The organism is Alteromonas infernus (assembly GCF_902705815.1).
The window spans coordinates 1-57,671 of record NZ_CACSIG010000003.1 but is presented as its reverse complement, the minus strand read 5'-3'; the positions used below and the strand labels follow the sequence as shown (position 1 = coordinate 57,671).

General features: G+C 42.9%; 46 protein-coding genes, 1 tRNA gene and 1 pseudogene (1 of these 48 running past the window's edge). 27 read left to right on the top strand and 21 right to left on the bottom strand.

Annotation, left to right across the window (positions count from 1 at the left end; genetic code table 11):
- The 9 genes from ACX5J7_RS00375 to tldD all read left to right on the top strand — a co-directional run.
- On the top strand, nucleotides 1-1,006 hold the end of the coding sequence (locus ACX5J7_RS00375; protein ID WP_474115271.1) for a DUF6701 domain-containing protein. Its footprint begins 2,720 nt before the window's first position; the window shows 1,006 of its 3,726 coding nt (coding positions 2,721-3,726); its start codon lies off the left edge, out of view; the stop codon is at nucleotides 1,004-1,006.
- A 284-nt stretch (nucleotides 1,007-1,290) separates the two neighbouring features.
- Entirely contained in the window at nucleotides 1,291-2,334 is a 1,044-nt protein-coding gene (locus ACX5J7_RS00370; RefSeq protein ID WP_498705696.1) for a rod shape-determining protein, read from the top strand.
- A 37-nt stretch (nucleotides 2,335-2,371) separates the two neighbouring features.
- Nucleotides 2,372-3,262 carry a rod shape-determining protein MreC gene (gene mreC, locus ACX5J7_RS00365; RefSeq protein WP_015065987.1) on the top strand — a complete coding sequence of 297 codons (891 nt, stop codon included), beginning with the start codon at nucleotides 2,372-2,374 and terminating at the stop codon, nucleotides 3,260-3,262.
- The gene (gene mreD / locus ACX5J7_RS00360; RefSeq protein ID WP_012516784.1) at nucleotides 3,255-3,731 is read left to right on the top strand and encodes a rod shape-determining protein MreD; all 477 of its coding nucleotides are present in this window, start codon (nucleotides 3,255-3,257) and stop codon (nucleotides 3,729-3,731) included. The genes mreC and mreD overlap by 8 nt, the downstream gene beginning before the upstream one ends.
- 36 nt (nucleotides 3,732-3,767) lie before the next feature.
- Entirely contained in the window at nucleotides 3,768-4,358 is a 591-nt protein-coding gene (locus ACX5J7_RS00355; protein WP_015065988.1) for a Maf family protein, read from the top strand.
- Entirely contained in the window at nucleotides 4,355-5,821 is a 1,467-nt protein-coding gene (gene rng / locus ACX5J7_RS00350) for a ribonuclease G (RefSeq protein WP_012516786.1), read from the top strand. The genes ACX5J7_RS00355 and rng overlap by 4 nt, the downstream gene beginning before the upstream one ends.
- A gap of 26 nt (nucleotides 5,822-5,847) precedes the next feature.
- Nucleotides 5,848-9,843 carry a YhdP family protein gene (locus tag ACX5J7_RS00345; RefSeq protein ID WP_498705693.1) on the top strand — a complete coding sequence of 1,332 codons (3,996 nt, stop codon included), beginning with the start codon at nucleotides 5,848-5,850 and terminating at the stop codon, nucleotides 9,841-9,843.
- On the top strand, nucleotides 9,836-10,654 hold the full coding sequence (locus tag ACX5J7_RS00340) for a carbon-nitrogen hydrolase family protein (protein ID WP_474116167.1): 819 nt from the start codon (nucleotides 9,836-9,838) through the stop codon (nucleotides 10,652-10,654). Before ACX5J7_RS00345 ends, ACX5J7_RS00340 begins: the two co-directional genes overlap by 8 nt.
- Complete coding sequence (tldD, locus tag ACX5J7_RS00335) at nucleotides 10,647-12,089, top strand: metalloprotease TldD (protein ID WP_012516789.1); 1,443 nt, start codon at nucleotides 10,647-10,649, stop codon at nucleotides 12,087-12,089. The genes ACX5J7_RS00340 and tldD overlap by 8 nt, the downstream gene beginning before the upstream one ends.
- Nucleotides 12,090-12,188: 99 nt before the next feature.
- Here tldD and yjgA read toward each other — a convergent pair whose 3' ends face one another.
- Entirely contained in the window at nucleotides 12,189-12,746 is a 558-nt protein-coding gene (gene yjgA, locus ACX5J7_RS00330) for a ribosome biogenesis factor YjgA (RefSeq protein ID WP_012516790.1), read from the bottom strand.
- Nucleotides 12,747-12,818: 72 nt separating this feature from the next.
- Here yjgA and pmbA point away from each other — a divergent pair, with 72 nt between their 5' ends.
- The gene (gene pmbA / locus ACX5J7_RS00325) at nucleotides 12,819-14,150 is read left to right on the top strand and encodes a metalloprotease PmbA (protein WP_474116571.1); all 1,332 of its coding nucleotides are present in this window, start codon (nucleotides 12,819-12,821) and stop codon (nucleotides 14,148-14,150) included.
- A 79-nt stretch (nucleotides 14,151-14,229) separates the two neighbouring features.
- Here the strand turns inward: pmbA and ACX5J7_RS00320 are convergent, their stop codons facing one another.
- A complete protein-coding gene (locus ACX5J7_RS00320) occupies nucleotides 14,230-15,084 on the bottom strand; it encodes an AraC family transcriptional regulator (RefSeq protein WP_474116570.1) in 855 nt (284 codons plus the stop codon).
- A gap of 104 nt (nucleotides 15,085-15,188) precedes the next feature.
- On the opposite strand from ACX5J7_RS00320, the gene ACX5J7_RS00315 reads away from it, so the two are divergent.
- A complete protein-coding gene (locus ACX5J7_RS00315) occupies nucleotides 15,189-18,314 on the top strand; it encodes a beta-galactosidase (protein ID WP_498705692.1) in 3,126 nt (1,041 codons plus the stop codon).
- Nucleotides 18,315-18,498: 184 nt separating this feature from the next.
- Here ACX5J7_RS00315 and arcA read toward each other — a convergent pair whose 3' ends face one another.
- The 6 genes and pseudogenes from arcA to ACX5J7_RS00285 all read right to left on the bottom strand — a co-directional run bounded on the left by arcA (nucleotide 18,499) and on the right by ACX5J7_RS00285 (nucleotide 25,310).
- Nucleotides 18,499-19,206 (bottom strand): two-component system response regulator ArcA, encoded by a 708-nt coding sequence (gene arcA, locus ACX5J7_RS00310; protein WP_012516794.1) that lies wholly within the window; start codon nucleotides 19,204-19,206, stop codon nucleotides 18,499-18,501.
- Between the two features lie 154 nt (nucleotides 19,207-19,360).
- Nucleotides 19,361-21,008, bottom strand: a pseudogene (locus ACX5J7_RS00305) (ATP-binding protein).
- 108 nt (nucleotides 21,009-21,116) lie between these two features.
- Nucleotides 21,117-22,541 (bottom strand): glycogen synthase GlgA, encoded by a 1,425-nt coding sequence (glgA, locus tag ACX5J7_RS00300; RefSeq protein ID WP_012516796.1) that lies wholly within the window; start codon nucleotides 22,539-22,541, stop codon nucleotides 21,117-21,119.
- A gap of 171 nt (nucleotides 22,542-22,712) precedes the next feature.
- Complete coding sequence (locus tag ACX5J7_RS00295; protein WP_020742685.1) at nucleotides 22,713-23,795, bottom strand: methyltransferase; 1,083 nt, start codon at nucleotides 23,793-23,795, stop codon at nucleotides 22,713-22,715.
- Nucleotides 23,795-24,514 carry a tRNA (guanosine(46)-N7)-methyltransferase TrmB gene (trmB, locus tag ACX5J7_RS00290; protein ID WP_015065998.1) on the bottom strand — a complete coding sequence of 240 codons (720 nt, stop codon included), beginning with the start codon at nucleotides 24,512-24,514 and terminating at the stop codon, nucleotides 23,795-23,797. Before trmB ends, ACX5J7_RS00295 begins: the two co-directional genes overlap by 1 nt.
- Nucleotides 24,515-24,605: 91 nt before the next feature.
- Nucleotides 24,606-25,310, bottom strand: coding sequence for an alpha/beta fold hydrolase (locus ACX5J7_RS00285; RefSeq protein ID WP_015065999.1), 705 nt, complete (start codon nucleotides 25,308-25,310; stop codon nucleotides 24,606-24,608).
- A gap of 135 nt (nucleotides 25,311-25,445) precedes the next feature.
- Here ACX5J7_RS00285 and mutY point away from each other — a divergent pair, with 135 nt between their 5' ends.
- The 7 genes from mutY (at nucleotide 25,446) to ACX5J7_RS00250 (ending at nucleotide 31,087) form a co-directional block, all read left to right on the top strand.
- A complete protein-coding gene (gene mutY / locus ACX5J7_RS00280; protein WP_498705687.1) occupies nucleotides 25,446-26,513 on the top strand; it encodes an A/G-specific adenine glycosylase in 1,068 nt (355 codons plus the stop codon).
- A 53-nt stretch (nucleotides 26,514-26,566) separates the two neighbouring features.
- Nucleotides 26,567-26,839, top strand: coding sequence for an oxidative damage protection protein (locus ACX5J7_RS00275; RefSeq protein WP_012516801.1), 273 nt, complete (start codon nucleotides 26,567-26,569; stop codon nucleotides 26,837-26,839).
- 151 nt (nucleotides 26,840-26,990) lie between these two features.
- A tRNA-Phe gene (locus ACX5J7_RS00270) sits at nucleotides 26,991-27,066 on the top strand.
- Nucleotides 27,067-27,219: 153 nt separating this feature from the next.
- The gene (locus ACX5J7_RS00265) at nucleotides 27,220-29,076 is read left to right on the top strand and encodes a DEAD/DEAH box helicase (protein ID WP_498705685.1); all 1,857 of its coding nucleotides are present in this window, start codon (nucleotides 27,220-27,222) and stop codon (nucleotides 29,074-29,076) included.
- A complete protein-coding gene (locus ACX5J7_RS00260) occupies nucleotides 29,073-29,507 on the top strand; it encodes a hypothetical protein (RefSeq protein ID WP_498705684.1) in 435 nt (144 codons plus the stop codon). The genes ACX5J7_RS00265 and ACX5J7_RS00260 overlap by 4 nt, the downstream gene beginning before the upstream one ends.
- 88 nt (nucleotides 29,508-29,595) lie before the next feature.
- A complete protein-coding gene (locus ACX5J7_RS00255) occupies nucleotides 29,596-30,183 on the top strand; it encodes a KwaA family protein (protein ID WP_126872543.1) in 588 nt (195 codons plus the stop codon).
- The gene (locus ACX5J7_RS00250) at nucleotides 30,173-31,087 is read left to right on the top strand and encodes a DUF4868 domain-containing protein (protein ID WP_126872542.1); all 915 of its coding nucleotides are present in this window, start codon (nucleotides 30,173-30,175) and stop codon (nucleotides 31,085-31,087) included. The genes ACX5J7_RS00255 and ACX5J7_RS00250 overlap by 11 nt, the downstream gene beginning before the upstream one ends.
- A gap of 232 nt (nucleotides 31,088-31,319) precedes the next feature.
- Here ACX5J7_RS00250 and ACX5J7_RS00245 read toward each other — a convergent pair whose 3' ends face one another.
- Nucleotides 31,320-32,417 carry a DUF429 domain-containing protein gene (locus ACX5J7_RS00245; protein WP_498705682.1) on the bottom strand — a complete coding sequence of 366 codons (1,098 nt, stop codon included), beginning with the start codon at nucleotides 32,415-32,417 and terminating at the stop codon, nucleotides 31,320-31,322.
- 128 nt (nucleotides 32,418-32,545) lie between these two features.
- Between ACX5J7_RS00245 and ACX5J7_RS00240 the strand changes: the two genes are divergently transcribed.
- Together ACX5J7_RS00240 and ACX5J7_RS00235 are read left to right on the top strand one after the other, a co-directional pair.
- On the top strand, nucleotides 32,546-33,304 hold the full coding sequence (locus tag ACX5J7_RS00240; protein ID WP_498705681.1) for a DUF2034 domain-containing protein: 759 nt from the start codon (nucleotides 32,546-32,548) through the stop codon (nucleotides 33,302-33,304).
- 21 nt (nucleotides 33,305-33,325) lie between these two features.
- Nucleotides 33,326-34,075 (top strand): NYN domain-containing protein, encoded by a 750-nt coding sequence (locus ACX5J7_RS00235; RefSeq protein ID WP_012516807.1) that lies wholly within the window; start codon nucleotides 33,326-33,328, stop codon nucleotides 34,073-34,075.
- A 1-nt stretch (nucleotide 34,076) separates the two neighbouring features.
- On the opposite strand, the gene ACX5J7_RS00230 is transcribed toward ACX5J7_RS00235, so the two are convergent.
- From ACX5J7_RS00230 to ACX5J7_RS00205, 6 genes are all read right to left on the bottom strand, one after another.
- Nucleotides 34,077-34,370: an RNase H1/viroplasmin domain-containing protein gene (locus ACX5J7_RS00230; protein WP_126872538.1), complete on the bottom strand. Its 294-nt coding sequence runs from the start codon at nucleotides 34,368-34,370 to the stop codon at nucleotides 34,077-34,079.
- Nucleotides 34,371-34,428: 58 nt separating this feature from the next.
- Complete coding sequence (locus tag ACX5J7_RS00225) at nucleotides 34,429-34,836, bottom strand: DUF2787 family protein (RefSeq protein ID WP_498705680.1); 408 nt, start codon at nucleotides 34,834-34,836, stop codon at nucleotides 34,429-34,431.
- Between the two features lie 275 nt (nucleotides 34,837-35,111).
- Complete coding sequence (locus ACX5J7_RS00220; protein ID WP_498705679.1) at nucleotides 35,112-35,579, bottom strand: hypothetical protein; 468 nt, start codon at nucleotides 35,577-35,579, stop codon at nucleotides 35,112-35,114.
- 18 nt (nucleotides 35,580-35,597) lie between these two features.
- Nucleotides 35,598-37,628: an AAA family ATPase gene (locus tag ACX5J7_RS00215; RefSeq protein WP_498705677.1), complete on the bottom strand. Its 2,031-nt coding sequence runs from the start codon at nucleotides 37,626-37,628 to the stop codon at nucleotides 35,598-35,600.
- A gap of 12 nt (nucleotides 37,629-37,640) precedes the next feature.
- Nucleotides 37,641-38,534 (bottom strand): tyrosine-type recombinase/integrase, encoded by an 894-nt coding sequence (locus ACX5J7_RS00210; protein ID WP_498705676.1) that lies wholly within the window; start codon nucleotides 38,532-38,534, stop codon nucleotides 37,641-37,643.
- Nucleotides 38,535-39,097: 563 nt separating this feature from the next.
- On the bottom strand, nucleotides 39,098-39,283 hold the full coding sequence (locus tag ACX5J7_RS00205; protein WP_498705675.1) for a hypothetical protein: 186 nt from the start codon (nucleotides 39,281-39,283) through the stop codon (nucleotides 39,098-39,100).
- 323 nt (nucleotides 39,284-39,606) lie between these two features.
- Here ACX5J7_RS00205 and ACX5J7_RS00200 point away from each other — a divergent pair, with 323 nt between their 5' ends.
- Together ACX5J7_RS00200 and ACX5J7_RS00195 are read left to right on the top strand one after the other, a co-directional pair.
- On the top strand, nucleotides 39,607-41,469 hold the full coding sequence (locus ACX5J7_RS00200; RefSeq protein ID WP_498705674.1) for a DUF3987 domain-containing protein: 1,863 nt from the start codon (nucleotides 39,607-39,609) through the stop codon (nucleotides 41,467-41,469).
- A 415-nt stretch (nucleotides 41,470-41,884) separates the two neighbouring features.
- Complete coding sequence (locus tag ACX5J7_RS00195) at nucleotides 41,885-43,105, top strand: hypothetical protein (protein WP_196898092.1); 1,221 nt, start codon at nucleotides 41,885-41,887, stop codon at nucleotides 43,103-43,105.
- Between the two features lie 257 nt (nucleotides 43,106-43,362).
- Here ACX5J7_RS00195 and ACX5J7_RS00190 read toward each other — a convergent pair whose 3' ends face one another.
- The 4 genes from ACX5J7_RS00190 to ACX5J7_RS00175 form a co-directional block, all read right to left on the bottom strand.
- Complete coding sequence (locus ACX5J7_RS00190) at nucleotides 43,363-45,012, bottom strand: ATP-dependent nuclease (RefSeq protein WP_156085792.1); 1,650 nt, start codon at nucleotides 45,010-45,012, stop codon at nucleotides 43,363-43,365.
- 16 nt (nucleotides 45,013-45,028) lie between these two features.
- Nucleotides 45,029-45,763: a hypothetical protein gene (locus ACX5J7_RS00185; RefSeq protein WP_156085793.1), complete on the bottom strand. Its 735-nt coding sequence runs from the start codon at nucleotides 45,761-45,763 to the stop codon at nucleotides 45,029-45,031.
- An 84-nt stretch (nucleotides 45,764-45,847) separates the two neighbouring features.
- A complete protein-coding gene (locus ACX5J7_RS00180; RefSeq protein ID WP_061094005.1) occupies nucleotides 45,848-46,663 on the bottom strand; it encodes a hypothetical protein in 816 nt (271 codons plus the stop codon).
- A gap of 61 nt (nucleotides 46,664-46,724) precedes the next feature.
- Nucleotides 46,725-47,096 (bottom strand): hypothetical protein, encoded by a 372-nt coding sequence (locus tag ACX5J7_RS00175; RefSeq protein ID WP_342284815.1) that lies wholly within the window; start codon nucleotides 47,094-47,096, stop codon nucleotides 46,725-46,727.
- A 1,599-nt stretch (nucleotides 47,097-48,695) separates the two neighbouring features.
- Between ACX5J7_RS00175 and ACX5J7_RS00170 the strand changes: the two genes are divergently transcribed.
- From ACX5J7_RS00170 to ACX5J7_RS00150, 5 genes are all read left to right on the top strand, one after another.
- On the top strand, nucleotides 48,696-49,976 hold the full coding sequence (locus tag ACX5J7_RS00170; protein ID WP_012516884.1) for a TolC family protein: 1,281 nt from the start codon (nucleotides 48,696-48,698) through the stop codon (nucleotides 49,974-49,976).
- A gap of 2 nt (nucleotides 49,977-49,978) precedes the next feature.
- Nucleotides 49,979-51,160, top strand: coding sequence for an efflux RND transporter periplasmic adaptor subunit (locus ACX5J7_RS00165; RefSeq protein WP_498705668.1), 1,182 nt, complete (start codon nucleotides 49,979-49,981; stop codon nucleotides 51,158-51,160).
- Between the two features lie 15 nt (nucleotides 51,161-51,175).
- Complete coding sequence (locus ACX5J7_RS00160; RefSeq protein ID WP_012516886.1) at nucleotides 51,176-54,283, top strand: efflux RND transporter permease subunit; 3,108 nt, start codon at nucleotides 51,176-51,178, stop codon at nucleotides 54,281-54,283.
- Nucleotides 54,284-54,326: 43 nt separating this feature from the next.
- Nucleotides 54,327-55,205 (top strand): cation diffusion facilitator family transporter, encoded by an 879-nt coding sequence (locus ACX5J7_RS00155; RefSeq protein ID WP_012516887.1) that lies wholly within the window; start codon nucleotides 54,327-54,329, stop codon nucleotides 55,203-55,205.
- Nucleotides 55,206-55,471: 266 nt separating this feature from the next.
- Nucleotides 55,472-55,714, top strand: a complete 243-nt coding sequence (locus ACX5J7_RS00150; RefSeq protein WP_014978032.1) for a DUF3955 domain-containing protein — start codon at nucleotides 55,472-55,474, stop codon at nucleotides 55,712-55,714.
- 216 nt (nucleotides 55,715-55,930) lie between these two features.
- Here ACX5J7_RS00150 and ACX5J7_RS00145 read toward each other — a convergent pair whose 3' ends face one another.
- Nucleotides 55,931-56,338 (bottom strand): diacylglycerol kinase, encoded by a 408-nt coding sequence (locus tag ACX5J7_RS00145; protein WP_015066029.1) that lies wholly within the window; start codon nucleotides 56,336-56,338, stop codon nucleotides 55,931-55,933.
- Nucleotides 56,326-57,624, bottom strand: coding sequence for a phosphoethanolamine transferase (locus ACX5J7_RS00140; RefSeq protein WP_498705666.1), 1,299 nt, complete (start codon nucleotides 57,622-57,624; stop codon nucleotides 56,326-56,328). The genes ACX5J7_RS00145 and ACX5J7_RS00140 overlap by 13 nt, the downstream gene beginning before the upstream one ends.
- Between the last annotated feature and the right edge of the window lie 47 nt (nucleotides 57,625-57,671).

Here is a 57,671-nt window from a genome sequence, read left to right as displayed (position 1 = left end):
GGGCGCGTTAAGCACATCAAGCGTGCTATTTGATGATGAAGGGAAGGTGAATGTTAGCCTTAATTACGACGAAGTTGGCACCATTTCGATTAACGCACAAAGCACCTATCTCACAGACACAACCGTATTAGGCCAAGTTAACAACGTGGGGCGTTTTGCGCCTTCTAATTTTGCGCTTTCAGGCTCAGTAGATGCGGCGTGCACGGCTAGTGGTGCTTTCACCTATTTTGACCAGCCACTCGCTGATGTGAGTTTTTCGCTTACTGCGCTTAACCATAACGGCAGTCGCACGGTGAATTATTATGATGGCTTCGACAAACTGACGAATTTAAGTTTGCAGGTGGAGCATTTAGGCAGTCTATTGAACCGGTTAGCAAACACCAGTGCTATCACATGGCCGCAAAACGCGAGCGCTGGGCAAATTAGCTATGCAGATTCAGATATTGCGTTTAGCCGGCTGAGCGGCGCAACACTAGACGGCGCTTATTTAGATGCCAACATCGTTTTAGTCGCCCAGAGCAGTCAACTCGACGGTGCCAATTTTAACGGGTTAACGTGCTCAGGTACCTGCGTGGCTGATATTGGCGGAGCGGTAAGTTTCGCCTACGGCAGAGCAACGCTTATCAACAATTATGGCGGTGCTGATGAAGCATTGTTGCTACCTATGCGTACCCAATATTGGGATGGGAATAACTGGCGTATAAACAGCTATGACAGCTGCACAGGCTTTGAACACGATAACATCAATGATAACTCAGGTGAGCTGGTATCGTCAGAAGACGGCAACCTTAGTGAGGGGGCCTATGAGGTGGGTACGGGAATGCGCGTGTCATCACCTAATGGGGCAGGGAATTACCCGGTAACTTATACGCCAGATGCATGGCTATTGTGGGACTGGGACGGTGACGGGCAGGCTGATAACCCACCAAGTGCTACGTTAACCTACGGTGTGTATAGAGGTAACGACAATATCATTTATAAACGCGAGCAAATTAACAATGAATAAGCGCGCTAAACCTCTATGTGTTTTGAACCTTCTGTTTTCTATGCGGTCACTATGTGGGTCTAACGTAGTAACCAATGGATAAACGCGTATGCGGTATCGCTTTATAGGGTAAGTACTAACTTCGCTCTTCAATAAAGTAGTTATTTTGGCTCTAAGTTGCAGCATTACTTGCCCAAAATTGCCCCCATTGTTAAAGTGTGCGAATAAATATCGACTTCACGTTAAAGCGTCGCCATCTCACCTTTGCAAATACGCGTTAACACAGAAACAGGAATACACTCTTCATGTTTAAAAAGCTTCGAGGCATGTTCTCTAATGATCTGTCCATCGACCTCGGAACAGCTAACACGCTGATTTATGTAAAAGACCAAGGTATTGTTCTAAACGAACCTTCAGTAGTGGCTATTCGGCAAGAGCGCGCAGCGGGCCCTAAAAGCGTTGCAGCTGTGGGTGCGGAAGCTAAGCGTATGCTTGGTCGTACACCGGGTAATATCCGTGCTATTCGCCCCATGAAAGACGGTGTTATTGCCGACTTTTATGTTACCGAAAAAATGCTCCAGCACTTTATCAAGCAAGTTCACGATAATAACTTCTTACGTCCAAGCCCTCGCGTTTTGGTCTGTGTTCCTTGTGGTTCAACCCAAGTCGAACGTCGCGCGATTAAAGAGTCTGCACTAGGTGCAGGCGCGCGAGAAGTCTTCCTTATCGACGAGCCTATGGCTGCGGCAATCGGTGCGGGCTTACCAGTGTCTGAAGCGCAAGGCTCTATGGTTGTTGATATCGGTGGTGGTACTACCGAAGTTGCTATCATCTCACTAAACGGCGTGGTGTACTCATCTTCGGTTCGTATTGGTGGTGATAAATTTGATGAAGCTATCATCAACTATATTCGCCGTAACTTTGGTTCACTGATTGGTGAAGCAACCGCCGAGCGTATTAAGCATGAAATTGGTGCTGCTTACCCAGGTGAACAAGTTCGCGAAATTGAAGTGCGCGGTCGTAACCTTGCAGAAGGTGTACCACGTGGCTTTACGCTAAATTCCAATGAAATTCTTGAAGCCCTGCAAGAGCCGCTTACCGGTATTGTTTCGGCCGTTATGGTGGCACTGGAACAGTCTCCACCTGAACTTGCCTCTGATATCTCAGAGCGCGGTATGGTGCTTACTGGCGGTGGCGCATTACTTAAAGACTTAGACCGACTACTCATGGAAGAAACGGGCATTCCAGTGGTTATCGCTGATGATCCGTTAACCTGTGTAGCACGCGGCGGTGGTAAGGCATTCGACATGATTGACCTTCACGGTGGCGACCTGTTTAGCTACGAATAAACAGGAAAGGCAACCGTAAGGTTGCCTTATTTGTATCATGGATACTATTTTTACTCGCGGTCCTTCCTTAAATATCAGACTTACGCTGGCCCTTGTGTTGTCAGTAACGCTGATATTTGTCGATCACAAAATGGACGGGTTCAAATCTACGCGAGTGTATCTAAACTCTTTAATGAGCCCCCTTCAGTATATCGCTAACCTCCCCGGACTTATGCTAAGTGAAAGCGCCCAGCGTCTTACTTCACAAGAGCAACTATTGGCCGAAAATCAAAAGCTCAACAATCAGCTTTTGCTAATGAGCGAAAAGCTTCAGCAATTCGACGTGATTGAAAAAGAAAACGCACAGCTTAGAGAGTTACTGCAAGCGCCAGTACGTGAGTCATCCAGAAAGATGGTTGCCGAATTAATGGCCGTTGACAAGAACCCCTACAGTCAGCAGGTGGTGATCAACAAAGGCGCGATAGACGGGGTTTATCCGTCTCAACCGGTTATTGACGACAAAGGGATTGTAGGTCAGGTAATGGAAGTGGGGTCAACAAACAGCCGTGTATTACTGCTTGCTGACGTTACTCACGCTATCCCGGTCCGTTCTCTTCGCAACGACATTCGTTTTATCGCCACGGGAAGTGGCGCCTTAAACGAATTATATCTTGAGCACGTTCCGCACAGCGTTGACATTCAAGAAGGCGATACGCTTATTTCTTCTGGGTTAGGAAAGGTTTTTCCCGAAGGTTACCCGGTGGCTACCGTTACCCAAGTGGTACGCGATGAAAGCCGCCCCTTTGCCCGTGTAATAGCCACGCCTTTGGCGAACTTAGACAGGCTTCGTCACCTGCTATTGCTATGGAAAAAAACTAACCCTGAGCGCGATGTAAAAGATGAGGCCAAGGGCGAGATGGTAAACGAGGAAGAATCGACCGATGCGTAAACGTAACCTCGTGATCTGGATTAGCCTATTAGTGGCACTGGTTCTACAAATTGTGCCCCTACCTACACAAGTTGACCTTTACCGGCCTGACTGGGTATTAGTGGTGCTGGCCTATTGGAGTATGGCGTTACCGCATCGAGTGAACGTGGGGATCGCCTTTTTAACGGGTGTCGCCATGGATGTTTTGGTAGGCACTACCTTAGGCATCCACAGTTTTGCGCTTAGCATTTGCGTTTATATACTGGCTGCTAATTACCAACGGCTGCGTAATTATTCCGTATGGCAGCAAGCTATTATCATCGGCCTTCTATCATCGTTATATCACCTGATGACATTTTGGGTTCAGCACCTTCTGACCGATATTTATTTTCAAGTGGACTATTTATGGCCGGTGTTAACTTCTATGGTGCTATGGCCTTGGGTGTTTTGGTTACTTAGACGTACACGTAGACAGTTTTCTATTTCGTAATTCGAACGCCTTTTTGTTAATTCCAAGGGTAAGACAATGACAAAATCGGTAGTGTTAGCGTCGGCATCACCAAGACGCACCGCGTTGCTCAAGCAAATGAACATAGCTCATACTATACAACCCGCCGATATTGACGAATCGCCGCGCCTGAACGAAACGCCACTGTCGCTGGTCTCACGGCTTGCTGCTGAAAAAGGCCAGGCGGTGAAAGCGAAGTTGGCGTCAAAGCAAACGTTGACTGACGATACGGTCATTTTAGCCAGCGATACCCTTATTGCTTTTAACGGTCAAAGCGTAGGTAAGCCAGAAAACAAAGCCGACGCTAAACGCATTCTCACGATGCTTTCTGGTAACACTCACGAAGTGCTAACAGCTATCAGTGTTTTGAATAACACTCGTCAGCAAACCCAAGTCATTACAACGTCTGTAACTTTTGCAGCATTGACGGATGAGCAAATTACCGCATACTGGGAAACCGGAGAACCTGCCGATAAAGCAGGAAGTTACGCTATTCAAGGTATTGGCGGTGAATTTGTGGTCTCAATTAATGGCAGTGCAAGCGCCGTAATCGGTTTGCCTCTTTACGAAACCCGTCAATTACTCAACGAATTTGGAGTTGTGTCGTGAGTGCTGAACTGCTTATTAACGTTACCCCGTCAGAGTCGCGAGTAGCGCTTATTGAAAACGGAATACTGCAAGAAATACACGTTGAACGTCATACAAAACGCGGTCTTGTGGGTAATATTTATCGCGGTAAAGTAAGCCGGGTACTGCCTGGTATGCAGGCTGCGTTCGTTGATATTGGCCTTGAAAAAGCAGCATTTTTGCATGCCTCAGATATTGTTATTCACAATGAAATTGCTGAAGAAGTCTCGGCAAGCCATATTCAAAAGCAAGACATCCGCGAGTTGGTGCGAGATGGCCAAGACATCGTCGTTCAAGTGGTAAAAGACCCTATCGGCACCAAGGGCGCGCGTTTAACCACAGATATCACCATACCCAGTCGTTACCTCGTATTTATGCCGTCGGTCACTCACGTTGGCGTATCGCAGCGCATTGAAGAAGAAGTGGAACGAGAGCGTTTAAAGTCGCTGGTACAAGAGTTTTGCGATGAAAACGGAGGCTTTATCCTACGTACTGCTGCAGAAGGTGTGGGTAAAAATGAACTCCAGTCTGACGCGGCGTTTTTACGCAGGTTGTGGGACAAAATACAGTCTCGTATGAAAAAGCGTAAGTCGAACGTGCTTTATGAAGATTTACCGCTTGCGCGACGGGTGTTGCGAGACTTTGTTGGTACTGAGCTAGACAGAATTCGCATTGATTCGAAATTATCATTTAATGAGCTTCACCAGTTCACCAAAGAGTACGTGCCAGAGATGAATGGCAAACTAGAGTACTACACCGGTGATCGACCTATCTTCGACTTGTACGATGTTGAAAACGAAGCGCAACGGGCATTAGAGCGTCGCGTTGATTTAAAATCTGGCGGCTACTTGATTATCGATCAGACCGAAGCCATGACCACGATAGATATCAATACGGGGGCCTTTGTTGGGCACCGTAATTTAGAAGAAACGATTTTTAATACCAATACTGAAGCGACGCAAGCCATTGCGCGTCAGCTAAGATTACGCAACTTAGGCGGCATGATCCTTATCGACTTTATCGATATGATTGAACCAGACCATAAACGACGTGTCTTACATTCATTAGAGGTGGCGACGAACAAGGATAGAGCCAAAATTAATATTCACGGTTTCACTGCGTTGGGGCTTATTGAAATGACCCGCAAGCGCACCCGTGAAAGCATAGAGCATATACTGTGCGGCGAATGTCCGGTGTGTAAAGGCCGGGGCACAGTTAAAACCATTGAAACCATTTGCTTTGAAATAATGCGTGAAATCGTTCGCGTGAACCGCGCATACGATGCGGATAAGTTTGTGGTTTACGCCTCACCAAAAGTGGCAGAAGCCCTAATGGGTGAGGAGTCTCATATGCTGGCAGAACTAGAAGTATTTGTATCTAAACAAATTAAGGTACAAACAGAAACATTGTACAACCAGGATAAGTACGACGTCGTCATGATGTAATGCATTAACGTATACAAAGGCAAAATGTGACAAATTTTTCGTCGGTAGCCGCTTATCTACTTAAGAAGTTTTGGCTGCTACTTGCCGTATTGCTTGTACTTTTCGCGCTAGTATTAAGCGCTGCACGCTATGCTCTGCCGCATATTGAGCACAACAAACATTTGTTGGAAGACTATATAAATGAGCAGTATGGCGTAAACCTATCAATAAAAAGCGTGCATGCGGTTTGGCAGCGCAGCGGCCCTAGCATTGTGCTAAATTCGGTATCGCTTGCCAAAGATGAAGCTTCACCTGTTGCCTTAGACATTCGACAAATTTACGTTGAATTAGATTTCTGGCAATCACTGCGCGATCAGCTTATTTCTTCTACCCGTTTTGAATTGCGGGGCCTTCGCCTAGATATCGATGCCGATCGCCTTTCCGGCGGTGGCAAAAATAACTTCCCTGTGGTTAACGCGTTAGAGCGCTTGTTCTTAGAGCAATTACAAAGCTTTTCGTTAGAAGATGGGGCGGTGTCAATTACACATCTTAACGAGACCAATTCTTTCGACATTGAAAGCTTATCCTGGAATAACCGTAAACAGCGACATCAAGGTTTAGGCCGGCTTAAAGTTGCTGATTTAGCGGCAAACTCAGCCTCTTTCATTATTGATATTAACGGCACCCGTGAAGACTTTGACGGCGTCTTTTATGCCAAAGCTGAAGAACTCGACATTTCGCCTTGGGTTAGCGACCTGATAAAGACCAAGCGTCCACTGGCTCAAAGTCGTGCTAATTTTGAGGTGTGGGCAAATTTTGCCAACAATGAAATTACCAGCGTGCAGGCCGAGCTTAATGACAGCTTGCTAGAGTGGGGCGATGGGCGTGCAAAAACGATAACCGGCATCAGTAGCGGTAGCTTACAAGCACTGCCTAATAAGAAGAGCAAGCGTGGCGGTTGGAACGTTAGGGTAGATCAGCTTGTACTGAACTCAGGTAACGAGACAATGACGACCGACCTTATTGGTAGTATCAGCGCAAATGGCGACGCGCTCATCAATACGGTTAAGCCTGTTCAGATCAATCCCTTTTTATTGCTATTGCCACTTTTCATGGATGACACCGGTGAAGACGAAATACGTGGGCTGAACCCCAAGGGAGAGCTCGCCACATTGCAACTTCAATGGCGCAGTGGTACCCCCTCTCTCGCGGCCAAAATAGTTGATTTGCAGTGGGATAAAACAAATAAAGTACCGGGGTTATCTTCTCTCGATGTTGACCTATTCTGGTATAAGAATAACGGGGCTATTTACTTACAAAGCACTGATAGCGTATTAAGCGCGAGTGGGGTTATCAAAAAAGACCTCAAGATTAACGCGCTAACCTCGCAATTTTATATTTATCCCGAAACGGCAGAAGAGCCCAACAAGCAGTGGGTCGTCAAAGGGGACAATATGCTCGTCGATAGTGATGCCGTTACCCTTAAGCCGCAGTTTAAACTTAATACAGCGACGGGATTTATGTCGCTTTATATAGATATAAGCCCGATAGCGTTAAATACAGTGAGCGACCTTTTCCCTGCTGGCGTTATGGGGGCAAACACAGATAAATACCTAACCCGGGCGTTTACTGGTAAAGGCGACATCGAAAATGCTCGCGTGCTGTGGCATGGACGTACCCGAGATTTTCCGTTTGAAGACAACTCAGGAATTTTCCAAGCCTATGTGGATATCAAAGATGGCGATTTTCTTTTCGCACCAGATTGGCCTGCACTGAACGATTTAGACCTTTCGCTATATTTCGTAAACAATGCACTGGTAATGGAAAGTCCTAGCGCCACCTTAGCGGATATGAAAATAAGCAATATGTCGGCTGCCATTCCAAGCTTTAAGCCAGGTGCTCGTTTAGCGATTTATGCGACAGGCGAGGGAACGGGAGACGCATTAACCGACTTAATGATGAACTCCTCGTTGCAAAAGTCCTTAGGTAATGTGCTTAACAATGAAGTGCAAATTAGTGGCCCACTCTCGGCAGATATTAAGCTAGATATTCCATTTAAAGGCAAGGACGTGGTAGCATCGGGTACTGCGCATTTGTCGAATAACCCCGTCTATATCGCTAGCACCAAAATGCTTTTCGACAACGCATCAGGCGATGTGACCTTTACCAACGGGAATATCGACGCCAATGCGCTACAAGCACGGTTTCTCAAGCAGCCTGTAGCGCTCTCCTTAAGTGGAAGGCAAGGGGACACTTACGACCTTCATGTTGAATTAGGGGGCCGCTGGCACGTGCACCCCCTTGCAAACTACGTGAATACAGACCTCACTGATTATATTGATGGGGAAAGTGACTGGAAAACCGTTGTTGATCTTACGCTGTCTAATAGCAGTTTTTCCTACACCGCCAATTTGAAAGCTGACCTAACGGCAACACAAAGTGTGTTACCTGCTCCATTTGATACGCCTGCAGGCACCAGCCTCCCTTTATCTATTGTCAGTGAAGGTAACGGTAAAGCGTCAAACATCGAAGCGAGACTAGGAGAGCGCATTCGTTTTGACGGTGTTCTGCCGCATAAAGAAATGCAATTCTCCCGCGCACATTTAGCGTTAGGCGAGAGCGACATTGCCAACATAGGGACTGGGTTTAGCATTAGCGCAAATTTAGCTGAAGCCGATGTACAAGAGTGGTTTAGCACGATTAATATGCTGCTTTCTGGCAAAGGTAAAGCGGATAAGCAAAAATCGAACGCTGAACTTACGAGGGTTAATACTGCGCAAAAAGATGAGAAACAGGTTAATTTGTTTGGCACCCCATCACGCATTTTCGCCAAAGCTGAAAAACTCAATTTTGCGGGCCACAGTATTAAAGATGCTGAGCTTAATGCCACAGAGCGCGATAGAGATTGGATTTTAAATTTAACCTCGCCACAGGCGCGCGCTACCGTTCGTATTAACAGCGATTTAGAACAACAAGGTATCGAGATAAATGCCGATTATTTATCGCTAGAAAAACCGGGTGAAAACATTGCCACCTCAACGACCGCAGATACCTCACAGATTCCGCCGGTTGTTACCAACAATCAGGCCGCTTCAGACGATGAATCGCCGTATGATATTGACCCCAACACGTTGCCGCCTATTTATTTTTACTGCCAAAGCTGCGGTGTACACGGTATAGATTTTGGGGAGATTACGCTAGATATTGCGAAGGAAGATAACGGGTTAGCCATTCGCCAGCTTTTAGTGAGGTCGGATGATACTAACATTACCGCAAGCGGTTACTGGAAGCATGTTGGTCGGGATATACAAAGTGCGATAAAAGGCTCGCTAACGTCGCCGGATGTAGGCCAAATGCTTAAAGAGTATGGTGTAGAGTCTGGCATAAAAGACTCGAGCGCAGAGGTTAAGTTTGATATTAGCTGGCCTAACGCGCCAATGGATTTCGGGTTTGAAGCGTTAAACGGTGACGTAGAATGGTCGCTGTCAGATGGTTATTTGACCGAGCTTAGTGATCAGGGCTCACGTATCTTTACACTCTTTAGCCTTAACTCGCTGGTCAGAAAGTTAAGCCTCGATTTTAGAGATGTCTTTGCTAAAGGCTTCTTTTACGATGATATGGGCGGAACCCTTAAGGTTGTAAACGGGAAAGCCTATACCGATGATACTGAAATTGACGGTGGGGCCGGTGAAATTGAAATAACGGGCTTTACCGACCTCAATACCGGCGGCCTAAATTATAACGTGTCATTTGCGCCAAACGTGACGGGTAATCTGCCCTTTTTAGTTTATTTCTTGGCAACGCCACCTACAGCACTGGCAGCCCTTGCTATTGATCAGGTATTAACGTCGGCGAAAGTCATCTCAAATGTGAACTATCGCGTGACAGGCACCATAAAAGATCCTAAGTTCGATGAGGTTGAACGCAATAGCAAAGACATCAGTTTGCCTGCACAAAATGCGCCTGCACCTGCCAATCCCCAAGACAGGCCATTAACGGAAGATGATGTACGCAGGCTTAAAATGGAGGTGATCGATGGTTAACTTAGTTGCACTACAAATGACATCCACGCCACATGTGGAAGAAAACCTGAATATTGTCGAAAAAGAAATGGCAACAGCGCGTATCGAGAGAGATAGCCTGGTCGTGTTACCGGAGTGCTTTGCGTGTTTTGGCGGCAAAGACAAAGGTCAATTAGCGGTAGCTGAAGTAAAAGGCGATGGGATAATACAGCAACGTTTATCGGCGCTTGCTAAGCAGCATCAATGTTACATTGTGTCAGGGACGTTTCCGGTAAAAACACAAAACCCTGATAAATTTTCTGCTGCTTGTATGTTATTTGGTCCGAATGGCGAGCTTTTGGCTGATTACCGTAAAATTCATATGTTCGACGTATCGGTAAACGACAATACAGGCAGCTATAAAGAATCTGCTACCACAGAAGCAGGTAATGAGGTAGTCACTGTTCGAACGCCAATTGGCAACATTGGGCTTGCGGTGTGCTATGATGTACGCTTTCCAGGGTTGTTTTCTGCAATGGGCGATATTGATATTTTGGTACTGCCCGCGGCTTTTACCCAACGCACCGGCGAGGCTCATTGGCACGCTTTACTTAAAGCCAGAGCCATTGAAAAGCAGTGCTATGTGGTAGCCCCCAACCAGAGCGGCGTACACCAAAATGGCCGCGAAACTTACGGACACAGTATTATCTTGTCGCCGTGGGGCGATACGCTTGGGGAACGCAAAACCGAAACAGGGTTTGTGTCGGCTAGCGTAGATATTGCAGAAAGAGAAACCATTAAACAGAATATGCCGGTTGCCGAACATAACCGATTCAGGAGTCATTTTGTCTAAATCTGTTGAGCGTCATTTATTATCTGACTCAGGCCTAGATATTACTAAGCTAGAGCGCGCGCTAGCGACCATTCACCGCCACGATACCGACTATGCCGATTTGTATTTTCAGTCGAGCCAGCACGAAAGTTGGGTGCTAGAAGACGGCATTATCAAAGAAGGTAGCTACAACATTGAGCGCGGTGTAGGCGTTCGCGCCATTAGCGGCGAAAAAACGGGGTTCGCTTATTCTGATGAAATAAGCGAAGAAGCGTTAACTAAAGCGTGCAAAGCAGCCCGAGGTATCGCACCAAGCGGTGGTACGCAGCAGGTTGCAGCGCTGGGCCATAAGCCCGTTGAGGCCCGTTACAGCGAAAATAACCCCATTCTTGCTATGCAAGATGCGGAAAAGATTGGCTTACTAAAAGCGGTAGACGCTTACATTCGCAAGCAAGAGCCTTCTGCCAATCAGGTAGTGGTAAGCTTAAGCGGTGTATATGAAGAGATTTTAGTTGCTGGTAGTGATGGCACGTTAGCGACCGATATTCGCCCTCTGGTGCGCTTAAACTGCTCAGTATTGTTAGAGCAAGGTGATAGACGCGAGCGCGGTTCAGCCGGCGCTGGCGGCCGTTATGCCTATTCGTTCTTTAAACAGGACGAAAATGGTAAACCTTACTTTGAACAACTAGCCGATGACGCGCTTCACATGGCGCGTGTTAACATGCAGTCTGTGGCATCGCCTGCAGGCGCTATGCCTGTGGTATTAGGAAACGGTTGGCCTGGTGTATTGCTACACGAAGCCGTCGGGCACGGCCTTGAAGGTGACTTCAACCGTAAAGGTGCGTCAACGTTTAGTGGGCGTATTGGCGAGCGAGTAGCAGCCAAAGGCGTAACTGTGGTAGATGATGGTACATTAAACGACCGTCGTGGCTCGTTATCAGTAGATGATGAAGGTACGCCAACGGCTCATAACGTGCTAATTGAAGACGGTATTCTTAAAGGCTACATGCAAGATAAGCACAATGCGAAACTAATGGGTGTTGCACCCACCGGTAACGGTCGTCGTGAATCTTACGCCCACTTGCCTATGCCCCGTATGACGAATACCTACATGCTGGAAGGCCAACATGATCCGCAGGAAATTATTGCCTCTATCGACAAAGGGATTTACGCGCCGAACTTTGCTGGCGGGCAGGTGGATATTACTTCGGGCAAATTTGTATTCTCTAGCGCTGAAGCTTACCTTATTGAAAACGGTAAAATTACCGCGCCAGTGAAAGGGGCCACCTTAATTGGTAACGGCCCAGAGGTTATGCAAAAAATCTCAATGATCGGCAACGACACAGCCTTAGATAAGGGCGTTGGTGTGTGCGGTAAAGACGGTCAAAGCGTACCTGTAGGCGTTGGCCAGCCCACGCTTAAAATTGACGAGTTGACCGTGGGCGGCACAGCCTAAGATTTCTTTCCCGGCGAACTCAATTCGCGATCTATATTCAAAAATAAAAAGGTTGGGCAATTGCACCAACCTTTTTTGTATCTGGGCTCAGACGCTTAATCACTCTTCGTGAATAACGTCTTTCAAATACTGAAACAACTCTCTGAACGCTTTAGGCGGCGCATTCTTTTCACGCTCTTTTTTAATTTGGCGGTGAAATTGGCGTAGCTTTTGTCTATCTAGCTCAGGATATTGTTCGATGAGCTTCTGTATTGCCGGGTCGCCTTGCTCGATTACCGCTTCGCGGGCTTTTTCTAACGCATGGAAAGCCGCGTTAGCAGCCTGATGCTGGTGCGTTAACTTCGCTAGCGCTTCTTCTATGTCAGTCGTATCGCGATTACGCAGTGCCTTACCAATAAACTGAAGCTGGCGGCGGTAACCGTCTTTCTTCTTATTTACCTTACGGGCAATAGCAACTGCATCGGCCAGCTCTTCATCCATAGGGATAGTGGCAATGTTTGCATCAGTTAAGTTAACCAAGGTTTCACCTAGCTTGTGAAGCTCTTTCGCTTGGCGTTTTAGCTCAGTTTTACTGACAAACTCTTCCTCTTCGAACTCATCTGCTTGCGCATCTTCGAAGTAAGGATCTTCAGGAGAATTGTATTTCTGATCACTCATTTCAAACTCATTAGTGTTACACTTTAGCTAAATTGTAACTATCACAGTCGAATTAAGACAGCGAAACTTACTATGCAAATTGAGCAGCAGTTAGCCGACATTCAAAATGTCGTAGATGATGTACTAAAATTAGCCGTTTCAAAAGGCGCTACGCAAGCCGAAGCCAGCATGTCAAAAGTGCAAGGCATTGCCGTATCTTCACGTATGCAAGAAGTTGAAAACGTTGAGTTTACCAACGACGGTGGCCTAGGTATTAGCGTATATGTAGGCAAGCGAAAAGGCAGTGCTTCTACTGCTGATCTAAGCAAAGCAGCATTAACATTAGCGGTAGAAAAAGCCGTAGATATTGCACGCTATACCAGTGAAGATCCGTGCACAGGTTTGGCCGATGCCGACCTTATTGCAACAGAATTCCCAGATTTAGAGCTGTATCACCCTGAAGAGCTAGATACGGAAAAAGCCATTAAAACTACCATTGAGGCTGAAAAAGCAGCAATGGATTACGACTCTCGCATTACCAATTCAGATGGCGCGTCGTATAATGCAAATTTAGGTATGCGCGTTTATGGCAATACCCATGGTATAAACGCAGGTTACCCTAGCAGCCGCTATTCTTTAAGCTGTATGGTCATTGGCGCACAAGATGACGACATGCAGCGCGATTATGCCTACACCGTAAGCCGCAAGTCTTCACTGCTTCAATCGGCAGCCTCGGTAGGTATCGATGCCGCAAAAGCCACGGTAGACCGCTTAGGCGCCCGTAAAATTAACACAGCAAATGTACCTGTGCTTTTACATCGGGATATCGCATCTAGTTTGTTTGGTCATTATGTAGGTGCCATTAGTGGGGGTAGCTTGTACCGTCGTTCAAGCTTCTTACTCGATAGCTTGGGTAAACAGGTATTTCCCGAATGGTTGAATATTGAAGAGCGCCCGCTTATTAAAGGCGGCTTAGCTAGTTCAAGCTTCGATAACGAAGGCGTGGCGTGTGCTGACATGACGATTGTCGACGCAGGGCAGTTGGCTACATACCTTTACACCACTTATTCGTCGCGCAAACTTAATACCCGCTCCAATGGTCATGCCGGTGGTATTCACAACTGGCTAGTAGGTGATACGGGGCATAGCGACGCTGACCTTCTTAAAGAAATGGGCACAGGGCTATTTGTGACCGAGCTTATGGGGCAGGGCGTTAATGGTGTGACCGGTGACTACTCACGCGGCGCGGCAGGGTATTGGGTTGAAAATGGTATCATTCAGTACCCCGTACATGAGGTAACCATTGCCGGTAACCTTAAAGACATGTTTAAAGGCATTGTCGCGATTGGTGCTGAAAAGGATGTACGCGGCAGCGTACAGACGGGCTCAGTGCTAATTGACCAAATGAAAATAGCGGGTAGTTAGAACTAGCTCGTTTTTCTAAATACAGGTTTTATCTATAACGCAAAGAAGGTTGTAGATAAAACCGCTGAAATATAAGCTATCACGTGTTGTTACAACGAAACGCAGAAGGCGACAGCCCTGTCGACTTTTTAAAGCTTTTTGAAAACGTAAATACGTTGGCATAACCCACGTAATTGGCAATATATGAAACGGGCCACTGCGTACTTAGCAATAAACTTTTGGCGCGTAACATTCGCAAATGAATAACGTGCTGTTTCGGGCTCCGTCCAAAGGCTTGTAAACAAAGTCTGTGAAGGTGGGGCGCGGAATAGTGCGCCTTTTCGCTTAAGCTTTTCATATCCCAATCAAACTGCAGTTGCTTGTCTACAGCAGAAAATAAGCTATTAAGCCTGTTGATTTGACGTCTTTCTTTTTCGTCATTGGGGTGTGTGTGCCCTATATACACATCAATAATTCGACAAAGGTAGCTTGAAACTATCGTTGTTGCGGCCCGCCGGTTTTCACTATCGCGCTCTAAATATAAGAGCTCCATAGCGTGGTGCAGGCCCTCTAATGCCGCATTATCTACTACAACTGCGCAATCTTTCTCGAATGCTTTCCAGCGCTCCGTGTCGGCTAGGTTTACCCAAATGATGTCCCACTTTGCGCTAACAATACTCACTTCAAAGCTTTGATTGGCCGGCAAGACGATAAGCTGCCCTTCGTGCAAAGCGAACTCGCCCGATGGCGTTCGAAATTTGCCCTCCCCATTTATACTGTAAAACAAGGTGTGATTGGGCGGGGAAATACGTCCTACGGTATAATTACCTGATAAGTTAGAGCATCCAGCAAGCTCTATTTCTATATCGCTGATCTCTGGCGCATTACTGCTATCAATAAACCGTTCAAAGCAGCGCGGGCCAATATCTACTATGTCTCTAAAGGGAAGTTGCATAAACGTTAAATGATAGCTTTGGATAAATAGATGAAAGATTAGAGCATAAAGTAAAAGGGAAAACTTCGCTATATTCCAACTATTGATAATAGAAAGGATACGAAATGAAAACCGTTGCGCAGATAGTGGCTCAAAACGATTGGCAAAACCCCGTGGTATTTCAGAGAAACCGAGTAGGCGGCCACAGCCCACATCACGGTTATAAAACGTTAGAAGATGCCCTACATAACGCCAATGCGCAAAAGTACCTTTTAAATGGAGAATGGGACTTTTGTTTGTTCGACGCGCCTGAACAGGTGCCCGAAAATCTACTGGCCGCTACATTAAGTGCCGAAGAGCAGGCAAAATGGCAACCCATTGTTGTGCCCTCAAACTGGCAACTAAAGGGCTACGATAAACCTATTTACTGCAACGTTAAGTATCCTTTCCCGGTAAACCCACCGATAGTACCCAGTGAAAACCCTACCGGATGCTACCGAACCACGTTTAGCGTAACCAGCGCGCAGTTATCTCAACGCAACCACATTGTATTTGAGGGGGTGAACAGCGCCTTCCACTTATGGTGTAACGGTGAGTATGTTGGCTATTCGCAAGATAGTCGTTTACCGGCAGAATTCGACATATCCAATTTGTTGGTCGAGGGCGAGAACCGCTTAGCGGCCATGGTCATCAGGTGGTCTGACGGCAGCTACTTAGAAGATCAAGACATGTGGTGGCTAAGTGGTATTTTCCGTGATGTAAGTTTAATTACAAAGCCACGTCAGCACATTCAAGATGTGTTTGTTACGCCCACGCTAGATGCTTGTTATCGCGACGCTACTGTGTCTGTTCGAACGTCAATTAAAGCGCAGTTACGCTGCAAAGTAGGTATTCAGCTTTTCGATGGTGATACGGCTGTTACCGAACAAATCGTTACGGGCACCAACAATAAGCGTGTCGACGAGAAAGGCGGGTGGGACGATGTCGTCTTTCAAACCCTAGAAGTTAAAGAGCCAAAACACTGGACAGCAGAAACCCCTTACCTTTATCGCATTGTTGTATCGCTGATTGATGATAGCGGTAATGTGATAGACCGTGAAGCCTACAACGTGGGTTTCCGAAATGTTGAAATGAAAAATGGGCAGCTTCTTGTTAACGGCAAGGCTGTGCTTATTCGCGGTGTAAATCGTCATGAACACCATCAAGCAAAAGGCCATGCCATCAACGAAGATGACATGCTTGAAGACATTAAGCTTTTAAAACAGAACAACTTCAATGCGGTGCGCACTGCGCATTATCCTAATCACCCTCGCTGGTATGAACTTTGTGATGAATACGGGCTTTATGTGGTTGATGAAGCCAATATCGAAACCCACGGTATGTTTCCAATGGGGCGGCTGTCCCGCGACCCGCTATGGGCTGGCGCTTACATGGCGCGTTTTACCCAAATGGTAGAACGCGATAAAAACCACCCCAGTATTATCATCTGGTCGTTAGGCAATGAATGTGGTCATGGCCCTACGCATGATGCCATGTATGGCTGGGCAAAATCTTTCGACCCGTCTCGGCCTGTTCAATATGAAGGTGGCGGTGCCGACACTACGGCTAGCGATATCATAGCGCCTATGTATGCACGTGTAGATACTGACGTAGAAGACGACGCTGTGCCTAAATGGGCAATAAAAAAATGGCTGTCGCTACCTGGTGAAAACCGGCCCGTTATTTTATGCGAATACGCCCATGCTATGGGGAATAGTTTGGGGAGTTTTGATGAGTATTGGAAAGCCTTCAAAGACTATCCACGTCTTCAAGGCGGCTTTATTTGGGACTGGGTTGACCAAGGGCTGACGAAACACACTGATAGCGGCGACGCATTCTGGGCTTACGGCGGTGACTTTGGCGATACCGACAACGACAGACAGTTTTGTATCAACGGGCTGTTATTCCCTGACAGAACCCCACACCCGCATTTATTTGAAGCGAAATATTGTCAGCAACACCTAAGCTTTTCGTTAACGGAAGAGACTGACAAGTGGCAGCTTAGTGTAAAGAGTGACTACCTGTTTAGACATACCGATAATGAGCTGCTTCGCTGGCAGGTGTTAGAGAATGGTAAACCCATCATAGAAGGGGAGTGCCCCATTTATGTTGCACCACAGCAAGCCCAAACCGTTAGTATCGCGCCCGAAATCAATTTTAAAGCCGGCGCACTCTATCACCTAAATATCGACGTTGTATTTGCTAACGACTGTGCATGGGCGAAGGCAGGCCATGTTATCGATACCGCGCAGCTTGCGCTAGCTAACAAACACGGGCTAATTCCTTTTGTCTCAACCGCTAACGTCGCAAATGAAAATGCTGAGTCTGGAGTGACGGTCAAGGCAGAAAACACCACCTTGTTAGTCAGTGTGAAAAATAACGTATTTAGTTTTAATAGCGAAAGTGGGCTTTTAACCTCGTGGCTACATGAAGATAGCGAGACGCTCAGCGCACCGCTAGAAGATAACTTTTTTAGAGCCCCGCTTGATAACGATATTGGTGTAAGTGAAGTTGATAACCCCGACCCAAATGCATGGGAGTCGCGCTGGCGCCGTGCTGGTATTGGAAAGTGGGACCGCATCTGCACCAGTGTAGACGTAGAGCAGGGTACCTTTGATGTGCGCATAACGTCGTTATTTGAGTATCATTATAACGACAAGCTCATTGCCGCAACCAAGTGGGTTTACACCATTAACCACCAGGCAGCGTTAACCGTAGAGGTAGAAGTGTTATTGGATGATAGTTTACCGCCCATGCCTCGAATTGGTTTGCAAGCCGCGGTACCGGCGCCCCGTAGCAACGAGCAAGAGCGAATGCGCGTTACATGGCAAGGGCTAGGGCCTTTTGAAAATTACCCAGACAGGAAAGCGGCAGCGCGTTTTGGTGAGCACTCGTTGTCGATAGCCGATTTGCAAACACACTATATATTTCCTACTGACAACGGTTTGCGTAGTGACTGTAAACAATTAGATATTAGTGGGCTAAGAGTGAACGGGCAGTTTTGCTTTAGTGTAAGCGAGTACGGCCAAGCGCAGCTAGATACTGCAAAGCATACTAGCGATCTCATGCCGCAAGACTGTGTGTTTGTGTATATTGACCATGCACATATGGGCGTGGGCGGCGACGACTCGTGGAGCCCTAGCACGCATAAAGCCTTCTTGATAGAAGAGAAGTGTTACCGTTATTCGGTGACATTCTGTGCGAAGGTATGATGCACGTTTAGGAAGCGTAATGAGCCTGTTGAGCGGTATTACTCAACAGGTAATGAAGTTGAGCTCAATTTAGCCATTGACGAAATGCATACCCACAAAAAAGCCGCTACATTGTTGTAGCGGCTTTTTTAATTATTCTTGAACCGGCTCTCAAAGAGGGCTAGCGACTTTTAATATGTGATGGTTAACCATCAACCTGACCGCAGAAGCGGTAGCCTTCACCGTGAATGGTTACGATCAACTCTTCATCTGTCGGGTCTGACTCGAAGTGTTTACGAATACGGCGAATGGTTACGTCTACCGTACGGTCGTTAGGACGAAGCTCACGACCTGTCATTTCCATGATGAGCTGTTCACGAGTAAGGATTTTACCTGGATTGCTAAGGAACAGGTGTAGTGCGCGGAATTCACTACGCGGTAAGCGGAACTCTTTACCGTTAGGTGAAATCAAAGAACGGCTGTCACCATCAAGCGTCCAACCGTTAAAGTTTACACGGCTTGGTAAATCGTCGTCTTCTGAAGAGTTGGTTGTGCGAGACAGTAAGTTGCGCGCGCGAATAGTTAATTCACGTGGGTTGAACGGCTTTGTCAGGTAATCGTCTGCGCCGATTTCAAGACCTAAGATACGGTCAACATCGTTATCTCTGCCCGTTAGGAAGATAAGGCCAACATTTTTACGGTCGCGAACTTCACGCGCTAGAATCAAGCCGTTCTTTCCAGGTAGGTTAATATCCATGATAACCAAATTGATAGCGTGATTCTCGAAGAAATCATGCATTTGATCGCCGTTTTCGGCTTCAAATACATTATACCCTTCCGCTTCAAACAAACTCTTAAGCGTGGTACGGGTTACCACTTCATCTTCAACAATTAACACATTTGGCGTCTGCATGGTGTTCTACACTCTTTCTAAAATACGATTTAAGCAACTAACTGGTTAAAGTTTAATATTCATGCACTTGATTGCAAGCAACTTGTGAATATTCTTACTGTTTAGGTATTGGGGTTAGCCAATAAAAATCAAGAAAAGTTCATACTTTATACAACTATTCTGAGGTTTTCGCATTAACAACGGGGAATATTATTACAAATTCCACGCCATCACCTTCTTCGCCGGTAATTGATATTGAACCGTTGAGGGCTTGCGTTACCAAGTTGTATACCAAGTGCATCCCCAATCCCGAACCACCTTGCCCACGCTTTGTTGTCACGAAGGGGTCGAATATTCGCTTGCGAATTTCAGGGGGAATGCCTTTACCATTATCGGTATAAACAAGCTTGAGCTTATTGTTACTCACCAACTCGACACGAATATCAATCGTGCCTTTTTCCATAGATTCAAACCCATGAATAACTGAATTCATAATCAGGTTAATCAAGATTTGGTTTATTGGGCCAGCCTTCGTTTCAACGCTAAGGGTAGGGTCGCAATTTACGTTGATGTTGTGTTTTAATTTTTTTGAGTCGAGGCTGCAATGACAGTAGTATCTCATTAACTAGCTGTACAACGCAAAAACTTCGGCTAGTTTCTGACGTTTGATCGACTGCAACTTGCTTAAAACTGCTAATAAGCTCGGCAGCTCTGTTCAAATTGCGATAAATGATGTTTAAGTTTTCATTACTCTCATCTAAAAAACGCTTCATTGCGCTCGCTTTTAGCGTTTTATTTTCAAAATCTTTTTGAATAACGGCTAATCTGTCTAACATCATGGTCGACGCAGTGACGCCTAAACCGATGGGGGTGTTTACCTCATGAGCGACCCCCGCCACCATATCACCAAGTGACGCCATTTTTTCATTTTGTACAATTTGGCGCTGGAACTGGTGAAGCTTTTCTAGCGTTTGGATTAACTCTTGATTAGCGTCCTTTAAGGCAGTGGTACGATGGCTAACCATATCTTCAAGGCTAGCATTAAGCTTGCGATGCTGTTCTTCGGCTTCCCGTTGCTTTTGCATATACTCCTGCATGCGATACAGCATGACATTAACGGCGTCAGCAAGAATATCTAGTTCTTTGATTGTCGAGCCGCTGGCTCGCGCGGAATAATCTCGTTGCCGAGAAGTACGCTGTAAGAAATTCGCTATATTTTCCACAGGCCCGGTAACAATGCGCTGCATTCGCACCGCCGAATAAAAACTAATGGCCAATAGCGCGAGTGCTACCGCCAAATTAAGCCAAATAGACTTTCCAACAAGCTGATTAAAGTTGTCAGACGATACCCTTAAATAAACCCAGCCTAATGAGATGTTGGTTTCTGTGTCGAACACCTTGGTGCTTAGCTCTAGGTACTTACCGTTATCTGCCAGTTGAGGCGCCATAAAAAGTGCTGACAACTGGTTTTCTTTGCCACCCAGTAATAACTGGCCTTCTTTATTATATGAAGCAAAAATTTGAGGCGCTAACGACTTGTTTTGCGCCTTATAAACATGAGCGTTTAGCACGTGTTCGGCCGTAGTAAGGTTGCTTAAGGCTGCTTCAATACGTTCCGGTGTCTCGTCGTAAAGGTATGTCGCTGCGCTTCTGGCGACAAGTTTCGCAAGCATGAGCGCATTAGATTCAAGTTCGTGACGGTAGGTTTTAATTTGTGTGTAAACGGCAAGGCTAGACAGCACCGCAAGGGAGAAAGTGGTAATTGACATTACCACCCAAAGAAAAAGGCTTTTTATCGAAAGCTTGACGGCTTTATCTGTCATATCCGTTTTGGCGTTAGGTCCATCCGCGTCGTCCATACATCAATAGTGGCGCAAAATTGTGCAAAAAGAAAGAAGCCCATAAACAATAATTAATATAGGCTGAGACCGCTAGTGCTGTGTTGATGCATAGAGTTGCTGATAGTCTTTTGCGGCGGCTTCCCAAGTAAACCGTGTGCGCATTCCCCGTTGCTGCATTTCTCTGAATTTCCCTGCATCTTCATAAAATGCCAGCAAAGCACGGCGAATGCAGGATAGCAGGGCATGTGGTGTAGGGTCGTCAAACACAAAGCCGGTGCCATTGTCGCTGTTACTGTAGTCAATAACCGTGTCTTTTAGGCCACCCACAGAACGAACGATAGGTATTGTACCGTACGCTAAGCTGTACATTTGATTGAGCCCACAAGGTTCAAATTGAGAAGGCATAAGGAAGAAGTCTGCACCCGCTTCAACTAAATGTGCATGCTCTGAACTAAAGCCGTTAATAAATGCAAATTGGTCGGGGTGTTGCTGTGCAAATTCCCCAAGATCCATACACACTTTTGGGTCGCCCGTCCCCACAATGACCATTTGAATATTGTGTTTAATTAAATCATCCAATATAGGTAGGATATAGGCAAAGCCCTTTTGTTCTGTCAGGCGGCAAACCATACCTAATAGCGGTACTGCCGCTTTTGGCGGTAAACCACACTTTTCCTGCAATACCCGTTTACACGATGTCTTAGGGTGGAGGTTATCGACACTGTAGTTCTCAGGTAAGAATGTGTCAGTCTCTGGGTTCCACTGGGTGTAATCACACCCGTTAAGAATACCGCTTAAATCAGCTTGGCGATTAACTAGGCGCTCGTGAAGGCCGTGGCTGCCTAAGTCGGTGAGTAACTCTCTGGCATAGTTAGGGCTAACGGTGGTCACCTTACTGGCAAATTCAATACCGCTTTGCAGCATGTTGATATAGCCACCGTGTACTTGCGCTAAAATATGAGGGTGGTGGCGAAGGAAAGGGATAGTTTCCAGCTTATGAACCCCTTGGAATGCGGCATTGTGAATGGTGAAGACGGTTTTAGTCTCTTTAAAGAAACCAGATTGTTCATAGGTGAGCAAAAATGGCAGCATCGCGGTGTGCCAGTCGTGACAGTGAATCACATCTGCTCGTGTATCAATGGCTTTTAACGTTTGAAGTACAGCGCCGCTGAAGAAACTAAAGCGTTCACCATTGTCTTCATACCCCTCAAAGGCATTGGCATAAAGCCCCTCGCGCATAAAATGAACAGGCGAGTCGATAAAATAAACAGGGATGCCGTGCCATAGCATATGGCGGATATCAAAGTGGTAAACTTGGCCTTCGGTAAATAAGGTTTGCTGTTCAGTTACCGTAGGTAAGTTGAGCTGGTCAGCAAGTACTTGATAATAGGGCATGACAATAGTGACGTCGTCACCAAGCGCGTTAAGCGCTAGTGGGAGCGCCTTTCCAACATCTGCCAGACCGCCGGTTTTTACCAATTCTTCAACTTCTGAAATAGCAAATACAATGTTCACAGGTGATCTCCAGAGCGAAAAGTGCTTCATGCTTTTTATGCGTATAAGCCGAGCACTTGTCATACAACTAAATAAGTACGGAAAAAGCGCTAAAGGCCATTGTGTGGTAAATGCAACGGCCGTAAGCGGCAGGTAGAAAACTAACCTAGCACAAGCTTAATGCTTTTTTAATTACAAAGTCGCTTGGTAAACGGAAAATTGAGACGTTTGTGCTGTGGTGTATACCGTTTGAAAATGCTCAGATAATAAGCCAGGGTAAGGCAAAAAGCGGTTGGCGACCATTTGCATGGTACCCCCACGGGTTAAACGCGCTTTCGCATCTGAAATGAAACGTTTAGTCACCGTGTAGTCAGTTTTAATACCCGTGTGAAATGGAGGGTTGGTAACGATGTGCTGTACTTTGTTAGTCATGCCGTGCAGCCCATCGGCAGCATACAAGGTCGCTGCCAGCTGGTTTTCCGCCAAAGTCAGTGCGCTACAGTAAATAGCAAGGGCGCTGACATCGGTCAAATGCAGCTTCAAGTGTGGGTATTTAAGCATGATATAGCTCGCTATAACCCCGGCACCGCAGGCAAAGTCGAGTACGTCGCCGCTGAGCGACGTAGAGAGCTTTTCTAATAAAAGCTCCGTACCTGCATCTAGTTCCTTATAACTGAATACACCCGGCATAGAAGCCACTTTCCAAGACGTACCTTCAACGGCATACGTATTGGTATCAATCCATGCTTCGGCTTCAAAGGCAAGATGAGGCTCTTCAACAATAACGGTAATCAGGCTGCAATGGCGCGCAGAATCTACTTTTTGCGTTGCGCCATATTGCTGCATTAATTTGGCGGCGCTTTTAATGCCGCCTTTGTTTTCACCAACAACGTGAATACGGCCATTTTGACCAACCATGCTGGCGGCCATTCTTAACAGCATCTGAAAATGGGTTTTTGCTTTAGGTAAAGAAATCATCACATCAGTGTGTGACTTTTCTAGCGCCACAAATGGCGTAAATATATGGGTGTGGTTGCCTACCTTTTGGGAAACCTCGAAACCTTTACTGGTAATATCTCTACTATCGAAGGACGCTGAAGGTATTACCCTTACACACTCAGCAAAAATATCAAAGTACTGGTGAATTACCGTAACTTCATGAGATTTTAAGCTGTCTAGAAAATAGGCATCAGACGGGTTGATAAATGCCCATTGTCCTTCGTCGAATAGCGCAATATTACGCTCTAGTAATTGGCTTTGAGGGGATAGAATCATTATTTAGTACGCTCGTAAATCAAATCCCATACGCCATGGCCAAGTTTTTGACCACGAGTTTCAAACTTGGTGATAGGGCGGTAGTCTGGGCGAGGTACATAGTCACCATCGGTCGCTGTATTGGTGTAGCCTTCAGCATTATTCATTACCTCGGCCATATGCTCAGCATATTGTTCCCAGTCTGTGGCCATGTGGAAACAACCGCCTACAGCGAGTTTCGTGCGTACTAATTCAACGAATTCAGGCTGTACAATACGGCGCTTATGATGGCGCTTTTTGTGCCATGGATCGGGGAAAAATAACTGCAGGCGAGACAGAGAGCCGTCAGGGATCATATTTTTAAGTACTTCAACCGCGTCATGCTCCATCACACGTAAGTTCTCAACGCCTTGTTCGCTTGCATCAGCTAAGCACGCACCAACGCCCGGTCTATGTACTTCAATGCCAATAAAGTCTTTTTCTGGGGCGTTCGCGGCCATTTCAACCAACGATTTACCCATGCCAAAGCCAATTTCAACCACTACAGGTGCGCTGCGACCAAACACATCTGGCAAGGACAGAGTAGACTCTGAATAGTCGATGCCTTTTGTTGGCCAATAGTCTGCCAACGCTTTCTCTTGTGCTTTGGTAAGTCTACCTTCGCGTTTCACGAAGCTTTTCACTTTGCTTACGTATACTCCAGCGGCTTCTGCTTCCGCCTGACTTTTGAATTGCCTCATTTGCAATGCCTTTCTAACCCAATTTTCTGGTGGCGCATTATCCACTTACCCGCAGGTTATGCAACGCTATCGTGGTAAAAATGCTGTATTTTTATACGCCAATTTGTTTTGCAATAATAGACGCTACCGCATCGGTTTGCTCTAACACCATCATATGACCGGCATTTTCTATGACTTGAAAGTTTGCCTTGGGCAGTTGCGCTTTAAGTCGCGCTATTGCTGCGGCAGGTGCGATAGCGTCCTGTTGAGCAGCAATAAGTGTTGTCGGCGCGTTGATCTTAGCCAGCGCTTTAACGGTACTTTCTCGGGGCGTAGTCGCAAGGGTGTGATTAAGTAAGGTCGTTTTACCTAGATCTTGGGCCATCGATTTTACAACACCAGCAACCTTGTCATCGTTAAGGCGTGAAGGGTGAATAAAACGGGATAAATAGGCATCGTTATCGGGTTTGAAATTCCCTTGCTTAAGCATGGAAGTAAGCTGTTTTCGCTTGGCGATTTCCTCTTTTGACAAGCCTTCAGGGTTATAGCCAATCAGGGTTACCGATGCGATATTATGTGGGTTGCGCTGTGCCACCAGCGAGGCAATAAACCCGCCCATGGAGTAGCCCACTAGATGCACTTTTTCGTTATCTAGAATACGGTCTTCGCTTAATGCCAGCATCTCTTCTTGTGACGACGCCCATTGAAGGGGCACGTAGCGGCGTTGCGCTATATTTAACTGTCGCCATAGCGGTAAAAAAATACGTTCATCGCAAAGTGTACCGGGAAAAAACAAAACAGGGTGCTGCACAGACACGTGTGCTCCTTAACAATAAAATTGGCTAGTTACATGCTACCATAGCGCGCTTTTTTATGAACGGTTGTACGCACAAAACAAATGTACGTCGTTACACAACGGGCAGACGATATCCACTACCAAACATAGACGATTATGACAGAACAACAATACACAGGCAGCTTTGCAGAACGAGTGCTTGCATGGTTTGACAAACACGGGCGAAAGCATCTGCCTTGGCAGCAAGAGGTCACGCCGTACAAGGTATGGGTGTCGGAAATTATGCTCCAGCAAACCCAGGTCACCACGGTAATTCCCTACTTTGAACGCTTTATGGCGTCATTCCCCACCGTACATGACTTAGCGAAAGCATCCCAAGACGATGTGCTTCACCATTGGACAGGCCTTGGCTACTACGCACGAGCAAGAAACTTGCACAAAGCGGCGAATAGGTTGGTGGATGAATACAACGGTGAGTTCCCCTTTAGCCTAGAAGAAGTCATGGACTTACCAGGGATAGGGCGCTCAACCGCAGGGGCCATATTGTCGCTATCTCGCAATATGCGCTTTGCTATTTTAGATGGCAATGTGAAGCGTGTGCTGGCGCGTTACTATGCGATAAGCGGGTGGCCGGGGCAGAAAAAAGTGGAAAACCAACTTTGGGAGGTGGCCGAGAAAAACACGCCTACCAACCCAGAAGGTGGACGTTGCGCCAACTACACCCAGGTGATGATGGATTTGGGCGCGATAATCTGTACGCGAAGCAAGCCCAAGTGTGATGAGTGCCCGCTTCAAGCCGACTGCATTGCCTACGCTCAAGGCGCACAAACCGACTACCCGGGTAAAAAACCTAAAAAGGCATTGCCAGAGAAAGCGACCTTTATGATGGTAGCGCAGTTTAATAGCCAAGTGTACTTAGAACAGCGCCCATCAACGGGGCTATGGGGCGGTTTATACGGGTTTATCGAAGTGTCTTCAATAGAAGAAGGTATTGAGCAGTTTAAAAAACGAGGCGTAAATGTTGAAGAAACCAAAACGCTTGAAACGTTTCGCCATACCTTCAGTCACTTTCATTTAGATATCACCCCGGTAGTGGCCGTGGTAAACTCTCCACCAACAAAACGCGTAGCCGATACGGCATTTCGTTGGTTTTCGTTGGGTGAGCCTATTGAAGTGGGTTTAGCAGCGCCGACTACCAAAATTATTAAGCAGTTAATAGGCTAAGCTATTCGTAGCTGCCTATATGAACAGCTAAGCAGATAGTGAAAGGAAAGAACATGGCAAGAACCGTATTTTGTCGTAAGCTTCAAAAAGAAGCCGATGGCTTAGATTTTCAACTGTACCCGGGCGAGCTGGGTAAGCGTATTTTTGACAATATCTCAAAAGAAGCATGGGGCGAGTGGCAAAAGAAACAAACCATGTTAATCAACGAGCACAAACTAAATATGATGGAACCGAATGCCCGTGCATTTTTGGAAGAAAAAATGTCGGCGTACTTGTTCGACGACGTTGAGCCTACAATTGAAGGCTATGTTCCGCCTGAAAAATAAGCAAAAAAGCGCTTTTTGAGCAAACAATGTGCAAACAGTAATAAAAGCGCAAAAAAAGCGAGAAAAACGGTTGACTTGTGAAGGCGAAAACCGTTTAATACGCACCCACAGCAGGACAGGCAGCAAACGCCTAGAACGCTAACAAGTTTCAGCCTCGATAGCTCAGTTGGTAGAGCAGCGGATTGAAAATCCGCGTGTCCCTGGTTCGATCCCGGGTCGAGGCACCACTTCTATAAAAACCCTGATCAGAGATGGTCGGGGTTTTTTTGTAGTTCTACCATTTAAATTTTTACACTAGAACCTTACAAGTTTAAATTTTTTCTTTTTTGGAGTAGTTTAATCCAATTAGGATTATGCATTTTTTAGTCAAAAGGGAATTTATGTCGTATTTCAAAGAAACCGCAGCCAATATCGTCGGAAATAAGAAGCTTAGAGCACCACAGTTACAAGCTTATCTTCGTATTCAGGAGTTTTTCTCTACCCCAGAAAACAAAGAAGCATTAGTCGTTTTACCCACAGGAACAGGTAAGACTGGATTAATATCGATTGCTCCGTTTGGGGTGAGTGAGGGACGCGTTTTAATTATTACTCCAGGTCTGGTCACCAAACAGAGCATTCAAAAAGCACAAGAGATTCTAGAAGACAATTTCTGGGTTAACTTTGACATAATTTTTGACCCAATCGACCTACCATCGTTAAGTGAATACAGTTCTTCAATATCGATGGAACACTTAGAAACTAGCAATATTATTTATTCTAACATTCATCGACTTACAGGTGATAATCCTAATGCTCTAATCAATCGTGTGGACCCCGACTTTTTTGATTTGATTATCGTTGACGAGGCACATCATGCACCGGCTAATAGTTGGAAGACGACTTTGGAGTATTTTAATAAAGCGAAAGTTTTACATTTAACTGGAACCCCATTTCGCGGGGATAACCAAGAGGTGCCCGGCGTCAAAATTCACGAGACTTATTTATCTGAAGTAATGAGAGATAAATATGTTAAATGGTTGCGAAAAGAGTCTGTCAATGCGACCGAATTGTATTTTTCCATGCCTGATGCACCGGGTCGTAAATTTACTAAAGATGAAATACTGGCGTTTAAGGAAAAGGAATGGATAGAGAAGAGCGTTGCGTTGTCAAAGGATTGTTCCTTAGAAGTTATTAAGCATAGCGCTGAAAAGCTAGCTGAACTAAGAACATCTTCTCCAAATGTACCGCATAAAATACTAGCAGTGGGTTGCAGTATATCTCATGCAAACGATCTTTTGGATTGGTATCGAGAGGAAGGTTTGATCGGCGTTATCGTTCATAGCCAAATGTCAAAAGAGGATATAAGTCTATCCTTTTCAGTGATTGACAACAATGATTGTGATGTTGTTATTTCAGTCAACATGCTAATGGAAGGATATGATCATCATTATCTTTCAATTTTGGCCTTATTTAGGCCATATAGAAGTTTAAACGCTTTTGCCCAAGTGGTTGGGAGAATATTGAGAGCAATACCAGATGATTTAACTACAGCATTTGAAGTAGACAATAATGGTTTGGTTATTTATCACAAAGAAACTGGCTTAGACGAGATGTGGCAGTCTTTTCAAAGAGAGACCGATCGAGCAAGACATCAACGGACGCGAGAGTATGCAATTTCTGACAGAGAATACGTAGAGCGAGACTCAACATTATCAGATGTGTTTTCAGGTGAATCATTTATTAGTGGAAACGAATCATACCTTGACGATATTGACTTTAATGAAATTTTCAAAAATAAACGAGCTGAAATTCAAAGGCTGGTCGACGAAAAATTGGAGTCAATTAAGGGAAGCTCAAGCATTAATGAGGAAGACTTAGAGTTAATTAAGTCTACACTTATAAAAAATGAAACAAGCAAAGCAGCAAGGGAAATCGATCCGAACCTCATTGAAAAACGTCCAGATTTAGCAAGAAAGAAACTTAGAGAGTTATTAACCAAAAATGCTCAAGATTCCGTGGCAGATTTATTAAGTGATTTGAGGTTAGACGAGAAATCAGCAGAATTGGCTCCATCGTTTATGGGTGTACTTCCTTACTTAAAGGCAACTGATCCCAATGACGGTGTGTTAGTTAGATATATTAACTCTAAACTGCAAAAGCGATTTGGTTCCGTCAACCAACGAGATAATAAAGGTCTATCTCAGTCAATAGATGCTATACCTGAAATTATTGAAGAACTCAGGAAGATGATACAATGATAAAGAGTAACAAAAGAATTCAAGGTTTGTTAAATAAAATCTCAGATCTTCACTTAACTTTTGGCGTCCAACCAAATGAATTAGTAGAAGCTGCATTCAATGAGAATTACGGTTCATTTGAAATACGAAAAAATGCTACGTGCCTATTCCTGCTGATGACATTTTATGAATACGACGGGAACGATAAGTCAATTATTAAAATGCGTTACAGTTATAGCTTGGATAAGAGGTTGATAAGAGTAGAGCAGAAGGTCGATAATTCACAATATAAAAAGCAATGGGACAGAATAGAATGCATGGACAATTTCATTAAAGAGTTAGCGTCTGAGCTATCAGCATTGAACGAAAGATCAGCAGTTGAAGGAATTTTAAATAGGTTGCCGAATGATTTGTTAGGTCGAGTAATGCCAATGTTAACTATTGTAGCATAGCGTTTTTTTAGGGACTCTAATTATGTTATTTGGCGAGACTAAATATTTGGTAGATCAAACTCGGAGCGCATAAGGATGTGCTACTAGCATGCAATTTAGAATATTATCTGCATTTATCATTTTTCTGGGTTCATACCTCCCACTTGCGCTAATCCTCGCTGTACAGGATATAGACATATCTTGGTGGCAACAGGATATTTGTGGATTCGATAGCATTGCAAACTGTGTCTTTGATCCATTTTCAAATCCACATTTAGCTTCTAGTTTCTTAATTATAACTCTACTCGCGGTATATTTATCGGACAAGTCTCTAATTAAAATTGATTATCCATTTACTGCAACCGTTACAAAGTCAAAGAGCATTCCGAATGACATAATTAACTATGTATTTCCTTATGTAGTGTCATTTATGGGGATTAGTTATGATGAACCAGAGAAATTGCTAGGCTTCGCAGTTTTCTTGATTTGGATGTTTGCAATTACCTATAAATCAGGGCAAATAATAATGAATCCATTATTATTAATGTTTGGGTGGAAACTGCATGAGGCTTCGATAAAAATTGATGACCATGACCGCGATGTGAGGATACTTGTGAAAGGACCGCTAAAGCCAGGTACATATAAAGTTCAGAGTGTACAAGACTTTTATATTGCAAGGAGCAACGATGAGTGCTGATTTTGATAGTCTAACTAATTTTGATTTTTCTAACTCTACAGTGCAACTTTGGGTATTTAAAGATAGCACTACAGATAAGCGATTTAGGGCATTTTACGTACAAATGGACGATAACTTAAATCAGCAGCTTAAAAATATCGTTCAAGCTAATGTTTCGCGTATAACTGAATTCGATACATATTCTTATATATCCCAGACTAATGAAAATAGCTGCTTAACAATCAACAAGAGCGATACAGATTTTCCTACCCTTCAAACTCTCGTGGATCAGGTTGCCGCCGAACATAGGGTAACGGATAAAAAAGACCTAGTCGGAGCAAAGGGATATGTAGTTAAATTTACTTTCGACGGCGAGACCGTATATGCTGTTAAACGATCTACGTCAACATGGAAGACGGCTTACTCAAATAAATTTGTAAACATGGTGTTTAAGAATGGAGAGTTGTCAGGTATTCAAGACCGAAGCTTTTCTATTGAGAAATCTTTTGATTTTTATGTAATTAATGAGACTACCTTTATTTCAAATAAAAGAGGGTTTGAGTCTGCGATGGGACATAGCGAGTCATTTAAACAAGCATTTTCGACTCTGCAAGCGTCACCCCAATTCAGTAGCTTGTTTTCAGATATGGGCCCAATAATAGAGTATGTTGGCACCAACTCTATGCAACTAAGACGGATGGCACTAGTTGAACAAAAAAATATCTATTCCAGGCCCAATTTCATATCTAATTTGAAATCTGTTAACTCAGCCAGAAATTGGGGGTTGAATTTTGAGAGCGATTCAAATCGGATAGTGCCTTGCGAAGCAACAGTTAAAACTATTATACAAGTACTATTAGATCACAGATTACTAAGCGAAATTACTGCAAATACGTACGATGTTCCGGATGCAAAGCAGGTGTGAATTTGATCGTGACTATATGACAATCTCTTTCCTTAAATTCTCAATTTCATGCCTAGAATACTTCAAATACCACGAAGCTATACCTCCGACCTATTAAAATACTTCTTCTTGAAATAGCTTAGTATTTTCCTTTGGATAGTGAGCTAATATACCGTATATCGTCTGGTGAAATATTGCCATTTAATAAATCTCTGCATATTTATATTAAAATATTTCGTCAGCTATTAACTAATCATAAACCCATTAACTTCTTAAATATTTTATCACTTCTATACTTTAGTCTAGTGTTTTTTATTTTGAGACGGTTGTATAGAAAATACAATTTTAACAGCTCATGAAACGGCACTTGAACTCGTTTTTTTCTTGCCTCAGGCTCGACCTCTGTGAGCCCAGTGCAGCGATGCGCTGCATGCGCATCCCATCCTAACGGCCATCGTTTAAATTCATGTTGATAACAGGCAGGACAAGAACGCTTATAACCTTCATTGGAAACAGGCTGCTTTTTCTTTTTTGTGGGTTTAGGCTTTGTCGGTGGCCCTGCCTTTGTACTGCTTAACGGCTTAACTTTAGGTATCCAGATAGCATCGCCTTTCTCTCGGTCGCCAAAACAGATGCATTCCTGTTCAGGCAAGCTTGCTACCCATGCAGCACTGTATGCGTCCACTTTATCGTGCATGGTGCCAAGGCACATATTGCTTGCTTGAGGCCAATCATCGTTAGTTTTAGGCCAACCAGTATGATGGGAAATAGCAAACAGTTGTAGTTCAGCCTGATTTCCTTTGCTTTTGTGGGTGTCAGCGACACCTAGTTTTTTAGCTGTCGCGTGTGGATATACCTCTATGCATTCGGCGATTTTACTCAGTCGCTTATTCAAAGCGAAACCTAACAGCATAAAAATTTGGTGGGCATGTGGAAGGTTTTGTATTGGTTTATCTGATTGTAGGTGAGCAATACCTTTCGCCTTGATGGCTTCGAAATCGGCTGTAGAAGGTGTGGTGTAACAGCTGATGCCTGCTTTATCGAGTGCCTGTTCCGCAAATCTTCGACTAAGGCTATCATTTCTAGGCCGGAGCGGAGAGTCGATACCTATTCGGATCGGATTTAAGTGAAATGATTCACACACCGTTTCAATGTAATTCGCGACATCATTTGCAAATGCCGAATTTACCTCGTCATGCAATGTTAATGCATTGCCTAATCCTCTAGGTGGTTTTATTGGGTAATGGCCTAATGGCAGAGGTACTAAACGTCCATTCTCTTGACTGCACATCACTATTGGCAGGTATTTACCTTTCGCACAAGCGACATCAATGCCGATAAATACATCCATGTTTACCTCTCCATTTCTCAAAAAAATTTACGGCTTCAGGTTAAACAATACTACATAAGTAGAATTAATACCTAATCAAGACATTGATTAGGTTAATATTTAATTCTATTCAACAAGGATGTTCGATTATGCCTAGAAAAAACACATCTTTTGCTGACCTTCTTTTCCAAGCGCCATGGTGGGTTTCAGTTATAACATCGGCAATTACCTATTTGTTAATTGGCCATTTACTACCTTCTATCGGAACGGATAATCAGCTAATCAATATGGTATTTAAGGCGCTCGCTGTTCCTGCGCCTTACTTTGCAATTTTCATATTACTCATTGCTCCATTTTCATTTTTTAATGCTCGACGCAAGGCCAAGCAATTAGATACTCAAAAGAGCATTGAAACTATACGTCAGCTGCACTGGCGCAACTTCGAAGAGCTAGTGGCAGAAGCCTTTCGTAGACAAGGGTATCGAGTAACCGAAGGTGGGTTTGGTGCTGACGGTGGAATTGACCTAGAGCTTAGGAAAGGTGATGAACGAGTCATCGTTCAGTGTAAACAATGGAAAGCGCAAAAAGTTGGTGTCAGTGTGGTACGCGAGATGCTTGGCGTGCTCACTGCCAGCAACGCAGCCAAGGTTGTCGTAATTTGTTCGGGTAAATTCACCCAGCAAGCTATAGATTTTGCCTCTGATAAGCCCGTTGTACTTATTGACGGAGACGAGCTGCTTTCACTTATCCATGATGTGCAAGCGGAGCCAAAAGTAGAGGAGATAAAAAAAAACGCTTGCCCTAGGTGCGGAAGTGAGCTTGTGGAGCGGCAAGCAAAGCGAGGAGCTCATGCAGGCAATACTTTTCTAGGTTGTTCTGCCTTTCCTAAATGTCGTTACACAGAATAAGTATTTTTAAGGAAAAAATAGATGAAAGACTTGGATGTTCATAAAAAAGTAGCGGTGCTAATTGATGCTGATAACGCTCAGCTGTCGAAACTTTCTGCCATTTTGGATGAGATATCAGCACACGGCCATGTTCTCATCAAGCGTGCCTACGGGGACTGGTCTATTGATGCGTTGAAGAACTGGAAGACGCCTCTTAATGAATTAGCCATACAGCCGATTCAGCAATTTGCTTATACAACGGGTAAAAACGCAACAGATGCGTCGATGATTATTGATGCGATGGATTTACTCTATTCTGAAAAAATAGACGCATTTGCTTTAGTATCCAGTGATAGCGACTTTACTAAGCTAGCGTCACGTTTGAGAGAGTCAGAGAAGTTTGTGTTTGGCGTAGGTGAGAAAAAAACGCCAGTGTCATTTCGCAACGCCTGTGATGACTTTATATTCACCGAAAACCTAGAAGCTGGTCAGGTTTCTAAATCAGGTAAACCTAAACAGGAGCAAAGTAGCGCTGGTAATGGTGCAGAAGAGCTAATACCAGCAATGCTTAAAGCTTGGGAGTTATATCAGAATGATGATGGTTGGGTGAATGTTAGTCCAGTCGGTAATTTTCTAAAGCGTGCAAAACCTGATTTTGACCCAAGAACTTATGGTGCAGCAAAAGTGACCGATATTGTTTCTAGTCTGCCTACCGTCTTCGAAATGACGCGACAGAAAGGAAAAGGGACGACACAAATTATCTTGTACCGTCCTATCTTCGCGACCACTTAGCCTAATCTAATTCCCAAGGAGGAAGATCAACGTTATCCATATTCGGCTTTAGAGGTTTCTTTTGCTTGGTTTTGCGTTTTGCCTTGAGCACTATTTTGCCGTCGTCTAAAAAGCGTCTGTAGGCGCGTTTTGCTTCTTCGATAGACGCGAAACCTTGGTAACGGCTTCCTGAGTAGCCATTCACTAAGGCTTTAGTTTCTTTCCATGATTTGTAAACTCCCGGCGTTCGACCTTTAAAGACTACATAAGCGGCATACCTGCTAGTGATGTTGTAGTTGGAAAAGCATCTCGACATGATTACCTCCTTTGGTTTGTCAGCTTTCCCAATGTGTTTACACTTTTATGTTTTGTAGCTACTCGGATACCGATATCGAGAAAACATCTAATTCCAGCCAGTAATGCAAGAAGTTACCTTCCCATATTTGATACATATCGGTTGCTTGCTCAATAGGAAACACACCGAACAGGTTTTGAAAAACACCTGCATCGAAATCAAAGTCGAGGTCTTTTGCTAGCTCTGCATAGGGGACATTTCCTATATAGGCAAAATCCGTGACGTAGCAAAAGTGCCATGCGTTATTGCGTTTCTCCAAACGAATCTCTACAGGGTGAAAACCACCATTTTCAGCTGAGTAATTAGGGTCTCTGAAGTTAATTGTTACGCTTGTTTGTGACACGCTATGCTGCACAAGTAAATCGACGAGTGCTCGTGCAAATCGCTTTGAGACAGGCAAAGCGAGTCCTTCATAATGAATATGCATAATAAAAACTCTTCTAATTGGAATCTATGAATGTGAGTGCTGCCTAGCGCGTCTGTACGACGCTTTCAAGCAACTAAGCAACGTACCTGACTAGCAGTTTTCAATGTCTTCTACGTCGCTTTCAGTAGCGCTATTCGTTAAGCTTCTGAAACGCTAGCGCTACGTAAGTGCGACTTACTTTTGTAAGATAGACAGCACTCGATTCTTGGTTCGTTGTCGTTGTTCATACAATCACGCGCTAAGGGCGATAACTGATGAGTAGAGCAGGGGGCTAACTACGATTTTACTAACTTTGCGTTGGTCGGAGTCTTCCCCTTTGCGACAGTCTTTGGCGGCGATATTAAGAACTCATCAAGCTCTCCTTTTTCTACCGCGCTTATCAAGATGTCGATGACCTCGGGAAGCTTTTCTTTAGCGCCAACATCTATGGCTGGTTTCCCCTTTTGTAACTCGATTGCTCTTATGCCCACTTTTACTTCCAGGAAATAGTGGTTATCTGTGTCGTAGTACCAAGGACGAACAGTAGCCTGCCAACGTTTTTTAATTCGCTCTCCTGTTTCTGGATCTTTGACTGTTTTTTCTTTGTATGCCACGAATGGTGTGCCTTCAAGCATACAAGTGGCGAGCTTTTTTTGCTGTTCAAGTCGGTTGATTAGCTTCATACGCTTGTTCAATACCGGTGGCTTCTGCTTGATTTCAGGACGAGCGATAACCTTGAGCGAACTCAATACAGATGTAGTCATAATGTTTACCTTTAAATGTTAAGGGCGAATAAAGCCCATTGGTGTGTGTTTCTGCTTACGCAGGTTTTCATCTGCCAACAGGGTGATGGCAAAGTCACGAATTTGAATTTTGGGTTGAAACTTCTTTCGACGAGCCAATAGAGCGAAATCACCGGGTGTAAGGTTGCGCAGTGAAGATAGCTTTTGTGTCTCAGCTTCCTTGAGCGTTCTAACTTTAGTGAGTTTTTTGTACAACTCTACTACTTGAGTAGACGTAAGGTATTGGCAGTCTAGTTTGAAATCGAACCGACGTAACACGGCTTTATCAAGCTTGTCGGAAAAGTTAGTAGCAGCGAATAAAGGCTGTGTGAAACACTCTATTTGCGTTAAGAACTCATTAACCAGCTGATGTTCGTGATGAGCAGTGAGCGCTTCACGTGAGCTTAGTAAGCTATCCACTTCATCAAGCAATATGACTTGCTCCTCATCATGAGCGCGCTGAAATAGCTCAGCCACCTTTTGCTCACTTTCACCCACCCATTTACTTAAAATATCAGAGCATTTAACACGCAGCAGTTTCCTACCATGTAGCTCTGTCAGATAGTGCGCGAAAGCGGTTTTTCCTGTTCCTGGAGGACCTGAAATCAATGTTCTCGCTGGCTGGTTGTGTTTAAGTGCGAACGCTATCTCGTTGAGATACTCCTTTGACTGCTTAATATTTAAGTAGCTCGTATCGAAAGGTAGCTCACTTTTGTACTCAAGTTTATTTTGCCATTGCTCCGTTGCTCTAAGTGACGCTTCGACAACTTGACCGATTACAGCTTCTGCGCGAGCACGTTTAGCGTTCACAGCGTGGGCGACATGTGTTGCGTTAGCAACAATTGCTGGCGTAATGTTCTCTGTTTGACTAATCATTTTTCGTGCAGACGTAGAAACACTTAAGCCGTGATAGTAAGGCCGCGTTATCTGTTCGATTTCTTCTGGTCTTAACGTAGGAACGTCTAATACGAGCTTGAATCGCCTTATAAAGCTTGGCTCAAGATATTGGATATGGTTTGTAATCCAAATGCAGGGAATTTCGTTTTGCTCAATGAATCGCTGTAGATGTTCTTTACTGTATTGGCTGTCAGCACAATCGAATAAACTCTCGCATTCATCTACCAGCAACATAGCGTCCGCCTTACGCGTCAGCAATGATTGAAGTAACGCTAAATAACGTAGCCTTTCTTTGTTTGGAAAGCGGCTATTGAACTCATCTTCAGAAAAATTGCTAGCAAGTGCAGTAGAGCGAATTTCGTAAAGTGTTCTATCGCAGTATTTGGCAAGTGTCCTCGATAACTCTGTTTTACCTGTTCCTGAAGCTCCATAGAGCAAAATACTTGCTCCAGACTGTCTAGACTTACTAGCAGCAGTGAGATATTGCGACAAAAGCGCAGTATTCACGTGAGGAAAGTCATCCAATGTGAAGTTTGCATCGGGCGAAGGATGCAGCAACGGTGCTATAAGTGTTTCCCTTGAGGTGATTGTTTCACTTAACAACGTTCGAACAAGTGCTTTTGGCATTGCACCATACTCGAAGGACAAAAAGTCTGTATCAGGCAGAAAACCATAATGATTGAGCTGTGCAGTTGCGTGAGAAAATAGTTCGTCACTGATGCCTGAAATGTCTTTGAGGATTTCGTTTAACGAAAGGTGACTTGTTTGCATGTGCACCTCAGAAGAAAGCGCTCTAATCCACTTGTTAACCTGCGAGAGTAAGGCGAACTGAATCAGTAACTCGGTTTGCTTAGGCAAGTCCATCACGGTTCTGATATAGCGACAATTAGCTAAAAAGGTTTTCGTTACCTGAGGTTGGGTATCAGTAATAGTGAGGCAAGCTTTGTAATTGACGTTTTTGCTTCTACCTATGAAAAATGATTGGGAAGATACCTTGCTACCACGCAAATTACTGGCAAGACTTTTACTGAGTATATCGGTATCGATTGAAGGCAGATAGTTGAGTAATCGCTTGCCCCATTCACATGCAAGGTAATTAAGCTCACTCGACTTATTGAGTACTTTATAAGACATGCTGGCGCCCCATTATTGATAGGAAAGTAGAGATGCAGCTTCTTGCATCACTTTTTCATTTCGCTTGTCGTACATGATGGTTGTACTGATATCCTCATGTCCTGCCATTTGGCGCACAGTGTTTATATCTACATTTTGTTCAAGTAATCGTGTGATAAACGTTCGTCGAAGGTCATGCGGCGAGACTCCTTCTATGCCAATTGATGCTAGCGACTTTTGAGTGAGCGAATAAATAGAGCAAGATGACAAAGCGGTGTTGGGTTTAATATTTCCACCTTTTGCGACACGAACAAATAAATGACCGTTACTTTTACTTCGAAGTGCTAGCCATTGATTCAGCGCAAGTTGCGTCCATGCTGGCAGATGAACAGTTCGGCTCTTGTTACCTTTTCCTTTTCTGACGATCAAAGCTGTACCTTCGATAAAGTCTTCTACCAAGAGTGCTACTAGTTCACTTCGTCGTAACCCTGTGCCTAAAAGTGTTGAGATTAACGCGTAGTTTCGAATGCCAAGAACAGATTTATCGCGTTGTAACTTTATCAGCAGCTTATTGACCTCCTCAGTTGAGAGAGGCTTTCCATCATGTTTGCCATGATTCACTTTGCTGATAGCCCGAAGTTGAATTGACTGCATTTCTGGTACGAGCCCAGACAGTACAGCTATTTTTACGATACTTCTGATTGCTATCATTGCTCTGTTGATAGATCTAGCTGACCAACCCTGAGTGATAAGCTTCGTTTTGATATAGGTAGCTTGTTGAAAGTCGATATGATGATATTTATCTGTTCGCTCTTCATCAGTCCAACCCATCATGTCTGCGATGCTATTTAGTTGTGAAGCAATAGAGCGCTGACTATTAGGCGCAAGTCGACCTAAATACAGCGCATAGGGGCAAGCTGCATTCATAAAATGCTCCGAAGTTGTAGTTAAAAGTATTGAATTTGAATGGAAGTGCTTAGAAAGCGAAAAAGATAATATCAGGCGATATTAGTGATTTATATGGCTGTTTTGTCCCAGTAAAAAATAGTTATTTTGTTGATTTCCCCCAGCGCTTAGTGAGATCTATTTTGTTGAACCGCTCATTGAGACGGATGTGAACAATTTTGGCATCTTTAGATAACAAAACTTCTTCCTTCGTGTACTTGAAGCCTATCCTATTTACAGCGAGGTTTTCTTCACATAACTCTGTACAAGTTATGTAAAAGAAACTGTGTAGTCTATTGAGCAAACTAATAAGATGTGATGTATCCAAGTCCAGCCGACATTTATTAGCAATGTCTAACAGACTTTGCTTTTCCAAAAAGTCATATCCAAACTCACAGTTGCGAGTGCCGTGAAAGTAGAGCACCCCATTTTCTCCAATTTGTGACATATGGAAGTCAGACATTGGTATGAGAAGAAAGCTTTGGCTTCCTAAGTTGTGCTCAAGTAAGTCAAAGAGTAAAAAGCCGAGTCGAATATCGTCAGCATCAAGCCTCGGATTTCGGACCAAATTTTTTAAAATACAGGTCGAAAGCTTGCTGCGGCGGTTTCATGCGACTTAATTCAATATTTACATCGCCACTACGACCTAGCCCTGTCGCTTGTTCTAACGCCTCACGTTTAGCGTTGTCTGGCACCAGTCTGATTCGGCTTTCTTCCGTTCCTAATTTCACAATTACTCAACTCCGAACTATTGGAAAGTTTTTTATTTTAGCTTTCTCAGCCTATCAGTTTTTTTTGTCAATAAGAACAATAGCTTAAATAGATAAATTTTCCCTAGTATAAAGATTGACTAGCACACTTTTAAACGTGTCAGAAGAAAATAGAAAAAAGGCACGGTCTGTTATTTTTAAGTGTTTGATATTATTTAACTTTTTCTTTTTTTATTGGCTTCTTAATAGGCTTTTTTCACTGAGGACAACACTGCTACACATCCGGAAAATAGGTTTTGATTTTACACACCGTATGGTCATCGAGTTAATTTTTTGGAGCAAAAATGATGAAGAAAGTAACAAATATTTCTACATTAAAAAGAATGGGGTTTAAGAGCATCAAAGACCTTTACGAGCTAATTGAAATAACTGAAATGGATTCAGCAGAATTAATTTACTGCGTGCCTGATGGAAGTACTAGAAATGTCAGGCAAAAGCTAAGAGTAGCTGAGGGCTTAAAATGGTTAAAAGATGAAAATAATGAAGGGAGAAAAGCCTTTGTTAAAAACAATAAGTGGCTGGAACGAAGAAGAGTAATAGGGATTCAAGGCTCATTCAATCTCGATAACATTGAAGAAATACAATTTTTGAGAAAAGTGTCTTATGCCTCTGTCATCAAAAAAGTTGGGTTAACGAAGTACAGCGTTATTTGGTTCGTCTTTCACGAAGATGAGGAGCTGCATGAAAAGTTAACCAATGCCTTAATAGCAGAAAATGAAGGCTGTAAACATGCGAAGGTTATAACCTATTTTCCGATTCAAATTTCGGGCTCGAAGAACTGGGATAGAGGCGAATTTGCGTATGAGCAATGGTATAAGTATCAGCCACTCACGCTAGTAGAATTCGTTCTTAAGAACAGTTTAAACGTGTGGGTGCCGCCAGCTGAATTAAACCTATATGAGGGTAGTAGCGAGGCATTGCCTATTGATGCATTACCTAAATTAATGCAAGAGACTGTAAAAAACTTTAGCAAAGCCTATTGTTGCCCCCCTGAGTTTGCTTTCGTTCCACTTGTAACGATGATTGGTTCAGTCATCGGTCATAAAATTCACGTTAAACCAAGAAAAAATAGTGACTTGGTGATTGCGCCAAATTTCTGGGCTATATCAATAGGAGACTCAGGAGCTGGTAAATTTCCTGTTCATTTGCGGATGCGGGAATTTTTTGGCCCACTCAATGATAAAGCTTCGATGGACTACGAAGATGCCAATAAGCGGTATGGAGCGCAGCAAAAAATAGAGAAAATACGTGAAAGGATAAGTTCACAGCATATCAAACAGCGCATTATTGCTATCGATAAAATCTTAGACCCTATAGAAAAAAGAAAGATGGAGGAATTACTAGCATCTGAAGTAACTGAAAACTCAAGACAGCCTCAAAAACCGTCGTTAGTACGTTATACAACCAACAAGGCAACATATGCCGACTTGCAACGCACACTAGGTGAAAATCACAATGGGATTTTGATGGACCTAGAGGATCTAAAAGGATTTATTCATCAGCTTCGAGGCTCCAAGGGATTTGAATATCGTTCATTCCTATTGGAGTGTAATTCGGGGTTTGGTCAGCATGATATTGATAGGTTAAACACGGGCACTACGTATGCCAGTAACATGCTCTTGTCGATTTTTGCAACCACCAAACCATCTGTTGTTTATCCACATATTCGAAACACTTTAAAGGGAAGTGAGGAAAATGATGGACTGTGGCAGCGCTTTAACATTCTTGTTCATCCGAAAAATACTGACAAAGTTTCATCTGCTTCCGGAGAAGTGGAAGTATCATTAATTTCGAAAGTACAGAGTCTCTTTTGTTCAATCAATCAATGCGATTTCGGCTTCCAGCCAAATCTTGGCCTGAAAGAACGCAGCGTTTGCTTGTCAGAGCAAGCATTGGGTGTTTATAAACAGTGGTACAGAGAGATTACTTCCTTCAAAAGTAAGAAAGACGTCAATGATGTGTACCAAAACTACCTATTAAAATATAAAACGCTAGTGCCTAAACTTGCACTGCTTTTTGAAGTGGTTGAAAGTTTTGACGATGCCAATCAAGTTATCGGCCCTATAAAAAGCGTTTCCGAAACCTCAGCTAAAAAAAGCCGTCAGAATTGCAAAATTTTTGGAATCTCATGCTCGCCACGTTTTTGACGTTAGAACAAATGTTGATACCGCTAATGCGATACTGATTTTAAAACGGATAGATCGACTCCCGCCCAAATTCTCGGCTCGTGACATAGCGCAAAAGAATTGGAGTGGGCTAAACACAAACACCGATGAAGTGAACCGAGCCATTATGGTTTTAGAGTCTGTGTTAGTGGTTCGAAAGGCTACAAATTGTAGACAGAAACCATTGTGGGAAGTGAATCCTTATATCACTGAAGCTGGTTCTCAATGATATAAACCTTAGTAGTTGTTAGAGGTGCATTTTTAGTTCAACAAAATGCACACTCAACACCTTCACTTTTAGTTGTTAATCTCTGTAATACCACTGTAACTATCTATTAATACACACTATTAATATAGGGTATAGGCAGACACTTCTACGTATTAAAAGAGTGTTTTTATGGCAGATCGCAAAAATACACAGTCATGGATTCGTAGCACTTTTGATAAGTCTCGCTATGAACTTATTAACGACAAATACAATTCGCAGCTGTTGGCACTGCTTGATTTGGCTAATACCGAACCAAGTTTTAAGCAAATTAATAACGTTACAGCAAAGCTTCAAGACAAAGCATTATGTCGATACCAGGCCATGTTACTGCAAATATATTGTAATGAACCGCAGCGATATCTGAGATTAGATTGCGACCAAATCACACTGACAGTGAGGTGTTCAATAAAGGATATCGATTCACTACTCAAACCTATTGGTGCTAAAAATAAGTCTCGCATTTATAAAGCAGGGACAGCGGCAAAGCCAGCAGACTTCACAGTTTTTCCTACCTCGACCTACGAACTCAATGGTGGAGGCTCTGGGCTTATTTACGGCAAACCATTTTATTCACACGGATTCGAGTTTCGGTTCAACGGTGATAGTTATAAGTCCCTGTTCTTATATTTAGAAGGGAACGAAAAGGAGTCCGGTAAGTATTCTCTACGATTATCGTTTAATCCAAATAAGCTAACACGGGATGAAATAAAGCAGGCGTTAATTCATGTTCAAAAACGTATTGGCGGTGAATACCGGTATACGCAATTATTCAGTAAGGCAAAGGTGACAAGAATCGACTTCGGCATTCTATTACCTGGTGTTTCATCAGCGTTTGTACAAGCGTTCAGAGACAACGCAAAATCTATAAAGTCACATTGTATACCGTTCAATGGACAACAAGTTGTCGAAACTACTTATCTAGGTAGCAAGTCTAACGCTAGTCACTGCATCGTGTATGAAAAACTACTCAAAGAAAGTAAGTGTTATCCAGAAGTTAAAACAGTAATCGATAGTTTAGCTGTCACTACGCGTATTGAGGTGCGTCACCTTTTATATAAAGAGAGGCACGAACTAGATGTAAAACAAATGCCAGAGTTTCCTTCAAGGTTGAAGCAAGTCAGGATTATATCGCCTAGACATTTTCACTTACTGAATAACGAGATGTTACAAGAATTGCTTACTGACAAGCGACAGGAAAGTGTAAAAATTATGCGGAAAAGTATTCGTAGCGAGCTTATAAAAAGCAGAAAAAGATTGAGAGTGCATAAGATTGATCAGAGGTGGTTGGAAGAAGAACAAACAATAGTAGCGAATTCCTTGATGAGTTTAATAATAAACCCAAATAGCTGAACGCTAATTTTCCAAGACTTACTTACTCTTGATTTAGCTTTTAAATACTAATTTATCAATATCGAGTAATCTCCAATATTTACTAGTGAATTGATATTAAGTAACACTGATAAAAAGCATCGCAAAAAGTTAGCTTTTTGACTTGCCTAAGATAGGTAGCGTAGAGCTTATTAACGCTACCTTTACCTACTATAACCTAAAGAACTAAATGATTAGAAATATAGCTACGATACTGCGAAACTCGCTTTTAGCTAATGCTATTCAACCATAGCGTCTAGCTCTGCGTGTGTTGTATACAAGCCTTTATGAGTACCATCCAAAATATCGTTTAACGAATTACGTAAGGCCGTATATTTCGCATCGGTTTCAAACTTTGCAGATGTGAGGTGAGTAAACAAATTGTAAGGCTTATCTTTTTCCGGTGCTTCATTGAGATAGAACCCTTCAAAATCAGGGTTGTGTACCACTGTTTGCACACGGCCATTTGCTTCATCTGCTAGAGTCCTAATCTTCAGGTTTATTGACCACATTGCGTTTGCCTTTCCAACCTTATTCAATTTCGTGTCGAGGTCATGCACAGCGATTGCGTTTGCGTTGAATTGATCAAATATTTTAATAAAGGTTGGAATATTAGCTTTACCTCTACAATTTATAACGCAGTATTGAGCCTCTAAACCACTTTTCTCAATAATATACTGATATGCAAGGTATTCCGTGTCACCTTCAACAAGTATCGAATTTGGGTAGAAGAAAAATTCATTCACTGTAGGGCAGCAACGGTTTAGCATCTTTAAATTGTCTTTTTCGTCATCACTGAATTTTGCTCGATCTGTCTGGAAGTAAAATACGTTTTCTTGGTTGTTTGAAACCTTGATCAGAGTGGTGTGATCTTGAGTCAAGTCGATAAAGATAGGCGAATGGGTAGTGCAAATAATTTGCCAGCCTTCTATGTCAGCCAATGCGTAGATTGCTTTGCGTGCAGCTTTAATTATCGAAGGGTGTAAATTGATTTCGGGCTCGTCTATCAAAAGAATTTTTGGGTTTTCATCGTGAATTTTCTTTGTCCCTTTCTTTAAGAGGCCTTCACTGCATAGAGCGTTAACTGCTGACCATAAGAAAGCTCTTTTGATGCCTGTTCCTTGATGTTCTAATGATGATTGATGGTTACTTGTCTTTATAAAAAACTTACTTCCATCTTTGATAGCATCTTCGACTTTAAACTTACCTACGCCAGTTTCGAAGATTACAGATGAACCAGAAAATAGCTTATTAATTTCGAGTTCAATTTTCGAGCTAAGTTTACCAATGCTACCTGATAACTCTTTATCTACCTCTTTGGCAAGCTTTTCAATTTCGGCTACTATACCCGCAACTTTTGTTCTATCGTCCTTAACCTTTTTAGCTGCATTTTTGGACGCTAGGTCTTTTACTATCTTTTCTAAGGCTTCAACTCCGTCATTTGGATTTAATCTAATAGGGGTAGGTAATCTACTTTGCAATAAAGCGTCCCAGCCACCAGCACCACCTTTTTTCCAATGGTTGGTTATGGAACTAAAACTATATTTAACACCTTTTTCATCAGGGTTTTCCCACCTGATCTGAAACTTTGCACAAGAACCAAAATCTGGGTCGTTCAGTAGGAGCCACTCTCGACCAAAAGTGTCAATATCTTCTTGAGTTAAATCTGTAAAAACACCTGTGATAGATATTGGCTTTTTAGCATCTCTGCAATGAAAGTAGTCGATACTCAGCGGACTACCCAAGGAAACATAAGACTCGTATGCATCAAGAATTGTAGATTTACAGCTATTGTTTGGACCTACCAAAACAACGATGTTGTCTATTAAAATTGTAATTTCGTTACTAATGCCTTTGAAATTCGAAATAAGGATTGCTGAAAGTTTCATAAACGTCCTTGTTGTCTTAAATATTCTGACTACTGTTTTCGAAGACCGTAATTAAAGATTCATCCAAATAGGGACCGATCTCGCTAAAATCGTAAATGCTATTTATGTTCTTATTGCTAATGATCCTTCTGCATTTTAATTTAGTTAAAAATGAATCACTACTAGCAACGGTGAGAATATCTTGTTCAAGATCTCCAGCTAGTTTTTCAACCAATTTAGATTCTAACCTTCGCGAAATACTCTCAAAAGAAGGCAAATTTTCTTCGTTAGTGTTATCGACCCAATCTTTGGTCCTTGTTAGATGATTCTCTATTACCTCGAAAGTTTTTTCAATTTTTATGTTTTTCTGCAATCGGTAAGCAAGTATTGGGTCATGTTTTGAAAGCTCTAAAATAGCGCTGTCAAACTGAGAGGAGAAATCTACTCGCAGTTCTTCCTTCATATCAATGATTAACGAATTAAATGCTTTCTCAAGGGCAATTCGTAGCTCTGCTTCGAATGCTGATTTATCTTTAGGCGAGAATGCTTGGTCATTCAATTTCTCTAAATACAGCTTCAAGTAACCGTCAATCGCGCGATCTGTATTAATTACTGAATTGATAAATACATTGCGTAACTCAAGGAGTAAATAAATTATTGTTCGATTACTTTCTTTTTTTTCTCTCTGAATTTTCCATATATATGTTGCTAAGGCTACTAAAATAGTTGCACTAGCGGTAATAAAGGATCCTAAAATCTTAAGTTCTATCATGTAACTCTCGTGCGATAAACTCATCAACTAAAGATGCTAACAAATGCAAAATTAGTTTTTGTTTATGAAGTAGATTAATAAGTATCAGCAATTTTGTAATACTGTGAAGATAGCGTTTTGCGCAGACTCTCTAAATTCACGACCAATTCTTGGTGTGTATGAAGGGTGGGGGGCTGATATTACAGTTGTTTTAAAATCGCCTTTTTGCAGGCTACCTACTGAAAACTTGAACGTTACTTTACCTCTAACTTCGTGATGCTGTATGTCTGTTAAGTTTGAAGAGTGTAGTAGCCAATTCTTTGATGATGGGCTATTAGAGCTCTTGGGAACAAGAACAACTTTTGGCTTGAAGTACTCGATTATCTGATTGTTCAGCTCGTAAGAAAACTGAATAGCTCTCTCTAAAAGCGCTTTATCGTATTTAGCCAACTGAGAAGTGAAGCTTTTAAAATCCTTACTTCCCCACAGCACTATGTTAGCCATGAGCGTTTTGTGTTCACCAAACCGCTTGTTGAATATCTCTGAGTAGAATTGCCACTTGTTGTTTGGCTTGTTAATAGGATCCCACAATGGGAAATTCGCACCTTCGCTATTTTTGTACGCTTCGCTGAAATTGTCGTTCATGGCTTGTTGCACAAAACCCTCGTAGTGGGAAGGGGAGGAAGGAGACAAAATAGCGTCGAGAGATTCTGGAGCATTAGGATTTGAGCCTAACCAAATTACATCAACTGATTCGGTATTGAGCTTACTTAATACTTTTGCTGTCTCGATTTCCCCGAAGATAGAGCCTCTAAACGGTATCGAATAAGAGCCTGTACCTCTCTTGAGCGCTTTATTTTCTTGGTTTTCTACAAAGTCAGAAATACTATTGTTTATTACTTCAAATATATTCAACGTCATGTCCCTATGATTTACTTGCGTATTCTTTATTGAACGACTTTTTAACTTTTTCGTAAGCTTTTTATGAACTAAAGATACGGTAATGCTTGTCTAGCTTCCAAGTGCATTGACTCGGTATTAGATTAAATCTAACACATACTAAGGTTTGAAGCTCAACGCTCTCTACCACTTTTCTATCTGCATATATATTGAAGAACTTTGAGTTTCCAGAGTAGATTACTCTACCCCTGCTGACTTCTTGATATTCAACAGCAATGAGCTCAGGAAAACACGGAAGGTATATTCTATGCTCTTCCCACTCTACTAAATGGCTAAAGTCACTGTCATAGAGTGAAAGGCTATCAGGCTCTGCACTATTCAAAGGCATCGCTTTAGCAAGTACAGTCGACTTGTAGACCCAAAAAATACCAATATGAGGCAGCTTAGCTTTCATCTTGTATATCTCCAACATGTTGACGTCACCCAACTGTCTTGACAGAGATTTACAACCCTTTAATTATTTTAAATTTGCTGCTGAAGTGAGCGCTATTCGCTTGCATGATATATCGTAGTCAAAAGAGGAAAGCTAACTTCTTATCTCTACTCGAATAGGTAACGTTAATAAGCATTAACATGAACTATTTAACATGAAAGTAACTCTGCTACGGTTCTAGATCAGAAAGAGAATTATCACAATTATTATAGTGCCCCTTCATAGATTTCAGTCATCTGTGGAGCCTCTTCAGATTTTTAGGAAACCTCCCCTAAAGAAGCTTGCTATGCCAGGAATGAGTGGTTGTTAACAAACAAAGTATACTTCAGAATTCATACTCGAAGCGGTATTACTCTGCTAGAAACCTGATATTATTGGTCGTCAGATTGCTTTAGATATTAGTATTTTTCTTAGTCTACCTAACTGCTGAAAACATCATGCTGCGCAATCTAAAGATAAAACACATAAGAGCAGTGATCCCCGTTGTGACGCGGGGATAGCAGATTAAAACATGAACTTGCCAAGGTCAAAAAATGACCGGCATTTTTACGCGAAGCGACAACGTTTTTAGCCAAAAAGTTACAGTAAGGTATCTAGCGATATCGAGTTTCCGATATGCCTTTCTACTAGTCTATTGTACCGTTTATTCGAAAATGGAGCCTTAGATGATTTGGTGAACTCAAAGAAGCGATGCGAACCAACTTCATGCTCATAAGCATAGCATCACGGTTATGGCATGAGCCAGATAATATTTACTTTGTTGTTCATTGATGCGCTCACTGTAAGGAGATCAGATAGCAATTGGAAAAGCTACCTCTTGGGTCAACGGTGATTTTATCTTTCAGTATTGGACTTGCTTTTACACTTGTTGTAGGGGGTATTACAGGTTTTGGTACGAGCGAGACGCAATAATTGTGACAGGCTTATTGAAATTGCATGATGTATTCTTCTATTCCTTCGGTGTACTTATTTTACATTGCCGGATTATGTATGAGCAGGCTTTGCAGTAGATTTCTGTTTTTCTGACAAGATTTAGCAACTTAATTGAAATACATGGCTTTTTAATACAGAGTTCCTCTTGTGAATCAGAAAGCTGACCATTTAGGCATTGACTACAATCATATTTTAAGAGAACATGAATTGCCAATAGAGGAATCTTGTGTTGAAAACGAATTACCGCATTAGCAAAAATCTAAAAGTGGTCTTAGCCGCTTTTTTGTTGTGCGCACAATTTTTGTTGATTGTGACTGACGCGTTTTCTATTGAACAAGACCACTTGTTTAGCAATGAATTATGTACTGAAAATACATTAATCGAACTGTCCGATGCTTACGATTTAGATACGGGAAGTGATTGTGACCATTGTTGTTCTTGTCATGGCCATTTTACACACATAGCTTTTTACTTTGATATTGAAAGCTCGTTTCTAAAAAAATCTCCCAATTTAGTCTCAGTTTATAGTGAAGCTACACCTAATCGTTTCATTAACCAAATAGAGCGTCCTCCAAGAATTTAATCCCTGTCGTTTTTCGTTTTTTCAACTGACTAGGATTATATATCATGAAAATTTCACAGTTTCCTGTGCGCAAATTTACGCGCGCCGGAATATTGACTAGTGCATTGATGCTATCTCAAGCCAATGCATTGGCAGAACAAGTAACTTTAGATGATGCAGTTCAACTTACTCTCAACCGTCATCCAAGCTTGTTGAAATTCAGACCTCTTACTAGAGCTCTTGAGGGAGATCGCCAACAAGCTTTGCTTTCTCCAGCTTACACCGTAGGTGCTAATCTAGAAAATGTGATGGGCACAAGTTCTACTTCGGGAGTTCAAGCAGCAGAAGCAACCATCTCTCTATCTTCAGTGTATGAACTTGGTGGAAAGAAGAGTGCAAGAACACTGGTTGTGGATGCCAGAGCTGCCCTTTTAGATTCAGAGCAGTATTCAATGTCTCTCTCACTACTTGGTGGGCTCACTCAGCAGTATATTCGCGTTCTGGCACAACAGGAGCGTCTGCAAATAGCTGAGCGAAGTGTGAGCTTAGCTGAAGATGCTCTTACTGTGATCACTAATAGAATAAAAAGTGGTGCAACGAATGATGCTGAATTGTTCAGAGCTAAATCGGCTTTAAATCAAGCGAAATTAGAACTTGCGACAGCAAAGGTGAATAAAGAGATAGCCCTGCAATCTCTCACACTATTCTGGCAGGGCAATTATGAAGATATCACGCTTACTGGTTCTTTAAATTCACCCGCTAAAAATTATTCCTACGAAACACTTTTTAACCAATTCTTATCATCATCGAATGCGGATTTACTAATTAAGTCACTTGACCTGAAGGACGCTGAAATTCAGTTGGCTAAGTCTGATAATACCGCAGACCTATCTTGGTCTGTTGGTGTTAGAAGGAATCAGGGAGCTCAAGATACATCGTTAGTTTTTGGTGCCTCAATTCCACTATTTGCTGAGAAGAGGAATTCGGGTGCAGTCAAATCTGCAATTGCTAGTAAGGAGGCGGAGTTATTAGAGCGAGACACCAAGTATCTCGATGTAAAAGCGATTCTATTTAAAGCAACGAAAAGCATAAATTTTAGTTCACAGGCAGCATTGCACCTGGAAAAAGAAGTAATGCCAGATTTGAAAAGAGCATTGGAGCTGACCAAGGAGGGCTATCAAAAGGGAATTTACACTTATCAAGAATGGTTTGCTTCACGTGATGCACTTCTCCAATCTCAACGGAGTCTCATCAACTATCGCGAAGCCACCCTGCTCAATGAAGCACTTATCGAACAATGGACAGGGCAATCTCTGAAATCATTCACTTTCAATCTCCAGGATTAATTATGCTAAAGCAAATTTTATTTTTATTTCTTATCGGCACTGTGACATCTATCGCGACCGCAAGTGAAGATGCCACCAATTCAAATGACAACCAAAATATATTCCAGAAAGGTAACATCAAAATAGAAGTAAGTATCGATGAAAACCCCGAGGGCTCTGTAATTATTGCCTCGACTTTTGAAGATGGGAAGCCATTTATCCCTGATTCCTTTTCTATAGAGCTACAGAAGTTAGGTTCAAGCTCAGAAAAATTTGAGTTTCAAACTTCAGAGGGGGTTTTGCGGTCAATAAAAGCTCTGTCTGAACCTCATTCTTTTAGGGCTACTATTTATCTGACTGACAAAAGACGAAAGTATTCCTGGGAGTGGGAAAACTTCGAGGGAAGAACACAGATCTCAAGAGCATTAACTGAAAAGTTTCAATTAGCAACCTCCGAAGTTCAGAGTGGGACCATTGAAAGACATATCGAATTGTTGGGTACTCTTGTAATTCCACCCAAGAACAAGGCTGAAGTTAATGCGCGGTTCTCGGGAGTTGTAGAAACTCTCGCTTCGGATGTTGGTGACAGCGTGAAGGCTGGCGATGTAATTGCAAAAATTCAATCAAATGACAGCTTACAAACCTACATCGTGAAAGCGCCAATTTCGGGTACGGTAGTAAGTCGAAATGTTAATGTTGGGCAGTTGGTTACCAGTGAAACGCTTTATAAAATAGTCGACGCTGAAACGCTTTGGGCAGAATTGAAAGTATTTCCATCCAAGCGGGATACAATAAAGCAGGGCTCTTATATCCACATAAAAAAAGGTTCCCGACAGCAAGATGCAAAGGTCAAATTTCTCATTCCGTCAGGTTCACTTGAACCTTATCAGATCGCAATTGTTGAAATCACTAATACCGAAGGAGAATTCTCCCCCGGCGATATGGTTACAGGTGTAGTTGATGCTCAGAAAGTCGATGTTTCGCTTCGCGTTGAGAATGAAGCTATCCAATCAATGGATGGTAACTCAGTTGTATTTTTAAACGATGGTAACACGTTTCAAGCTGTCCCTGTCGAGCTGGGTATAAAAGATGACAACTTCACTGAAGTAAAGCGTGGCTTAATCGCTGGTCAAATTTACGTATCAAAAAATAGCTTTCTGATAAAAGCGGATCTTGAAAAATCCGGTGCCTCTCACGCTCACTAATCCTGGAGACGATAAATGATTGATAATATTATTCGTCTTTCAGTAGAAAGACGCTTTTTGTTTCTTGTTCTTGCACTAATCTTAATTGGGATCGGCGTTTGGAGCTACCAGCGATTACCTATTGATGCTGTACCAGATATTACAAATGTACAGGTTCAGATTAACACCAAAGCTCCGGGGTACTCACCATTAGAAGCTGAACAACGAATAACATTTCCTGTCGAAACAGCACTATATGGCTTGCCTAACTTATCCTATACACGTTCTATATCGAGGTATGGTCTTTCACAGATTACAGTTATTTTCGAAGAAGGAACGGATATCTTTTTTGCCCGAAATTTAATCGACGAAAGACTTGCTAACCTTAAAAGTGTTTTACCTGATGGCCTTGAGCCAGAAATGGGGCCAATCGCAACAGGGCTTGGCGAAATTTTCGTATATACACTGGAAGGGAAAGATGGAGCAACGTTACCCGATGGCTCGCCGGTCACACCTATGGCTTTAAGAGAGGTACAAGATTGGATCATTCGACCACAGTTAGCCCAGGTTCCGGGAGTAGTAGAAGTAAACACTATTGGAGGTTATGACAAGCAATATCACGTCAATCCCGACCCTGTAAAAATGCTGGAGATGGGAGTCTCGCTTAAAGACATTTCTGAAGCACTATATTTAAACAATGATAATGCTGGAGCAGGCTATATTGAGAAAAATGGCGAGCAACTTCTTGTTCGCTCTCCAGGTCAATTGACAGGGATAAAGGATATCGAAAATGTCGTAGTAGGAAAAAAAGGATCTGTTCCTGTTCTAATAAAAGATATTGGAACTGTAGGCTTGGGTAAGCAGCTGAGGACCGGTGCCGCTACAAGAAATGGTAAAGAGACAGTGATGGGAACGGTCATGATGTTGCTGGGAGAAAACTCAAGGGAAGTTGCAGCTTTAACTGCCAGTAAATTAACTGAAATTCAAAGATCGTTACCAAGCTGGGTAGTTACTGAACCCGCCTATGATCGAACTACACTGGTCGACAAAGCGATAAACACTGTGCAGAAGAACCTGCTGGAAGGAGCATTACTCGTAATTGTCATATTATTTTTACTACTAGGCAATATTCGAGCGGCTCTTATTACGGCTGCGATCATACCTATTGCTATGATGATGACAATCACTGGAATGGTCCAGAGAGGTGTTTCGGCAAATCTGATGAGTTTGGGGGCTTTAGATTTTGGTCTGATTGTCGATGGCGCTGTCATCATTGTTGAAAACTGTATTAGGCGCTTATCTGAAGCGCAACAGCATCACGGCAGACTTCTTCAACTCAAGGAACGTCTAGAAGAAGTGAAAATAGCAACGATTGAAGTAATCAGGCCCAGCTTATTTGGAGTCGGGATCATAACCGCTGTTTATCTGCCTATTTTTACTTTAACAGGCGTAGAGGGAAAGATGTTTCATCCCATGGCAATAACTGTTGTTATCGCTCTTATTGCGGCAATGATTTTGTCACTGACGGTAGTGCCTGCAGCGATCGCAATTTTCATGGGGGGAAAAATCAGTGAAAAGGAGAGTTTTTTAATACGTTGGGTGAAACTGGCTTACGAACCAGCACTTAGGGCTATTCTTAAATTTAAAGCTGCTGCTCTTGGGGCTGCACTAGCGTTTGTTGTCTTCTGCGGATGGTTGGCAACAACACTTGGGTCTGAATTTATTCCTCAACTGGATGAAGGTGATGTCGCTTTACAGGCTTTACGCATAACGGGTACCGGTCTAAACCAATCAATTCAAATGCAAGAATTACTTGAAGGTGCGCTGTTAGAAATTCCAGAGGTAGCGGTAGTCTTTGCGAAAATAGGTACACCAGAAGTCGCTACAGACCCAATGCCTCCTAATGTAGCCGATAGTTTTGTAATACTTAAACCTCGCTCAGAATGGCCTGATCCAGCTAAATCTAAATCGGATCTAGTGGCTGAAATTGAATCAGTCGCCTCAAAGCTTCCCGGTAATAACTATGAATTTACCCAACCAATTCAAATGAGATTTAATGAATTGATTTCCGGCGTAAGGGCTGATGTTGCAGTCAAGGTTTTCGGTGATGACTTAGAGCAATTGTTGGATTCTGCAAATAAGGTTGCTGAGATCGCTGAGTCGATACAAGGTGCCTCAGACACCCGAGTTGAGCAAGTTGCCGGCCTTCCTATGTTGTCCATATTACCAAAACGAGATGCTCTCGCAAGGTACGGTCTTAACGTAGCAGACATTCAAGCACTCGTTTCAACCAGCATAGGGGGTAAGGAATCAGGCATAATCTATGAAGGCGATCGTCGGTTTAAAATTGTAATCAGATTATCTGAAGAGTTGCGTACAAATATTGACAAATTAGAGAGCTTACCTGTTCGTGTCGGCAATAGTTTTGTACCGCTTGAAGAGGTAGCCACTCTCGAGTTAAAGCCGGCGCCTGCACAGATCAGCCGAGAGAATGGAAAGCGCAGAGTTGTCGTAACGACTAACGTACGAGGAACCGACCTAGGAGGATTTGTCGTTGATTTACAAAAAAGACTTAAATCCGATTTAAAAATGAAGGAAGGATATTGGTTAGAGTTTGGTGGTACCTTTGAACAACTGGAATCCGCCAGCAAACGGCTGACTTTAGTCGTTCCGGTTACGCTTGCGTTGATAGTTGGCATACTCATTATGGCGTTTGGGTCTGTTAAAGACGCATTGATAATTTTCACTGGTGTACCACTAGCCTTGACTGGAGGAGTACTGGCACTCTGGATTAGAGATATGCCTCTTTCAATTTCTGCGGGAGTAGGCTTTATCGCTTTGTCCGGGGTCGCGGTTTTGAATGGACTAGTGATGGTCGCATTCATCAGACAACTCTGGCAGGAAAATGGTGATATTTATACTTCAGTAATTCGAGGGGCCATAATCCGGCTTCGACCTGTTTTGATGACTGCGTTAGTGGCCAGCTTAGGCTTTGTTCCCATGGCACTTAATACAGGAACAGGTGCTGAAGTACAAAGACCGCTCGCCACTGTAGTCATTGGGGGAATTATATCGTCAACTTTACTGACACTGTTTATATTACCTGCGCTTTATCAGCTCGCACATAACAAACGCAACTCTTAATCAAATTTTACGCCCGGTATGTTCCGGGCGCACCGGAGCCTCTATGACTCATAATCATTCAAATAGCTCAAACAAAATTGGGTGGGCTTTTCTATTAAATTTCAGCTTCACAATTATTGAATTTATTGGCGGCTGGCTAACGAACAGCACTGCTATAATGGCAGATGCTGTTCATGATCTCGGCGATTCAGTTTCTATTGGAAGCGCCTGGTGTCTCAATAGGTTAGGAGAGAGAGAGGCCGATGAAAATTTCACATATGGGTACAAGCGACTCAGCCTGTTAGGGGCATTTATTAACGGAGCCGTACTTATCCTTGGCTCAATCTGGGTATTATCAGAAGCCATTCCTCGAGTATTAGACCCGGTCGTTCCAAATACAGAAGGCATGATATTACTTGCGATTCTAGGTGTCGCTGTAAACGGCTTTGCTGTGTATAAACTCCAGGGAGGAAATACCCTAAACGAGAGAGTGTTGAACTGGCATTTATTGGAGGACGTTTTAGGCTGGGTTGCTGTATTAATTATTGCCATAGTAATGCAATTTGTCGACTGGCCAATTTTAGACCCCCTACTTTCGATTGGCTTTACGCTTTTTATATTGTTTAATGTAATTCGAAACTTATTAGCAACCTTAAAATTATTTTTGCAAGGTGTTCCAGAGAAAAACTTATACAAACAAGTGTTAGATGAACTCCGGAGTGTTGATAGAGTTGAATATATCCATGACTTAAAAATTTGGTCACTTGACGGAGAACACAATGTTATTACTATACGCGTTGGCAGTGCCTTAAAGACAGTTGAAGAATACAAGTTATTGAAGCTTGATATTTATGATAGCTTGGCCATGTTTGACTTCAGTTACAGCACAGTTGAAATAGAGTTTACTGACGAGCATTCTGCAGTTAATGAGGAGGTGAGATGAAATTCCATTACCTCATTAACAATGATAGTCGACAGTAATTCAAGTTTTAATACTAAGCTAAAATTTTATTTGTGACACATTGTCTACAATCATGACTATAGATTTTCATGGAACTTTTTAGTTTGTTCCCGTTAAACTGTAAGGAGAGTGTGATAGATAATAATGCGTAACTAAAGTGGTAAGAGGCAAGATTGAACACGTACCTTCGACATCAACGTTTCTTTCGTGCTCTTACGAGATGTTGAAAATAAAATATAGAGACATTAATGAAATTTATAAGTAACTATAAGATGAGCTTCTTATTTTTTATTAGTGGTATTTTGTGTTTAATCGCTTATAACATAAAAGGCTCGAGTATAGATGAAAATGGTTTTTTGGTTGAATCGTTTGGCTTCATTCCTATATTTTGGCTGTTTGAGCTGATGGCATCGCTGACTTTTGCTTTCACTTTCATTAAACTTAAAAAAATCAGCGAAAGTAAAAGCACGCGAAGAACTTTTTCTAACTGACAATTTTGCTTTGCGATTTGCTATGCAACTCCTGGCTAGTAATTGAAAACTGAACCTAAAGGTTGTTGGGTATTGCCTTTTAGTTATATCAGACTTTAACTTCTTATATTAAAGCTCGCTAATTATTGGCTTTCTATTCTTTTATACACATTGATGAATTTGCATAGTTGGACCCATGTCAGTGCGGTACCTCATCGGTGAGTCAACAGTCTCAAATCAAAAATATCTACACAATGTAGCTAACCACAACAGTGATGAAATTGCGATCGTCACTAAAACAGCCGCTGAGCCTAAATCTTTAGCTAAGCCTGACAGTGGGTGAATCTCTTTTCCAATACGGTCAATAGTTACTTCAATTGCAGTATTTATAATTTCAGCGAACAAAACGAAGAGTATGGAGGAAAGTAAAATCGCCTTTTCCATATAAGGAATTGACCAAAATGCAAGCACTCCCGCCGCTAAGATAAGTAAGATAAGTTCTTGCCGGAACGCTGACTCGTTTTTAACAAGCCATGATATAGCTCGAACTGAGTTTTTCATTGCTAATACAATACGCAACATGCCCTTTGGTTTGGCTTTAGGGTCGAAATGCATTTTTGATGTGGTTTCGTCTATGACTCGCATTTTCGTAAAATATCCTGAGTGGGTTGGTAGGTGCTGCTTTGCACATTAGTAAGACCAAGTAATGTGTCAAAAAGGTTGTCATGCGAATAAGGATGACTGGACAACGACCTTACGCAATCACTGTATTCAGGTTGGCTAAACTTGGAGGCCCAATAAACCATTGGTACATGAGTTTGCTCAACAGGCGCTAAATTATAAGGGAAACCGTGTAAATAAAGCCCTTTTTCTCCCAATGACTCACCATGATCCGATAGATAAAGCATCGACGAATTAGGAATAGTGGAAAGCTGTTCAATAATCTGGCCTAGCACGTAGTCTGTGTATGCAATAGTATTATCGTACGTATTTGTCAGCTCTGCCTCTTCACAATTTTGAATATCACTTCTGGGACAGTCAGGCACGAACTTAGCAAATTTCTCTGGGTATCTCCGGTAATAGGTAGGCCCGTGTGAGCCAATCATATGTAAGACTATAACTCTATGTTCTTTAGATGGTCTTGAAAGAGTTTCTCTTAAAAGGTCAATAAGTACCTCATCATAACAATAATCTCCATCGCACAACTTGGGAACTCTTGACGGGTTGAAGTCTATAGTCTCTACCCTCTTGCATACTCCTTTACAGCTACTGTTATTGTCAATCCATGTGACGTCAACACCTGCACGATGAATGATGTCTAAAACATTGTCCTGACTGTCTGCGATACGCGAATCATAATTTTCTCGTGAAAGTCTTGAGAACATACATGGCACAGAGACTGCGGTAGCAGTGCCGCAAGATGTCACCTTGCTAAAACTGATTGCACCTGCGTTCTGGATATTAGGCGTAGTACGCCTCGAATAGCCGTTGCTTGAAAACTTGTCAGCTCTGGCCGTTTCGCCAACCACAAACACTGTAGTAGACGGATGTATATCAGCATTCCCTTTTATGTAGGGACGCTTGTCTAATACTTTGTAGGGGAAAGGCGGATAGAAGTAAGTGTCCCGAAGGTACTTGTACCCTGAATCATAAAAGGCGTAGGGAATAATATACTTCGTTAGGTCTTTGTTATTTCTGCCGACAGCTGCATAGCTCTTAAAAAGGAACGTGGCTATAATTGCAATACCCAATAAAGCTAATAAGTTCAGCACTAGAAGGTGCTTGATTCGAGCCTTGAGCTTCCCATTTAATTCCAGGTTAAAAATCGCAAATACAGGGATTAATCCCAATATAGAGAAGAATAAAACAAGTGTCGAATTTAGATAGGAAAAAGCTTCACCAGAATTTGTTTCCATTACATTCTGTATCATGCTCTTTGACGTGGTCAACCAAAATCACACAACCCAGTTTTAGGCTG

Excerpts from the sequence above, each read along its gene's own strand:
- ACX5J7_RS00370 (WP_498705696.1), top strand. The coding sequence starts at position 1,291 with ATGTTTAAAAAGCTTCGAGGCATGTTCTCTAATGATCTGTCCATCGAC.
- mreC (WP_015065987.1), top strand. The coding sequence starts at position 2,372 with ATGGATACTATTTTTACTCGCGGTCCTTCCTTAAATATCAGACTTACG.
- mreD (WP_012516784.1), top strand. The coding sequence starts at position 3,255 with ATGCGTAAACGTAACCTCGTGATCTGGATTAGCCTATTAGTGGCACTG.
- ACX5J7_RS00355 (WP_015065988.1), top strand. The coding sequence starts at position 3,768 with ATGACAAAATCGGTAGTGTTAGCGTCGGCATCACCAAGACGCACCGCG.
- ACX5J7_RS00340 (WP_474116167.1), top strand. The coding sequence starts at position 9,836 with ATGGTTAACTTAGTTGCACTACAAATGACATCCACGCCACATGTGGAA.
- yjgA (WP_012516790.1), bottom strand. The coding sequence starts at position 12,746 with ATGAGTGATCAGAAATACAATTCTCCTGAAGATCCTTACTTCGAAGAT.
- pmbA (WP_474116571.1), top strand. The coding sequence starts at position 12,819 with ATGCAAATTGAGCAGCAGTTAGCCGACATTCAAAATGTCGTAGATGAT.
- ACX5J7_RS00320 (WP_474116570.1), bottom strand. The coding sequence starts at position 15,084 with ATGCAACTTCCCTTTAGAGACATAGTAGATATTGGCCCGCGCTGCTTT.
- ACX5J7_RS00315 (WP_498705692.1), top strand. The coding sequence starts at position 15,189 with ATGAAAACCGTTGCGCAGATAGTGGCTCAAAACGATTGGCAAAACCCC.
- arcA (WP_012516794.1), bottom strand. The coding sequence starts at position 19,206 with ATGCAGACGCCAAATGTGTTAATTGTTGAAGATGAAGTGGTAACCCGT.
- ACX5J7_RS00295 (WP_020742685.1), bottom strand. The coding sequence starts at position 23,795 with ATGATTCTATCCCCTCAAAGCCAATTACTAGAGCGTAATATTGCGCTA.
- trmB (WP_015065998.1), bottom strand. The coding sequence starts at position 24,514 with ATGAGGCAATTCAAAAGTCAGGCGGAAGCAGAAGCCGCTGGAGTATAC.
- mutY (WP_498705687.1), top strand. The coding sequence starts at position 25,446 with ATGACAGAACAACAATACACAGGCAGCTTTGCAGAACGAGTGCTTGCA.
- ACX5J7_RS00275 (WP_012516801.1), top strand. The coding sequence starts at position 26,567 with ATGGCAAGAACCGTATTTTGTCGTAAGCTTCAAAAAGAAGCCGATGGC.
- ACX5J7_RS00265 (WP_498705685.1), top strand. The coding sequence starts at position 27,220 with ATGTCGTATTTCAAAGAAACCGCAGCCAATATCGTCGGAAATAAGAAG.
- ACX5J7_RS00260 (WP_498705684.1), top strand. The coding sequence starts at position 29,073 with ATGATAAAGAGTAACAAAAGAATTCAAGGTTTGTTAAATAAAATCTCA.
- ACX5J7_RS00255 (WP_126872543.1), top strand. The coding sequence starts at position 29,596 with ATGCAATTTAGAATATTATCTGCATTTATCATTTTTCTGGGTTCATAC.
- ACX5J7_RS00250 (WP_126872542.1), top strand. The coding sequence starts at position 30,173 with ATGAGTGCTGATTTTGATAGTCTAACTAATTTTGATTTTTCTAACTCT.
- ACX5J7_RS00245 (WP_498705682.1), bottom strand. The coding sequence starts at position 32,417 with ATGGATGTATTTATCGGCATTGATGTCGCTTGTGCGAAAGGTAAATAC.
- ACX5J7_RS00240 (WP_498705681.1), top strand. The coding sequence starts at position 32,546 with ATGCCTAGAAAAAACACATCTTTTGCTGACCTTCTTTTCCAAGCGCCA.
- ACX5J7_RS00235 (WP_012516807.1), top strand. The coding sequence starts at position 33,326 with ATGAAAGACTTGGATGTTCATAAAAAAGTAGCGGTGCTAATTGATGCT.
- ACX5J7_RS00230 (WP_126872538.1), bottom strand. The coding sequence starts at position 34,370 with ATGTCGAGATGCTTTTCCAACTACAACATCACTAGCAGGTATGCCGCT.
- ACX5J7_RS00225 (WP_498705680.1), bottom strand. The coding sequence starts at position 34,836 with ATGCATATTCATTATGAAGGACTCGCTTTGCCTGTCTCAAAGCGATTT.
- ACX5J7_RS00220 (WP_498705679.1), bottom strand. The coding sequence starts at position 35,579 with ATGACTACATCTGTATTGAGTTCGCTCAAGGTTATCGCTCGTCCTGAA.
- ACX5J7_RS00215 (WP_498705677.1), bottom strand. The coding sequence starts at position 37,628 with ATGTCTTATAAAGTACTCAATAAGTCGAGTGAGCTTAATTACCTTGCA.
- ACX5J7_RS00210 (WP_498705676.1), bottom strand. The coding sequence starts at position 38,534 with ATGAATGCAGCTTGCCCCTATGCGCTGTATTTAGGTCGACTTGCGCCT.
- ACX5J7_RS00200 (WP_498705674.1), top strand. The coding sequence starts at position 39,607 with ATGATGAAGAAAGTAACAAATATTTCTACATTAAAAAGAATGGGGTTT.
- ACX5J7_RS00195 (WP_196898092.1), top strand. The coding sequence starts at position 41,885 with ATGGCAGATCGCAAAAATACACAGTCATGGATTCGTAGCACTTTTGAT.
- ACX5J7_RS00190 (WP_156085792.1), bottom strand. The coding sequence starts at position 45,012 with ATGAAACTTTCAGCAATCCTTATTTCGAATTTCAAAGGCATTAGTAAC.
- ACX5J7_RS00185 (WP_156085793.1), bottom strand. The coding sequence starts at position 45,763 with ATGATAGAACTTAAGATTTTAGGATCCTTTATTACCGCTAGTGCAACT.
- ACX5J7_RS00180 (WP_061094005.1), bottom strand. The coding sequence starts at position 46,663 with ATGACGTTGAATATATTTGAAGTAATAAACAATAGTATTTCTGACTTT.
- ACX5J7_RS00175 (WP_342284815.1), bottom strand. The coding sequence starts at position 47,096 with ATGAAAGCTAAGCTGCCTCATATTGGTATTTTTTGGGTCTACAAGTCG.
- ACX5J7_RS00170 (WP_012516884.1), top strand. The coding sequence starts at position 48,696 with ATGAAAATTTCACAGTTTCCTGTGCGCAAATTTACGCGCGCCGGAATA.
- ACX5J7_RS00165 (WP_498705668.1), top strand. The coding sequence starts at position 49,979 with ATGCTAAAGCAAATTTTATTTTTATTTCTTATCGGCACTGTGACATCT.
- ACX5J7_RS00160 (WP_012516886.1), top strand. The coding sequence starts at position 51,176 with ATGATTGATAATATTATTCGTCTTTCAGTAGAAAGACGCTTTTTGTTT.
- ACX5J7_RS00155 (WP_012516887.1), top strand. The coding sequence starts at position 54,327 with ATGACTCATAATCATTCAAATAGCTCAAACAAAATTGGGTGGGCTTTT.
- ACX5J7_RS00150 (WP_014978032.1), top strand. The coding sequence starts at position 55,472 with ATGAAATTTATAAGTAACTATAAGATGAGCTTCTTATTTTTTATTAGT.
- ACX5J7_RS00145 (WP_015066029.1), bottom strand. The coding sequence starts at position 56,338 with ATGCGAGTCATAGACGAAACCACATCAAAAATGCATTTCGACCCTAAA.
- ACX5J7_RS00140 (WP_498705666.1), bottom strand. The coding sequence starts at position 57,624 with ATGATACAGAATGTAATGGAAACAAATTCTGGTGAAGCTTTTTCCTAT.